General features: G+C 69.6%; 60 protein-coding genes and 3 tRNA genes (2 of these 63 cut by a window edge). 35 read left to right on the top strand and 28 right to left on the bottom strand.

Annotated features, from left to right (window positions below):
* Positions 1-1,121 carry the 5' portion of a monovalent cation:proton antiporter family protein gene (locus EV683_RS00560; RefSeq protein WP_066612494.1) on the bottom strand. Its footprint begins 847 nt before the window's first position, so 1,121 of the gene's 1,968 nt are visible here — the first part of the coding sequence; it begins with the start codon at positions 1,119-1,121; its stop codon lies beyond the left edge, outside the window.
* Between the two features lie 124 nt (positions 1,122-1,245).
* On the opposite strand from EV683_RS00560, the gene EV683_RS00555 reads away from it, so the two are divergent.
* The 16 genes from EV683_RS00555 to EV683_RS00480 all read left to right on the top strand — a co-directional run bounded on the left by EV683_RS00555 (position 1,246) and on the right by EV683_RS00480 (position 13,324).
* Entirely contained in the window at positions 1,246-2,226 is a 981-nt protein-coding gene (locus EV683_RS00555) for a KpsF/GutQ family sugar-phosphate isomerase (RefSeq protein ID WP_131861297.1), read from the top strand.
* Between the two features lie 10 nt (positions 2,227-2,236).
* Positions 2,237-2,761, top strand: coding sequence for a KdsC family phosphatase (locus EV683_RS00550; RefSeq protein ID WP_131861295.1), 525 nt, complete (start codon positions 2,237-2,239; stop codon positions 2,759-2,761).
* Positions 2,758-3,318, top strand: a complete 561-nt coding sequence (gene lptC, locus EV683_RS00545; RefSeq protein ID WP_131861293.1) for an LPS export ABC transporter periplasmic protein LptC — start codon at positions 2,758-2,760, stop codon at positions 3,316-3,318. The genes EV683_RS00550 and lptC overlap by 4 nt, the downstream gene beginning before the upstream one ends.
* Complete coding sequence (gene lptA, locus EV683_RS00540; RefSeq protein ID WP_131861292.1) at positions 3,308-3,826, top strand: lipopolysaccharide transport periplasmic protein LptA; 519 nt, start codon at positions 3,308-3,310, stop codon at positions 3,824-3,826. Before lptC ends, lptA begins: the two co-directional genes overlap by 11 nt.
* A complete protein-coding gene (gene lptB / locus EV683_RS00535) occupies positions 3,823-4,551 on the top strand; it encodes an LPS export ABC transporter ATP-binding protein (protein ID WP_066612485.1) in 729 nt (242 codons plus the stop codon). The genes lptA and lptB overlap by 4 nt, the downstream gene beginning before the upstream one ends.
* Positions 4,552-4,564: 13 nt before the next feature.
* Entirely contained in the window at positions 4,565-5,968 is a 1,404-nt protein-coding gene (locus EV683_RS00530; protein WP_131861291.1) for an RNA polymerase factor sigma-54, read from the top strand.
* A 121-nt stretch (positions 5,969-6,089) separates the two neighbouring features.
* Positions 6,090-6,431, top strand: a complete 342-nt coding sequence (gene hpf, locus EV683_RS00525; protein WP_066612480.1) for a ribosome hibernation-promoting factor, HPF/YfiA family — start codon at positions 6,090-6,092, stop codon at positions 6,429-6,431.
* Between the two features lie 224 nt (positions 6,432-6,655).
* Positions 6,656-7,117 (top strand): PTS IIA-like nitrogen regulatory protein PtsN, encoded by a 462-nt coding sequence (ptsN, locus tag EV683_RS00520; RefSeq protein WP_066612479.1) that lies wholly within the window; start codon positions 6,656-6,658, stop codon positions 7,115-7,117.
* A complete protein-coding gene (hprK, locus tag EV683_RS00515) occupies positions 7,110-8,066 on the top strand; it encodes an HPr(Ser) kinase/phosphatase (protein WP_066612478.1) in 957 nt (318 codons plus the stop codon). Before ptsN ends, hprK begins: the two co-directional genes overlap by 8 nt.
* Positions 8,047-8,889, top strand: coding sequence for an RNase adapter RapZ (gene rapZ / locus EV683_RS00510; protein WP_131861289.1), 843 nt, complete (start codon positions 8,047-8,049; stop codon positions 8,887-8,889). Before hprK ends, rapZ begins: the two co-directional genes overlap by 20 nt.
* On the top strand, positions 8,886-9,254 hold the full coding sequence (locus EV683_RS00505; protein ID WP_066612471.1) for a NusG domain II-containing protein: 369 nt from the start codon (positions 8,886-8,888) through the stop codon (positions 9,252-9,254). Before rapZ ends, EV683_RS00505 begins: the two co-directional genes overlap by 4 nt.
* Entirely contained in the window at positions 9,235-9,768 is a 534-nt protein-coding gene (locus EV683_RS00500; protein WP_131861287.1) for a Gx transporter family protein, read from the top strand. Before EV683_RS00505 ends, EV683_RS00500 begins: the two co-directional genes overlap by 20 nt.
* Positions 9,755-10,375: a flavin prenyltransferase UbiX gene (locus EV683_RS00495; RefSeq protein WP_131861285.1), complete on the top strand. Its 621-nt coding sequence runs from the start codon at positions 9,755-9,757 to the stop codon at positions 10,373-10,375. Before EV683_RS00500 ends, EV683_RS00495 begins: the two co-directional genes overlap by 14 nt.
* Entirely contained in the window at positions 10,372-11,817 is a 1,446-nt protein-coding gene (locus tag EV683_RS00490; protein ID WP_131861283.1) for an NAD(P)H-hydrate dehydratase, read from the top strand. Before EV683_RS00495 ends, EV683_RS00490 begins: the two co-directional genes overlap by 4 nt.
* Before the next feature lie 102 nt (positions 11,818-11,919).
* Positions 11,920-12,279 (top strand): glycine zipper domain-containing protein, encoded by a 360-nt coding sequence (locus EV683_RS00485; protein ID WP_131861281.1) that lies wholly within the window; start codon positions 11,920-11,922, stop codon positions 12,277-12,279.
* 148 nt (positions 12,280-12,427) lie between these two features.
* The gene (locus EV683_RS00480; RefSeq protein ID WP_131861279.1) at positions 12,428-13,324 is read left to right on the top strand and encodes a DMT family transporter; all 897 of its coding nucleotides are present in this window, start codon (positions 12,428-12,430) and stop codon (positions 13,322-13,324) included.
* A gap of 112 nt (positions 13,325-13,436) precedes the next feature.
* Here EV683_RS00480 and adk read toward each other — a convergent pair whose 3' ends face one another.
* From adk to EV683_RS00450, 6 genes are read right to left on the bottom strand one after another with little or no spacing between them, the layout of a single operon-like run.
* Positions 13,437-14,093, bottom strand: coding sequence for an adenylate kinase (gene adk / locus EV683_RS00475; protein ID WP_066612457.1), 657 nt, complete (start codon positions 14,091-14,093; stop codon positions 13,437-13,439).
* Positions 14,094-14,134: 41 nt separating this feature from the next.
* On the bottom strand, positions 14,135-14,893 hold the full coding sequence (kdsB, locus tag EV683_RS00470; RefSeq protein WP_131861277.1) for a 3-deoxy-manno-octulosonate cytidylyltransferase: 759 nt from the start codon (positions 14,891-14,893) through the stop codon (positions 14,135-14,137).
* Positions 14,890-15,072, bottom strand: coding sequence for a Trm112 family protein (locus tag EV683_RS00465; protein WP_066612453.1), 183 nt, complete (start codon positions 15,070-15,072; stop codon positions 14,890-14,892). Before EV683_RS00465 ends, kdsB begins: the two co-directional genes overlap by 4 nt.
* Positions 15,011-16,078: a tetraacyldisaccharide 4'-kinase gene (gene lpxK, locus EV683_RS00460; protein WP_066612451.1), complete on the bottom strand. Its 1,068-nt coding sequence runs from the start codon at positions 16,076-16,078 to the stop codon at positions 15,011-15,013. The genes EV683_RS00465 and lpxK overlap by 62 nt, the downstream gene beginning before the upstream one ends.
* On the bottom strand, positions 16,075-16,491 hold the full coding sequence (locus EV683_RS00455) for an ExbD/TolR family protein (RefSeq protein WP_066612448.1): 417 nt from the start codon (positions 16,489-16,491) through the stop codon (positions 16,075-16,077). The genes lpxK and EV683_RS00455 overlap by 4 nt, the downstream gene beginning before the upstream one ends.
* Positions 16,492-16,504: 13 nt before the next feature.
* Positions 16,505-17,122 carry a MotA/TolQ/ExbB proton channel family protein gene (locus tag EV683_RS00450; protein WP_066612446.1) on the bottom strand — a complete coding sequence of 206 codons (618 nt, stop codon included), beginning with the start codon at positions 17,120-17,122 and terminating at the stop codon, positions 16,505-16,507.
* A 373-nt stretch (positions 17,123-17,495) separates the two neighbouring features.
* On the opposite strand from EV683_RS00450, the gene xseA reads away from it, so the two are divergent.
* The 9 genes from xseA to EV683_RS00405 all read left to right on the top strand — a co-directional run bounded on the left by xseA (position 17,496) and on the right by EV683_RS00405 (position 28,430).
* The gene (gene xseA / locus EV683_RS00445; protein ID WP_131861275.1) at positions 17,496-18,851 is read left to right on the top strand and encodes an exodeoxyribonuclease VII large subunit; all 1,356 of its coding nucleotides are present in this window, start codon (positions 17,496-17,498) and stop codon (positions 18,849-18,851) included.
* Positions 18,852-19,140: 289 nt separating this feature from the next.
* Positions 19,141-20,661 (top strand): 2,3-bisphosphoglycerate-independent phosphoglycerate mutase, encoded by a 1,521-nt coding sequence (gene gpmI / locus EV683_RS00440; RefSeq protein ID WP_131861273.1) that lies wholly within the window; start codon positions 19,141-19,143, stop codon positions 20,659-20,661.
* On the top strand, positions 20,658-21,962 hold the full coding sequence (locus EV683_RS00435) for a murein hydrolase activator EnvC family protein (RefSeq protein WP_131861271.1): 1,305 nt from the start codon (positions 20,658-20,660) through the stop codon (positions 21,960-21,962). Before gpmI ends, EV683_RS00435 begins: the two co-directional genes overlap by 4 nt.
* Positions 21,963-21,998: 36 nt before the next feature.
* On the top strand, positions 21,999-23,423 hold the full coding sequence (locus EV683_RS00430; RefSeq protein WP_066612440.1) for a S41 family peptidase: 1,425 nt from the start codon (positions 21,999-22,001) through the stop codon (positions 23,421-23,423).
* A gap of 64 nt (positions 23,424-23,487) precedes the next feature.
* Entirely contained in the window at positions 23,488-23,880 is a 393-nt protein-coding gene (locus tag EV683_RS00425; protein ID WP_131861269.1) for a hypothetical protein, read from the top strand.
* A gap of 70 nt (positions 23,881-23,950) precedes the next feature.
* Positions 23,951-25,258 carry an amino-acid N-acetyltransferase gene (gene argA / locus EV683_RS00420; protein WP_066612432.1) on the top strand — a complete coding sequence of 436 codons (1,308 nt, stop codon included), beginning with the start codon at positions 23,951-23,953 and terminating at the stop codon, positions 25,256-25,258.
* A gap of 158 nt (positions 25,259-25,416) precedes the next feature.
* Positions 25,417-25,689: an oxidative damage protection protein gene (locus EV683_RS00415; protein ID WP_131861267.1), complete on the top strand. Its 273-nt coding sequence runs from the start codon at positions 25,417-25,419 to the stop codon at positions 25,687-25,689.
* Positions 25,690-25,804: 115 nt separating this feature from the next.
* Positions 25,805-27,865 (top strand): polyphosphate kinase 1, encoded by a 2,061-nt coding sequence (gene ppk1 / locus EV683_RS00410; RefSeq protein WP_066612427.1) that lies wholly within the window; start codon positions 25,805-25,807, stop codon positions 27,863-27,865.
* Between the two features lie 85 nt (positions 27,866-27,950).
* Entirely contained in the window at positions 27,951-28,430 is a 480-nt protein-coding gene (locus EV683_RS00405) for a DUF456 domain-containing protein (RefSeq protein WP_131861265.1), read from the top strand.
* Positions 28,431-28,484: 54 nt separating this feature from the next.
* Here EV683_RS00405 and EV683_RS00400 read toward each other — a convergent pair whose 3' ends face one another.
* From EV683_RS00400 to phnF, 6 genes are all read right to left on the bottom strand, one after another.
* Positions 28,485-30,197 (bottom strand): putative 2-aminoethylphosphonate ABC transporter permease subunit, encoded by a 1,713-nt coding sequence (locus EV683_RS00400; protein WP_243694689.1) that lies wholly within the window; start codon positions 30,195-30,197, stop codon positions 28,485-28,487.
* The gene (locus tag EV683_RS00395; protein WP_131861263.1) at positions 30,191-31,291 is read right to left on the bottom strand and encodes a putative 2-aminoethylphosphonate ABC transporter ATP-binding protein; all 1,101 of its coding nucleotides are present in this window, start codon (positions 31,289-31,291) and stop codon (positions 30,191-30,193) included. Before EV683_RS00395 ends, EV683_RS00400 begins: the two co-directional genes overlap by 7 nt.
* A gap of 114 nt (positions 31,292-31,405) precedes the next feature.
* Positions 31,406-32,416, bottom strand: coding sequence for a putative 2-aminoethylphosphonate ABC transporter substrate-binding protein (locus tag EV683_RS00390; protein WP_131861261.1), 1,011 nt, complete (start codon positions 32,414-32,416; stop codon positions 31,406-31,408).
* Positions 32,417-32,614: 198 nt separating this feature from the next.
* Positions 32,615-33,154 carry a phosphonate metabolism protein/1,5-bisphosphokinase (PRPP-forming) PhnN gene (gene phnN / locus EV683_RS00385; RefSeq protein ID WP_131861259.1) on the bottom strand — a complete coding sequence of 180 codons (540 nt, stop codon included), beginning with the start codon at positions 33,152-33,154 and terminating at the stop codon, positions 32,615-32,617.
* A complete protein-coding gene (locus EV683_RS00380) occupies positions 33,151-33,831 on the bottom strand; it encodes a DUF1045 domain-containing protein (protein ID WP_165916769.1) in 681 nt (226 codons plus the stop codon). The genes phnN and EV683_RS00380 overlap by 4 nt, the downstream gene beginning before the upstream one ends.
* Positions 33,831-34,553: a phosphonate metabolism transcriptional regulator PhnF gene (gene phnF, locus EV683_RS00375; RefSeq protein ID WP_066612412.1), complete on the bottom strand. Its 723-nt coding sequence runs from the start codon at positions 34,551-34,553 to the stop codon at positions 33,831-33,833. The genes EV683_RS00380 and phnF overlap by 1 nt, the downstream gene beginning before the upstream one ends.
* A 178-nt stretch (positions 34,554-34,731) precedes the next feature.
* Between phnF and phnG the strand changes: the two genes are divergently transcribed.
* Genes phnG through EV683_RS00340 form a run of 7 tightly spaced genes read left to right on the top strand, consistent with a single transcriptional unit; the run spans position 34,732 to position 40,431 of the window.
* On the top strand, positions 34,732-35,181 hold the full coding sequence (gene phnG / locus EV683_RS00370; protein WP_165916768.1) for a phosphonate C-P lyase system protein PhnG: 450 nt from the start codon (positions 34,732-34,734) through the stop codon (positions 35,179-35,181).
* Positions 35,178-35,756, top strand: a complete 579-nt coding sequence (gene phnH / locus EV683_RS00365; protein ID WP_131861255.1) for a phosphonate C-P lyase system protein PhnH — start codon at positions 35,178-35,180, stop codon at positions 35,754-35,756. Before phnG ends, phnH begins: the two co-directional genes overlap by 4 nt.
* The gene (locus EV683_RS00360; protein WP_131861253.1) at positions 35,757-36,848 is read left to right on the top strand and encodes a carbon-phosphorus lyase complex subunit; all 1,092 of its coding nucleotides are present in this window, start codon (positions 35,757-35,759) and stop codon (positions 36,846-36,848) included. It begins immediately after the preceding gene.
* Positions 36,845-37,798, top strand: a complete 954-nt coding sequence (locus EV683_RS00355; protein ID WP_131861251.1) for an alpha-D-ribose 1-methylphosphonate 5-phosphate C-P-lyase PhnJ — start codon at positions 36,845-36,847, stop codon at positions 37,796-37,798. Before EV683_RS00360 ends, EV683_RS00355 begins: the two co-directional genes overlap by 4 nt.
* Positions 37,795-38,565, top strand: coding sequence for a phosphonate C-P lyase system protein PhnK (phnK, locus tag EV683_RS00350; RefSeq protein WP_066612405.1), 771 nt, complete (start codon positions 37,795-37,797; stop codon positions 38,563-38,565). Before EV683_RS00355 ends, phnK begins: the two co-directional genes overlap by 4 nt.
* Positions 38,566-38,575: 10 nt before the next feature.
* Entirely contained in the window at positions 38,576-39,289 is a 714-nt protein-coding gene (gene phnL / locus EV683_RS00345) for a phosphonate C-P lyase system protein PhnL (RefSeq protein ID WP_131861249.1), read from the top strand.
* Positions 39,286-40,431: an alpha-D-ribose 1-methylphosphonate 5-triphosphate diphosphatase gene (locus EV683_RS00340; RefSeq protein ID WP_131861247.1), complete on the top strand. Its 1,146-nt coding sequence runs from the start codon at positions 39,286-39,288 to the stop codon at positions 40,429-40,431. The genes phnL and EV683_RS00340 overlap by 4 nt, the downstream gene beginning before the upstream one ends.
* Positions 40,432-40,543: 112 nt before the next feature.
* Here the strand turns inward: EV683_RS00340 and EV683_RS00335 are convergent.
* From EV683_RS00335 to fdhD, 5 genes are all read right to left on the bottom strand, one after another.
* Positions 40,544-40,618: transfer RNA gene (locus tag EV683_RS00335), tRNA-Glu, on the bottom strand.
* Between the two features lie 4 nt (positions 40,619-40,622).
* A tRNA-Arg gene (locus tag EV683_RS00330) sits at positions 40,623-40,699 on the bottom strand.
* Between the two features lie 7 nt (positions 40,700-40,706).
* Positions 40,707-40,800 (bottom strand) — tRNA-Ser (locus EV683_RS00325).
* Positions 40,801-40,849: 49 nt separating this feature from the next.
* Complete coding sequence (locus EV683_RS00320; RefSeq protein ID WP_066612399.1) at positions 40,850-42,076, bottom strand: aspartate kinase; 1,227 nt, start codon at positions 42,074-42,076, stop codon at positions 40,850-40,852.
* Positions 42,077-42,211: 135 nt separating this feature from the next.
* The gene (gene fdhD / locus EV683_RS00315; RefSeq protein WP_131861245.1) at positions 42,212-43,027 is read right to left on the bottom strand and encodes a formate dehydrogenase accessory sulfurtransferase FdhD; all 816 of its coding nucleotides are present in this window, start codon (positions 43,025-43,027) and stop codon (positions 42,212-42,214) included.
* 104 nt (positions 43,028-43,131) lie between these two features.
* On the opposite strand from fdhD, the gene EV683_RS00310 reads away from it, so the two are divergent.
* The 3 genes from EV683_RS00310 to EV683_RS00300 all read left to right on the top strand — a co-directional run bounded on the left by EV683_RS00310 (position 43,132) and on the right by EV683_RS00300 (position 47,313).
* Positions 43,132-44,517, top strand: a complete 1,386-nt coding sequence (locus EV683_RS00310; protein WP_131861243.1) for an MFS transporter — start codon at positions 43,132-43,134, stop codon at positions 44,515-44,517.
* A 277-nt stretch (positions 44,518-44,794) separates the two neighbouring features.
* A complete protein-coding gene (locus EV683_RS00305; protein WP_207910371.1) occupies positions 44,795-46,666 on the top strand; it encodes a multicopper oxidase family protein in 1,872 nt (623 codons plus the stop codon).
* Between the two features lie 11 nt (positions 46,667-46,677).
* On the top strand, positions 46,678-47,313 hold the full coding sequence (locus EV683_RS00300) for an SCO family protein (RefSeq protein WP_131861241.1): 636 nt from the start codon (positions 46,678-46,680) through the stop codon (positions 47,311-47,313).
* 63 nt (positions 47,314-47,376) lie between these two features.
* Here EV683_RS00300 and rplI read toward each other — a convergent pair whose 3' ends face one another.
* From rplI to EV683_RS14655, 10 genes are all read right to left on the bottom strand, one after another.
* On the bottom strand, positions 47,377-47,826 hold the full coding sequence (gene rplI / locus EV683_RS00295) for a 50S ribosomal protein L9 (protein WP_066612394.1): 450 nt from the start codon (positions 47,824-47,826) through the stop codon (positions 47,377-47,379).
* Positions 47,827-47,842: 16 nt separating this feature from the next.
* Positions 47,843-48,070, bottom strand: a complete 228-nt coding sequence (gene rpsR, locus EV683_RS00290; RefSeq protein WP_066612392.1) for a 30S ribosomal protein S18 — start codon at positions 48,068-48,070, stop codon at positions 47,843-47,845.
* 7 nt (positions 48,071-48,077) lie between these two features.
* Complete coding sequence (priB, locus tag EV683_RS00285; protein ID WP_131861238.1) at positions 48,078-48,377, bottom strand: primosomal replication protein N; 300 nt, start codon at positions 48,375-48,377, stop codon at positions 48,078-48,080.
* Between the two features lie 8 nt (positions 48,378-48,385).
* On the bottom strand, positions 48,386-48,757 hold the full coding sequence (rpsF, locus tag EV683_RS00280) for a 30S ribosomal protein S6 (protein ID WP_066612385.1): 372 nt from the start codon (positions 48,755-48,757) through the stop codon (positions 48,386-48,388).
* Positions 48,758-48,893: 136 nt separating this feature from the next.
* Complete coding sequence (locus EV683_RS00275; RefSeq protein WP_066612384.1) at positions 48,894-49,103, bottom strand: heavy-metal-associated domain-containing protein; 210 nt, start codon at positions 49,101-49,103, stop codon at positions 48,894-48,896.
* 46 nt (positions 49,104-49,149) lie between these two features.
* Positions 49,150-49,455 carry a hypothetical protein gene (locus EV683_RS00270; RefSeq protein WP_131861236.1) on the bottom strand — a complete coding sequence of 102 codons (306 nt, stop codon included), beginning with the start codon at positions 49,453-49,455 and terminating at the stop codon, positions 49,150-49,152.
* Between the two features lie 17 nt (positions 49,456-49,472).
* Positions 49,473-49,778: a metal-sensitive transcriptional regulator gene (locus EV683_RS00265; protein ID WP_131861234.1), complete on the bottom strand. Its 306-nt coding sequence runs from the start codon at positions 49,776-49,778 to the stop codon at positions 49,473-49,475.
* Between the two features lie 34 nt (positions 49,779-49,812).
* Entirely contained in the window at positions 49,813-51,324 is a 1,512-nt protein-coding gene (locus EV683_RS00260) for a multicopper oxidase family protein (protein WP_131861232.1), read from the bottom strand.
* A 143-nt stretch (positions 51,325-51,467) separates the two neighbouring features.
* Positions 51,468-52,220: a 23S rRNA (guanosine(2251)-2'-O)-methyltransferase RlmB gene (rlmB, locus tag EV683_RS00255; protein ID WP_131861230.1), complete on the bottom strand. Its 753-nt coding sequence runs from the start codon at positions 52,218-52,220 to the stop codon at positions 51,468-51,470.
* A gap of 63 nt (positions 52,221-52,283) precedes the next feature.
* Positions 52,284-54,913 carry the 3' portion of a sensor domain-containing protein gene (locus tag EV683_RS14655; protein WP_279432270.1) on the bottom strand. The gene runs 637 nt beyond the window's last position, so only the last 2,630 of its 3,267 coding nucleotides appear in the window; the start codon falls outside the window, past its right edge; it ends in the stop codon at positions 52,284-52,286.

The raw sequence follows: 54,913 nt of genomic DNA, 5'->3' as shown, positions 1-54,913 counted from the left end.
TGCTGGATCAGGAAGGGCGCGATCAGCATCGACAGCAGCACCGCGGCGATCGCCGCCTGCATCAGCCCGGCCGGCACCAGCCCAAGGTTGGCCGACAGCGCCAACAGCACAAAGCCGAACTCGCCGCCCTGCGCCAGCGCCAGCGCGCCGCGGAAGCTCTCGTTGGCGCGGTGGCCGAAGGCGCGCGCCAGGCCGAACACCACGCCGAGCTTGACCGGCACCAACAGCAACAGCAACAGCAGCACTTCCTTCCAGCGCTCGACGAACACCGCCAGCTCGAGCCGCATGCCGATGGTGATAAAGAAAAAGCCGAGCAGGATGTCGCGGAACGGCCGGATGTCGTCCTCGACCTGGTAGCGGTACTCGGTCTCGGCGATCAGCATGCCGGCGACGAAGGCGCCGAGCGCGAGGCTCAGCCCCGACAGCTCGGTCAGGTAGGCGACGCCGAGCGTGACCAGCAGCACGTTGATCATGAACAGCTCGCCCGAGCGCTGGCGCGCGACGAGGTGGAACCACGGCCGCATCAGCTTCTGGCCGAAGAACAGCAGCAGCGCCATCACCGCCACCACCTTCACGCCGGCCAGCCCCAGCTCCATCCACAGCCCGTCGCCGCCGGCGGCCAGCGCCGGCAGCAGGATCAACAGCGGCACGACGGCCAGGTCCTGGAACAACAGCACGCCGATCGCCAGCTGGCCGTGCGGCTGCGCCAGCTCGAGCCGCTCGGCCAACAGCTTGCTGACGATCGCCGTCGACGACATCGCCAGCGCGCCGCCGATCGCGACGCCGGCCATCGCGCTGCCGGTCAGCGCGCCGGCCACGCCGACGATCAGCAGCATGGTCGCGACCACCTGCGCGAGCCCGACGCCGAACACCAGCCGCTTCATCGCCTGCAACTTGGGTAGCGAGAACTCGAGGCCGATAGTAAACATCATAAACACGATGCCGATCTCGCCGAGGAAGCGCGTCTCCTCGCTATCGGGGATCAGGCTGGCGACGCCGGGGCCGGCGAGGAAGCCGACCACCAGATAGCCCAGCATGGGCGGCACCTTCAGGCTGCGGCACAGGGTGACCGACAGCACCGACGCCAAGAGCACGACCACGATAGGGGCCAGTGAATGCATGAACGCTCGCTTTCCGGAATGAGGGACATCGACCGTGCGGCCGGCCGCTTGAACAAACTCTGTTAAGCAAAAGCCGCACCAGGCCGCAAGTCACCGGATTATAACCTTGATATACTCTCGCCCCATGGATACCACCGTGAATCGACAGCGCCTCGAAGCGGCGCGCCAGGTCCTCGCCATCGAAGCCGAAGCGATTTCGCACCTGGCCGCGCGGCTCGACGAACAGTTCTCCCGGGCGGTCGACGCCATCCTCGCCTGCCGCGGCCGCGTGGTGGTGATCGGCATAGGCAAATCGGGCCACATCGGCCGCAAGATCGCCGCCACCCTCGCCTCGACCGGCACGCCGGCCTTCTTCGTCCACCCGGCCGAGGCCGCCCACGGCGACCTCGGCATGATCACCGCCGACGACGTGGTGCTGATGCTGTCCAACTCGGGCGAGAGCGACGAAGTGCTGACGCTGCTGCCGGCGCTCAAGCGCAAGGGCCTGACGCTGATCAGCCTGACCGGCCGCCCCGAATCGACGCTGGCGCGCGAGGCCGACCTGCACCTGAACGCGCAGGTCGAGCAGGAAGCCTGCCCGCTCGGGCTGGCGCCGACCGCGAGCACCACCGCGGCGCTCGCGCTGGGCGACGCGCTGGCGGTGACGCTCTTGTCCGAACGCGGCTTCGCGCCCGAGGACTTCGCGCTGTCGCACCCGGGCGGCAGCCTCGGCCGGCGCCTCTTGGTGCACGTGCGCGACGTGATGCACGCCGGCGACGCGCTGCCGGTGGTCCGAAGCGGCACCTCGCTCAAGGACGCGCTGCTCGAGATGACCAAGAAAGGCCTCGGCATGACCGCGGTGCTCGACGAGACCGGCGCGCTCGCCGGCATCTTCACCGACGGCGACCTGCGGCGCACGCTCGACGCGACGCTCGACCTCGCCGGCCTCACCGTCGACGCGGTGATGCACCGCGCGCCGCGCACCGTCGGCGAGGCGCGGCTGGCCAGCGAGGCGGCCAAGCTGATGGAAGAACACAAGGTCAACGGCCTCCTGGTCGTCGACGCCGCCGGCCGGCTGGTCGGCGCGCTCAATATGCACGACCTGCTCAAGGCCGGGGTCGTTTAAGGAACCGCGAATGAAAAGTTTTCAGGAACTGGCGCGCCGCGTGAAGCTGCTGATCATGGACGTCGACGGCGTCTTGACCGACGGCAGCATCTTCATCAGCGCCAGCGGCGAGGAGCTCAAGGCCTTCAACACGCTCGACGGCCACGGGCTCAAGATGCTGCAGTCGACCGGCGTGAAGCTCGCCATCATCACCGGCCGAGACGCGCCGGGCGTCGCCCACCGCGCCCGCGGCCTGGGCATCGACTACTACTACGCAGGCATCCACGACAAGCGCGCGACGTTGGCCGAGCTGTTGGCCACCACCGGCCTGACGGCCGACGAATGCGCCTACATCGGCGACGACGTGGTCGACCTGCCGGTGATGACGCGCGTCGGCCTGGCCGTCGCCGTGCCCGAGGCGCCGAGCCTGGTGCGCCAGCACGCGCACTACGTCACCGGCGCGTCCGGCGGCGCCGGCGCGGTCCGCGAGCTGACCGAGCGCATCATGCAGGCGCAAGGCACCTTCGACGCGCTGATGGCGCGCTACCTCGAATGATACGCGCGCACCGCCTGTTCCCGGTCGCGCTGGTCGGCCTGATGGCGCTGCTGGCCTTCTGGCTCGACCATGTGTCGCGCTGGAACCCGACCGGCAAGGCGCTCGACCCGAACCGGCCGGAGTACGTCGTCGACGGCTTCAGCGCCAGCCGTTTCGACGCCGAAGGCCGGCTGCAGGAGAGGCTCACCGCCCGCCAGGGCTGGCAGTTTCCCAAGCAGCCGGACCTGCACCTGCGCGACGCGCGGCTCGACAGCTACCAGGGCGGCGCCCTCGCCTACCGGGCCACCGCCGGCGAGGCGCGCTACAACCGCCGGGACGGCATCGCGCTGCTGGAAAAACAGGCCCACTTCTTCAAGCCGGGCGCGGCCGGACAGCAGGACACGCATGTATACGGCTCGCAGATCACCGTCGACACGCGGGCCCGGATAGCGCGCGCCAAGACCCCGGTGCAGATCCGCTACGGCGACTCGGTCGCCAACGCCGTCGGCTTCGAATACCAGCAAGACAACGGCGTCCTGAAACTCCTCTCCCAGGTGAGGGCGAAGTATGTACAGTAAGCTCATCGTCGCGGCGGCGCTGCTCGCCCTCGTCGCCGGACCGGCCGCCGCGGAACAGGCAGACCGCAAGAAACCGATCGAGATCACCGCCGACTCGGGCACGCTCGACCAGCTCAAGGGCGTCACCGTCTGGCAGGGCAACGTGATCGTCGTGCAGGGCACGCTCAGGGCCACCGCCGACCAGGTCACCGTCACCCGCGACGCGCAGGGCCGCCAGACGCTGCAGGGCGTCGGCCGCCCCGCCACCTTCCGCCAGAAGCTCGAGGGCCGGCCCGAATACATCGAGGGCCAGGCCTCGCGCGTCGACTACACCAGCGCCAGCAATCAGGTGGTGCTGACCGGCAACGCGCGCGTCAGACGCGGCGCCGACGTCGTCAGCGGCAGCGTGATCACCTACAACACCGAGACCGAGGTCTACCAGGTCAGCGGTGGCGCCGCGACCGCGCCGGGCCAGAGCAAGGGCCGTGTCACCGTGATCCTGCAACCCAGGGACGAAGGCCAGAAATGACGCACAGCCAGCTTTCCGTCCGCCACCTGCAAAAGCGCTTCAAGAAGCGCACCGTGGTGCGCGACGTGTCGCTCGACATCGCCAGCGGCGAGGTGGTCGGCCTGTTGGGCCCCAACGGGGCCGGCAAGACCACCAGCTTCTACATGATCGTCGGCCTCGTCGCCGCCGACGGCGGCGGAATCGAACTGGACGGCACCGCGATCACCCGGCTGCCGATCCACCAGCGCGCGCGCATGGGGCTGGGCTACCTGCCGCAGGAGGCGTCGATCTTCCGCAAGATGACGGTCGAGGAAAACATCCGCGCGGTGCTCGAGATCGGCGGCCTGAAGGGCGACAAGCTCGCGCACGAGCTCGAGCTGCTGCTCGACGACCTGCACATCGCCCACCTGCGCGACACCAACGCGCTGGCGCTGTCGGGCGGCGAACGCCGCCGCGTCGAGATCGCGCGCGTGCTGGCGACGCGGCCGCGCTTCATCCTGCTCGACGAACCGTTCGCCGGCGTCGACCCGATCGCGGTGATCGACATCCAGAAGATCATCGCCTTCCTCAGGGAACGCGGCATCGGCGTGCTGATCACCGACCACAACGTGCGCGAGACGCTACGCATCTGCGATCGCGCTTATATCATTAGTGAAGGGACCGTGCTCGCGTCGGGCGAGCCGGACGCGCTCGTCAACGACGAGAAGGTCCGCGAGGTCTACCTCGGCGAGCACTTCCACCTCTGAAGACGGCCACGCCATGAAGCAGAGTCTCCAGCTCAAGATCGCGCAACAGCTCACCCTCACGCCGCAGTTGCAGCAGTCGATCAAGCTGCTGCAGCTCTCGACGCTCGACCTGCAGTCCGAGGTCGACCGCATGCTGCTCGACAACCCGCTGATCGAGCGGATGGACGACGGCGCCGGCGACGCGGGCGGCGACGCCCCCGCGACCGAAGCCGCCGCCGAGGCACCGGGAAGCGACGGCCCCGACAGCCCGGACAACCTGCCGGGCGAGTTGACCGACTGGGGGCGTGGCGCGGCGCGCGGCGACGACGACTTCGACCCGCTGGCCAACGTGCCCTGCCCGGTGTCGCTGCGCGAGCATCTGCTCGCCCAGCTCGGCGAGATCGCGATGTCGACGCGCGAACACGGCGTCGTCAGCCTCTTGATCGAGGAGCTCGACGAGCAGGGTTTCCTGCCGCAGCCGCTCGACGCCATCCTCGCCGAGCTGCCGGCCGAACTCGGGCTGACGCTCGAGGAGCTCGAGGACGGCCTGGCGCTGCTGCAGGGCTTCGACCCGGCCGGCGTCGGCGCGCTCGACCTGCCCGGCTGCCTGCTGTTGCAACTGGCGCGCCTGCCCGCCGTCACGCCGGGCCTGGCGACCGCGCGCGCCATCGTACAGGCGCACCTGCCGCTGCTCGGCCAACGCGAGTACGGCAAACTCAAGAAGCTGCTCGGCGTCGGCGACGACGAGCTCCGGCTCGCGCAACAGCTGATCGCCAGCCTGACGCCGCATCCGGCCGCCGACTTCGGCGGCGACGAAACCCACTACATCGTGCCCGACGTGCTGGTGGTCAAACGCAAGGGGCGCTGGCGCGCCGAGCTCAACCCGGCCGCCGTGCCGCGCCTGCGTGTCAACCCCGACTACGCCCGGCTGGTGTCCGAGTCGCGCGGCGAAAGCGGCGAACTGGCGCCGCGCCTGCAGGAGGCCAAGTGGTTCGTCAAAAACATCCAGCAACGGTTTGACACCATCCTGAAAGTGTCGGAATCTATTGCCAACAGGCAGCAAGCGTTCTTTGAACAGGGTGAAGTGGCGATGCGTCCGTTGATACTGCGCGACATCGCCGAAGAACTGGGCCTGCACGAATCGACCATCTCCCGGGTGACCACGCAGAAGTACCTTCTCTGCGCGCGCGGGCTCTTCGAACTCAAATACTTCTTCGGCAGCGCGCTGGAAACCGACAGCGGCGGCGAGTGTTCCGCGACAGCGATCAAGGCCTTGATCAAGCAGTTGATCGACGCCGAAGACCGCCAGGCGCCGCTCTCCGACAGCAAGCTGGTCGAGCTCCTCAACCGCCAGGGCATCCAGGTCGCGCGGCGCACCGTGGCGAAATACCGCGAAGCGTTGCAGATCCCCGCGGTCGCCCTGCGCAAGGCACTTTAAAAACGCAGCCGCCACCCCACCTGTTCCTCAAGAGGGATTCCGTCGCCACGGCGACGGGGTCGCCGAGCAGAAATCGCCGGGCGCTCCACGCCCAGGCGTTGTCACCTGAAGGAGTTAGGGTATGAACCTCAAAATCACCGGTCTTCATCTCGAAGTTACTCCGCCGCTGCGCGAATACATCGAAAGCAAGCTCGAACGCGTGACTCGCCACGTCGACAACGTGATCGACGTCGCCGTAACCCTCTCCGTCGACAAACTGGTGCAGAAGGCGGAGGTGAACGTTCACCTCTCCGGCAAGGATATCCACGTGGAGGCGACCGACGGCGACATGTACGCCGCCGTCGACGCGCTGATCGACAAACTCGACCGCCAGGTCCTCAAGCACAAGGAAAAGCTGAACGAACGCCGCGCGCCGGTGCCGGCCTCGACCGAGGAAGCCCCCGTCGAGCAGGCGAACGCCTGATCGCGGCGACGGTCGAAACGGGAACCTTCGGGTTCCCGTTTTTCATGGCGCGCCCGCCTTGGCGGTTGCCCCCCGTTCCGCAGGAAGGCCCCAGCACGCGGCATGCCGCGGCCCCCCGTTGCGGCTTTTTTGTCCTCGCCGCGGCCGTCACGCGCCGCCGGTCATTTGCCTGACCGGCGCTTGGGCGTAGAATGGCCGGGTTTTTTCTGTAGCCAACGCATAGTATGAGCCTGATCGGCAAAATCCTCGCGCCCGACCATGTCCTGATCGACCTGGACGTCGGCAGCAAGAAACGCGTGTTCGAACAAGTGGGGCTGCTCGTCGAGAATACCCACGGCATCGCCAGAAGCGAAGTGTTCGACTGCCTGTTCGCCCGGGAAAAGCTCGGTTCGACCGGACTCGGCCAGGGTGTGGCGATTCCGCACGGCCGCGCCAAGGGCCTGAAGGAGGCGGTCGGCGTCTTCATCCGCCTCAAGAGCCCGATTCCCTTCGACGCCCCCGACGGCAAGCCTGTGCAGAGCCTGTTCGTGCTTCTCGTCCCCGCGGAGGCGACCGACTTGCACCTGCAGGTGCTGTCCGAACTGGCGCAACTGTTCTCCAGCCGCAGCCTGCGCGAAGCGCTGCTCGCCGCGCCGGACCGCGACGCCCTGTTCAGCCTGCTCACCCAATGGTCCGGCCATGCCTAGCGTATCCGTTCGCCAGCTCTACCAGGACAACCACCAGAAGCTGTTCCTGAACTGGGTCGCCGGCACCGGCGGTTCGGACACGATGATCCGCAACGACGATCAGCGTCCGACCCTCGCCCTCGTCGGTCACCTCAACTTCATCCACCCGAACGCCGTCCAGGTGCTCGGCGTGGCCGAGGTCGAGTACCTGGAGAAGCTGGAGAACGCCGCCGCGCGCACCGCGCTCGACCAGTTGTTCCACAAGCCGATGGCGGTCGTCATCGTCGCGAACAACCAGACGGTGCCCAAGCTGCTGCGCGACTACTGCCATACGCACAACGTCCCCTTGATGAGCTCGCGGCTCGAGAGCCCGTACCTGATGGACGTGCTGCGCATCTATCTGGCGCGCGCGCTGGCGGTGTCGACGGTGCTGCACGGCGTGTTCCTCGACGTGCTCGAGATCGGCGTGCTGATCATGGGCGACTCGGCGATGGGCAAGAGCGAGCTGGCGCTGGAGCTGATCTCGCGCGGCCACGGCCTGGTCGCCGACGACGCGGTCGAGCTGTACCGCATCGGCCCGGAGACGCTCGAAGGCCGTTGCCCGCCGCTGCTGCGCGACTTCCTCGAGGTGCGCGGCCTCGGCATCCTGAACATCCGCACCATCTTCGGCGAAACCGCCGTGCGGCCGAAAAAGGTGCTGAAACTGATCATCCACCTGGTCAAGGCCAACGACCAGGCGATGCAGGCGCTCGACCGCCTGAACATCCAGTCCGAAACGCAGGAGATCCTCGGCGTCAAGGTGCGCAAGGTGATCCTGCCCGTGGCGGCCGGCCGCAACCTCGCGGTGCTGGTCGAGGCGGCGGTGCGCAACTACATCCTGCAATTGCGCGGCATCGACAGCACGCGCGAGTTCATCGAACGGCACACCAACTTCCTCAGGGATCAGGAACATGCAGCTGATCCTGATTAGCGGCCTGTCCGGCTCGGGCAAGTCGGTCGCGCTCAAGGCGCTCGAAGACGCCGGCTACGCCTCGGTCGACAACCTGCCGGCCACGCTGCTGGCGAGCCTGATCGCGCTCTACCGCGAGCAGGGCCACGAAAGGGTCGCGATCAGCGTCGACACCCGCGGCGGGCCGACGCTCGCCGCCCTGCCTGGCGCGATGGCGGCGCTGGCCGCCGAAGGCGTCGACGTGCGCCTGCTGTACCTCGAAGCCAAGTCCGACACGCTGGTCAGGCGCTTCTCGGAAACGCGCCGCCGCCACCCGCTGTCCGGCCCCGGCCTCACCGTCGAGGAGTGCATCCGACAGGAAGAGGCCATGTTGGCCGAGGTCAAGGCGCTCGGCTACCCGATCGACACCAGCGAGCTGTCGGCCAACCGTCTCAGGACCTGGATCAAGGCGCTGGTCGGCGCCGAAGCCGGCCGGCTGACGCTGGTGTTCGAATCGTTCGGCTTCAAGCACGGCGTGCCGCTCGACGCCGACCTGGTGTTCGACGTGCGCTGCCTGCCCAACCCCTTCTACGACCCGCGCCTGCGGCCGCTGACCGGGCTCGACCAGCCCATCGTCGACTTCCTGCTGCAGGAGTCGTCGGTCGCCGAGATGGTCAACGACATCCGCCGCTTTCTCGACAAGTGGCTGCCGGCCTACCGCCAGGAAAACCGCAGCTACCTGACCGTCGCCGTCGGCTGTACCGGCGGTCAGCACCGCTCGGTATTCGTCGTCGAGACGCTGGCGCGCGCCTTCGCCGACGAGCAGGTGCTGGTGCGCCACCGCGAGCTGCCCGAGGCGCGATGAGGGCGCTGCTGCGCCCGGGCGACTGGCTGACGCTGGCGCTCCTGGCGGCGGCCACCGCCCTCCTCGCCGTCTCGCTGTGGGGCGACGGCCACGCGCGCACCGTGCGGATCAAGCAGCACGGCCGGCTGTTCGCCGAGGCCAGCCTGCTGCACGACCGCGTCGTCGCGGTGCCCGGCCCGCTCGGCGTCACCGAGGTCGAGATCGCCGCCGGCCGCGCGCGTATCCGCCGCGACCCGAGCCCGCGCCAGTACTGCGTCAGGCAGGGCTGGCTCGATCGCGCCGGCCAGGTCGCGATCTGCCTGCCCAACGCGACCAGCATCGAATTGTCCGGTGGCGAACGCGCGTATGACAGCCTGCAGTTCTGACACCCGGCGCCTGGCGCCCGACGATAGCGACCACCGCGTCGCGCGGCTGGCCGCCGTCGCGCTGGTGCTGGCCCTGGTCGACGCCGGCCTGCCCTCTCCCTTGCCCGGCGTCAAGCCGGGGCTGGCCAACATCGTCACGCTGATCGCGCTGTACCGCTACGGCCTCGGCGCGGCGGTCTGGGTCAGCGGCTTGCGCATCGTCGGCGCCGGCCTCTTGTTCGGCAGCCTGATGACGCCCGGCTTCCTGCTCAGCCTCGCCGGCGGGCTCGCCAGCCTGGCCGGCCTCGCCGCCGCGCACCGGCTGCCGGCGCGCGGCTTCGGCCCGGTGACGGCCAGCCTGGTCGCCGCCTTCTGCCATATCGGCGGCCAGCTGGCGCTGGCGCGCTTGATCCTGATCCCGTCGGACGGCATCCTCTACTTCGTCCCCGCCTTCGCGCTCGCCGCGCTCGTCACCGGCACCGTCAACGGCGTGCTGGCGGCCAAACTGCTGGAACCCGACCATGAGACCGATTGAAACCGTCACCGTCGCGCTGACCGGCGCCTCCGGGCTGCCCTACGGCTTTAGATTGATCGAGACGCTGCTCGCCGCCGGCCGGCGCGTGTGGCTGCTGTACTCGCAAGCGGCGCAGGTGGTCGCCAGGCAGGAAATGGACCTGACGCTGCCGTCGCGACCGGCCGAGCTCGCCCACTGGTTGGCCGAGCGCTACCGCCCGGCCGACGGGCAGCTGGCCGTGTTCGGCCGCGAGGAATGGTTCGCACCGCCGGCTTCCGGCTCCAACCCGGCCGACGCGATGGTGGTCTGCCCTTGCTCGATGGGCACGCTGGCGGCGATCGCGCACGGCATGTCCGACAACCTGATCGAGCGCGCCGCCGACGTCAGCCTCAAGGAAGGCCGCAAGCTGATCCTGGTGCCGCGCGAGACGCCGCTGTCGGCGATCCACCTCGAGAACATGCTCAAGCTCGCCAGGCTCGGCGCGGTCATCCTGCCGCCGGCGCCCGGCTTCTACACCCACCCGCAAACGGTCGACGACATGGTCGACTTCGTCGTCGCGCGCATCCTCGACCAACTGGCCGTCCCGCACGCGCTCGCGCCGCGCTGGGGCGAGGAGACGCCGCGATGAACGCCTTCCACACCCTCGCCACGCTGCGCGCGATCGAAGCGCGCGCCGACGGCGCCGGCGTCGACCTGATGGCGCGCGCCGCGCGCGCCAGCGCCGACTGGCTGATCGCGAAAGGCGCGCGCCGCGTGCTGGTCGCCGCCGGCCCCGGCAACAACGGCGGCGACGCGCTGTGGGCGGCCTGCCTGCTCGACGACGCCGGCGTCGACGTCGCCGTCTGGCTGCCGATGCAGCCGGCCGGCCCCACCGGCCGCGCCGCGCTGGCGGCGCTGGCCGAGCGCGGCGTCGGCGTCGCGCGCGGGACGGACATGCCGCGCGGCGCGTGCGACTGGATCGTCGACGGCCTGTTCGGCATCGGCCTCGCGCGCCCGCTGGCCGCACCGTGGGACGGCGTGGTCGCCGCGCTGAACGCGCACGGCGCGCCGATCCTCGCGCTCGACACCCCGTCGGGCCTCGACGCGATGACGGGCCGCGCAACCGGCCCCGTCGTGCGCGCGGCGGCGACGCTGACCTTTCTCGCGCCCAAGGTCGGCCTCGTCAGCGGCGCCGGCGTCGATCTGGCCGGCGACGTGACGCTGGCCGCGCTCGACGTGCCGTCCGACTGGTGGCCGGCGCCGGCCGGCGGCCTGGTCGCGCCGCGGCCCGGCGTGCTCGCGCGACCGCGCGACAGCCACAAGGGCCGCTTCGGCGCCGTCTGCGTGGTCGGCGGCGCCCCCGGCATGCTCGGCGCCGCGCTGCTCGCCGGCCGCGCCGCGCTGGCCGCCGGCGCCGGCAAGGTACACGTCTGCCCGATCGACGCGCGGCTCCCGGTCGATCCGTTCGCGCCCGAGCTGATGATCCACGAGCTCGACGACGAGGCACGGCTGCCGGCGTGCGACGTGCTCGCGCTCGGCCCGGGCCTCGGCCTGGGCGGCGCCGCGCGCGCGCTGATCGACGCGCTGATCGGCGTCGACAAGCCGCTGCTGCTCGACGCCGACGCGCTCAACCTCGTCGCCGCCGACGCCGGCCTCGGCCAACGTCTGGCCGCGCGCGTGCTGCCGACGGTGCTGACGCCGCACCCGCGCGAGGCGGCGCGGCTCTTGGCCTGCGACACCGCCGCCGTACAGGCCGACCGCGTCGCCGCCACGCAAACCTTGGCCGAGCGCTACCGCGCCGTCGTCGTCCTGAAGGGCGCCGGCAGCGTGATCGTCGCGCCGGGCGCGCCCTTCCTCGTCAACGGCACGGGCGGGCCGGCGCTGGCGGTCGCCGGCCAGGGCGACGTGCTCTCGGGCGCGATCGCCGCGCTGCTCGCGCAGGGGCTGAGCGCGCGCGACGCGGCCGCGCTGGCCGTGCACGCGCACGGCACGGCCGGCGACGACTACGCGCGCGACGCCGGCGGACCGCTCGGCCTGACGTCGGCCGCGCTGCTGCCACGGCTGTCGCGCATGCTCAACCGCTACGCGTGAGGGCGCGCGCAACAAATCCTCATACTTCTTTACAGAAACTCGCCGGCGGGGCGGATAAGCTTCAGGCATCGAAACGGAACACGATGCAAAGAGGTCGAAGCCATGATCCGCAAACACCTTCCGCTGGCGGCGCTGCTACTGCTGCCGCTGTCCTTCGGCGCCCATGCCGGCAGCGAGGTGCTGCTCGGCGGTGCGCTCGGCGGCGCCGCCGGCGCGGCGATCGGCGACTCGCTCGGCGGCCGCGACGGCGCGGTGCTCGGCGGCGCGCTCGGCGCGGCGGTCGGCGCCGGCATCGGCCACGACTACCGCCGCGAGCGGGTGATCGAGCGGCGCGTGGTCTACGAGGACCGCCGCCCCTACTACCGCTCGCGCTACGACTATGACCCACCCAGGCATTACGGCCACTGGAAACACCGCCAGCACTGGAAGCACCGCCACTGGCGCGACCGCGACGACGACTAGTCCCCCAGCGCCGGCCCGCCCGCCCCGTTTCCCCTCTCGGCGGCGGCAGGCGCGGCCGGCGCACCTCCCTCCTGCAACTGTATCCAATCGCCAATCCACCGCGCGTTCCGGCTAGAATGGGCCGAACCCCATCCACCGGAGCCCTGCCTTGAGCCGCCAAGGAAAAGCCTACGCCTACGGCCTCGCCGCCGTGCTCGCCTGGTCGACCGTCGCCACCGCCTTCAAGATCAGCCTTGAGCACCTGACGCCGGCGCAGCTGGTGCTGTACGCGTCGACCGCGTCCTTCCTCGTGCTGCTCGGCGTGCTCGCCGCGCAGCGCCGTCTGCCCGAACTGGCCTGCGCGCTGCGCCGCCACTGGAAGCGCTCGCTGCTGTTGGGCGCGGTCAACCCCTTCGTCTACTATTTGGTACTGTTCCGCGCCTACGACCTGTTGCCGGCGCAGGAGGCGCAGGCGATCAACTACACCTGGGCGCTGACGATGACGCTGCTGGCGATCCCGCTGTTGAAGCAGACGCCACGCCGCGCCGACGTGGTCGCCGCGCTGGTCTGCTACCTCGGCGTGCTGGTGATCGCGACGCGCGGCGAGGTGCTCGCGCTGCATTTCTCGAACTTCGAGGGTCTCGTCTACGCGCTGGCGTCGACGCTGCTGTGGGCCGGCTACTGGATCTTCAACGCCAAGGACGAGCGCGAGCCGGTGATCGGCCTGGCGCTCAACTTCGGCTTCGCGCTGCCTATGGCCTTGGTCTGGTGCCTGCTCGGCGACGGGCTCGGCCAAGCTTCGCTATCGGGCTTACTCGGCGCGGCCTACGTCGGCGCCTTCGAGATGGGGCTGACCTTCGTCGCCTGGCTGATGGCGATGAAGCTGACCGAGAGCACCGCGCGCATCGCCAACCTGATCTTCCTGTCGCCGCTGTTGTCGCTGGCGCTGATCCACCTCATCGTCGGCGAGACGATCTACCCGTCGACCTTCGTCGGCCTCGCGCTGATCCTCGGCGGGCTGGCGCTGCAGAAATGGCTGACGCGCGCACCGGCCGCCGCCGCCTGAACGTTGGCCGAGCCGGCTCGGCCAACCTTGGGCCCGAAAACCTGGTGCGCCGCCAAAGAAAAACGCCCCGCCGAATCGGCGGGGCGTTTTCGCATGAGGCGGGATCGGGCGATCAGGCGCCCAGCGCGGCGAACAGCTCGTCGCGCACGGCCTCGACGGCCTGGGTGCCGTCGACCTTCACGTACTTCGGCGCGGCAGCGTCGCCCGAGGCGGCCATCTGCGAGTAGAAGCCGACCAGCACCTCGGTCTGCTCGTGGTAGACGGCCAGGCGCTTCTTGACGGTTTCTTCCTTGTCGTCGTCGCGCTGCACCAGCTCTTCGCCGGTCTCGTCGTCGCGGCCCTCGACCTTGGGCGGGTTGTACTTGACGTGGTAGGTGCGGCCCGACGGCAGGTGCACGCGACGGCCCGACATGCGGTCGATGATGTTGGCGTCCGGCACGTCGATCTCGACCACGTAGTCGATGTTCACGCCGGCTTCCTTCATCGCCTCGGCCTGCGGGATGGTGCGCGGGAAGCCGTCGAACAGGAAACCGTTGGCGCAGTCCGCCTCGGCGATGCGCTCCTTCACGAGACCGATGATGATGTCGTCGCGCACCAGGCCGCCGGCGTCCATGATCGCCTTGGCCTCCAGGCCCAGCGGCGTGCCGGCCTTCACCGCGGCGCGCAGCATGTCGCCGGTGGAGATCTGCGGAATGCCGAATTTTTCCTTGATGTAGTTGGCCTGGGTGCCCTTGCCCGCGCCCGGCGCGCCCAACAGAATCAGTCTCATGTGCGAATCTCCGTCTGTGCTTTTGCTATTTGGGTGGTTATTCAGTTCGCGGCGAACAGCGCGCGCACGCGCTCGAGATCCTCGGGCGTGTCGACGCCGGCGGGCGGCGCGGCGTCGAGCGTCGCGACCGCGATCTTGTGGCCGTGCCAGAGCACGCGCAGCTGTTCGAGCGCCTCGAAGCGCTCCGTCGGCGCCACCGCCAGCGCGGTGTAGGCCGGCAGGAAGCCGGCGCGGTAGGCGTACACGCCGATGTGGCGCCAGGCCGGCAGCCCCTCGGGCAGCGCCTCGCGGCTCGCGGCGAAGGCGTCGCGCGCGTACGGGATCGGCGCGCGGCTGAAGTAGCGCGCGAAGCCGTCGTCGTCGAGCACGACCTTGACCACGTTCGGGTTGAAGAATTCGGCGGCGCTGTGGATCGGATGCACCAGCGTCGCCATCGGCGCGTCGCACGCGGCCATCAGCGCGGCGAGGCGGTCGATCAGCGCCGGTTCGAGCAGCGGTTCGTCGCCCTGCACGTTGACGACGATGGCGTCGGCCGGCAGGCCGAGCCGGGCGACCGCCTCGGCGAGCCGGTCGGTGCCGCTCGGGTGGTCTTCGCGCGTCATCACCGCGTCGACGCCGTGGACGGCGCAGGCGGCGGCGATGTCGGGATGGTCGGTGGCGACGACGACGCGAGCGGCCGCGCTCTTTTGCGCCTGCTCGGCGACGCGCACCACCATCGGCTTGCCGCCGATGTCGGCCAGCGGCTTGTTCGGCAGGCGGCTGGAGGCCATGCGCGCCGGCACGATCACCGTGAAGCTCATTTCACCTCTTCCTCGGGCGGCAACTCGCGCGCCTCGGTCTCGAGCATCATCGGAATGCCGTCGCGGATCGGGTAGGCGAGGCGGTCGCCCTTGCAGATCAGCTCCTGGCGGGCCTTGTCATACACCAGCGGGCCCTTGCACACCGGGCACACCAGAATGTCGAGAAATTTTGCGTCCATAGGGCAGCTTCAGTTTGGCGAGCAGCCAGTCGGCGAGGTCGGGCTCGACCACGCCGGTCACCGGCAGGACCCACAGTTTAACATGATTGACGCACTGCAACTTCACCGCGTCCTTGGCGGTGACGACGATGGCGTCGGCGTCCTCCGGCAGGTCGGCGGCGCTGAAGGCGTGGTGGTCGGGAAAGGCGATCTCGCGCGAAACGGCGAGGCCGAGCGCGCGCAAGGTGGCAAAGAAGCGTTGCGGGTGGCCGATGCCGGCCAGCGCGACGACGCGCAGGCCGGCGAAGTCGGCCGCCGTGCGCGTGAGTGCCGGCTCGGCGAGCGAGACGAAGCGCTGCGGCGCGAGCCGCATCGAAAAGCGTGCCGGCGCCGCCGGCAGCTTGTTCAGCAAGGCGGCGTCGGGCGGGCCGTTGATCACCAGCGCGTCGACCGACGCGAGCCGGCTCGCCGGTTCGCGCAAGGGGCCGTTCGGCAGCAACCGGCCGTTGCCGAGCCCGCGCGCGCCGTCGAGCACGACGATCTCGACGTCGCGCGCCAGCCGGTAGTGCTGCAGGCCGTCGTCGGACAGGATCAGCTGAACTTGGGGGTGCGCGGCCAGCAGCGCGCGGCCGGCGGCGACGCGGTCGCGGCCGACCCACACCGGCGCGCCGGCCTGCGCCAGCAGCAAGGGCTCGTCGCCGACCAGCGCCGGATCGCTGTCGCGCGCGACGGGCGTCGGAACGTTGGCCGAGCCGCCGTAGCCGCGGCTGATCACGCCGGCCGTCACGCCGCGCTCGGCGAGGCTCGCCAACAGCGCCAGCGTCAGCGGCGTCTTGCCGACGCCGCCGACGTTGACGTTGCCGATCACCACCACCGGCACCGGCAGCGCGTCGACGCGTCCGAGCCCGCGCCGGAACGCCAGCCGGCGCAGGCCGGACAGCGCGGCGAACAGCGCTTCCAGCGGCGCCAGCAGCACGCCCAACCACGGGCGCGGCCGGTACCAGTGCCGCTCGATCAGCGCTTTCACGACGGCTTCTGCGTCGCGAAGGTCAGCTGCGTCAGGCCGGCCTGGCGCGCCGCCTCCATCACGTCGACCACCGCCTGGTGGGTCGCCCGCGCGTCGGCGTTGACGACCACCACCGGCTCGCGCTTGCCGGCGGCGGCGGCCTTGAGCGCGGCGACCAGCGCGTCGCGCTCGCCCGCCGCCAGCGTGCGGCCGGCGAGCTCGACCTTGCCGTCGACGGCGACGGCGAGCGGGATCGCGTTGTCGCGCGCGTCCTGCGCCCTGACGTCGGCCGACGGCAGCTTGACCTCGATTTGGGAAAAGTGCGAATAGGTGGTGGTGACCATCAGAAAGATCAGGATCACCAGCAAGACGTCGATCAGCGGGATGAAGTTGATCTCGGGTTCTTCGCGATGGCGGCCGCGGCGGAAGTTCATGGCGTCCCCACCCTCAGCGACCGCCGTTGTGGCGCTCGCCGTGCAGCACCTCGACCAGCTTGACCGCCTGCGCCTCCATCTCGACCAGCAGCGCGTCGACCTGGGCGCGGAAGTGGCGGTAGAACATCATGCTCGGGATCGCGACGATCAGGCCGAAGGCGGTGTTGTAGAGCGCGACCGAGATGCCGTGCGCGAGCTGCTGCGGGTTGGTGCCGGTCGCGTTCTGCGAACCGAAGATCTCGATCATGCCGATCACGGTGCCCAGAAGGCCCAACAGCGGCGACATCGCGGCGATGGTGCCCAGCGTGGTCAGCAAGCGCTCGAGCTGGTGCGCGACGACGCGGCCCTCGTCCTCGATCGCCTCCTTCATCACCTCGCGGCTGCCGTCGACGTTGCGCACGCCGGCGGCGAACAGGCGGCCGAGCGGCGAATGGCGCTCGAGCCTGTCCAGCAGCGCCGTGCGCGAGCCGCCGGCGCGGAAGTCGCTCAGCGTCTGCGCCAGCAGCCCTTCGGGCGCGACCTGCGAGCGCCGCAGGCTGAACAGGCGCTCGAAGATGATGGCCAGCGACACGACCGACGCGACGATGATGGTCCAGATCGGCCAGCCGGCCGCTTCAACGATAGACCACAAGGGCTTTCTCCCGCGAATGTGCAAACGGGTTAGACTTTAGCGGTTTCGCGACGCCATCCGCAACCGCGCGCCGTGAAACAGCCGATCGATCTCCGCTCGAACTGCGCGCGGCAAGTATCGATTTTTTAAGACTTTTTGAACGCCACCCACAGAATCTGTGGATAACGCTGTGGAAAAGATGCGGAAAACCGCGGCGAAGCCCGACGCCACCGGCGCCGCTCGCTGCAGCGCAGAAAATAGGCAGGCCGCGCAAAGCCTTGATTTATAAAGACAGCAGCCGAAACGCCGCGCGCGGCACGCCGCGCGCTGCCGACGGTTTCACGCCGCCTCCACCCCCCGTCCCGCTGTGGATGACTTGACAAACGCCCACCCCATGCTCCCGACCCCGACCCAATCCGACGTCATCAGCGTTTCCACCCTCAACCGCATGGCGCGCGACCTGCTCGAAGCCGGCCTGCCCGCCGTGTGGATAGGCGGCGAGATCTCCAACCTGACCGTCGCCGCCTCGGGCCACGCCTACTTCTCGCTCAAGGACAGCAGCGCGCAGGTGCGCTGCGTGATGTTCCGCCAGCGCCTCGCCGCCGCCGGGCTCAGGTTGGCCGAGGGCATGCAGGTCGAGCTCCGGGGCACGGTCACGCTGTACGAGGCGCGCGGCGACTATCAGATCAACGTCGCCACGCTGCGCTCGGCCGGCCTGGGCCGGCTGTTCGAGGCCTTCGAGCGGCTCAAGGCGCGGCTGGCCGCCGAGGGCCTGTTCGACGAGGCCAAGAAACGCGCCATTCCGGCGCATCCGCGCGCGATCGGCGTCGTCACCTCGCCGGCCGCCGCCGCGCTGCGCGACGTGCTCAGCACGCTCAAGCGCCGCGCGCCGGCGATCCCGGTCGTCCTCTACCCGACGCCGGTGCAGGGCGACGGCGCCGCGCAGAAAATCGCCGACGCGATCCGTATTGCCGGTGCGCGCGCCGAGGTCGACGTGCTGATCGTCTGCCGCGGCGGCGGCAGCATCGAGGATTTGTGGGCGTTCAACGAGGAGGTCGTCGCGCGCGCGCTCGCCGCGTGCCCGATCCCGGTGGTCAGCGGCGTCGGCCACGAGACCGACTTCACCATCTGCGACTTCGTCGCCGACCTGAGGGCGCCGACGCCGACCGGCGCCGCCGAACGCGCGTCGCCGAGCCGCGAACAGATGACGAGCCAGGTCGAGCTGGCGCGCCGCCGGCTCGAGCGCGCGCTCGCGCGGCTGATGACCGACAAGGCGCAGCAGCTCGACTACCTGGCGCGCCGCCTCACCCACCCCGGCGAAAAGCTGGCGCGCCAGCGCGAACGGCTCGCCGCGACGCGTCAGCGCCTGACGCTGTTGGCCGAGGCGAGGCTGTCCGGCGCACGCCGCGGCTTGAGCGCCGCCGAGACACGGCTGGCGCGCTGCCGGCCGCGCCCGGCCGAGACCGCGCGCGAACTCGACCGTCTGGGTCACGCGCTGCGCCGCGCGCTGGTCGAGCGGCTCGCCCGCCAGCGCCTCGCGCTCGCGCAGCACGAGGCGACGCTCGTCGCGCTGAATCCCGAGGCGGTGCTGTCGCGGGGCTACGCGATCGTCGAGAAGGCCGACGGCAGCGCCGTCAAATCGCCCGGCCAGCTCGCGCAGGGCGAACGCGTGACGCTGAGGTTGGCCGAGGGCAGCACGCACGCACGCGTCGACCACTCGAGCGGCGCGCAGGGCGAGCTGCCGTTCTGACGCGCGCCGCCCGCGCAAACGGGCAGGCCCACCCCGACCGGCCGTTCCCCGGCCAGCCGTGCCGATGCACGAGCGGGACCGTTGCGGCATCCGCGATGCGCGCCGGCGCGACAGCAATCCGGGCAGCGGCCGCGTTGATGCGGCAGTGCAACATGGTTATCCCCAAGTCTTGCGCCGGAACGACGCCGGATGTCGGATTAGGGAAGCTCCGGCCGGCGCGGCGCGGCACTTTGCGGTTACAATATTGCGATCGTGCCCGAGACGGCCTCACCCATCTGCCTGCGACACCATGACTGACATCAAGCCGGTTCTTCTCTTGATTCTGGACGGCTTCGGCCACCGCGAGGAAGGCGACGACAACGCCGTCCTGCACGCGAACACCCCCAACCTCGACCGACTCAAGCGCGACTACGCCTACGGCGTGATCGACGCGTCGGAACAGCATGTGGGCCTGCCCGGCGGGCAGTTCGGCAACTCGGAGGTCGGCCACCTGAACATCGGCGCCGGTCGCGTCGTCGACCAGGACGTGACCCGCATCGACCGCGACGTCGAGGGCGGCACCTTCGGCTCCAACCCGACCATCGTCGAGGCGGTGGACAAGGCGCGCGGCCACGCGCTGCACCTCCTTGGCCTGTTGTCCGACGGCGGCGTGCACAGCCACGAGAACCACATCCACGAAATGATCCGCGTCGCGCAGGCCGCCGGCGTCGACAAGATCTACGTCCACGCCTTCCTCGACGGCCGCGACACGCCGCCCAAGAGCGCCGCGCTCTACCTCGAACGCCTAGCCGCGGTGCTCGCCGACTGCCCGAACGCGCGCCTGGCGACCGTCAGCGGCCGTTACTGGGGCCTCGATCGCGACAAGCGCTGGGAGCGCGTCGAGCAGGCCTACCGGCTGATTGTCGACGGCGAGGGCCTGTACAACGCCGACAGCGGCCACGCGGCACTCGAAGCCGCCTACGCGCGCGGCGAGCTCGACGAGTTCGTCAAGGCGACCCGCATCGGCGACGCCGCCCCGATCGCCGACGGCGACGTGGTGCTGTTCATGAACTTCCGCGCCGACCGCGCGCGCGAGCTGACCAGCGCGCTGACCGACCCGGGCTTCCGCTCCTTCGCCGCGCGCCAGCCCAAACTCGGCTACTTCGCGACGCTGACCTCGTACGGCGAGGCCTACCGCAACCCGGTCGCCTACCCGCCGCAGAGCCTGAAGAACAGCTTCGGCGAATACCTCGCCTCGCTGGGCCTCAACCAGTTGCGCATCGCCGAGACCGAGAAGTACCCGCACGTCACCTACTTCTTCAACGGCGGCGAAGAGCTGCCCTACCCGGGCGAGGACCGCATCCTGGTGCCGTCACCGAACGTCGCCACCTACGACCTCAAGCCCGAGATGAGCGCGCGCGAGGTCACCGACGAGATCGTCCGCGCGATCGAGAGCCGCCGCTACCACGCGATCATCTGCAACTACGCCAACGGCGACATGGTCGGCCACTCCGGCGTGTTCGACGCGGCGGTCAAGGCGGTCGAGACGCTCGATGAGTGCGTCGGCCGCTGCGTCGACGCGATGCTCGCCGCCGGCGGCGAGGTGCTGATCACCGCCGACCACGGCAACTGCGAAATGATGCACGACGCGATGCACGACCAGCCGCACACCCAGCACACGCTGAACCACGTGCCCTTCCTCTACGTCGGGCGCCGGGCCGAAATCGAGCCGGGCGGCGCGCTGAAGGACATTTCGCCGTCGCTTTTGGCTATCATGGGGCTAGCCCAACCTCCGGAAATGACGGGACACTCGCTCATTCGACTGCTGTGAAACGACTCGCCCTGATCGCCCTGATGGCCGGCACCGCGCACGCGGCGCCGGCTTCTTCGTCTCTGAATCCCGCGCCGCACCAGAACGACCTGCAGTCGGTGCGCAAGGAAATCGACTCGGTCAAAAAAGACATCGCCGAGAAGGAAGCGGTGAAAAAGCAGGCGCAAAGCGCGATCGCCGCTTCCGAAGCGGCGCTCGCCGCCACCCGGCAGGCGCTCGCCGCGCTCGGCCGCCAGCAGGGCCAGTCGGCCGAACGGCTGGCCGAACTGTCGGCCGCGCTCGAGGCGAACCAGACGCAGGTCAAGGGCGTGCAGGCGCGCGTCGCGCGCATGTTGGCCGAAAGCTACAAGCGCGGCCAGCACGACGCGATGCGCTTGATGCTCAACGCCAGCGACCCCAACCAGGCCGGCCGCGACCTCACCTACTACCGCCACATCGCCGCCGCGCAGCAGCGGCTGATTGCCGACCTGTCGGCACGGCAGGCCGAGCTGGCGCGCATGGCCGACGAGCTCAAGCGGCAGCTCGGCCAACTGGGCCTGATGGCCGACGCCAAGGCGCGCGAAAAACGGCAGCTCGAACTGAGCAAGGCCAGCCGCGAGGAAACCGTCAGCGCGCTTTCCGGTCAGATCGAGAACCAGCACAGCCGGCTCGCGCGCCTGAAGGAGGACGAGCGCCAGCTGAGCGCGCTGATCGCGCGCATCAACCGCGAGATCGAGGCGCGCCGCATCGCCGCCGCCAAGAAGGCCGCCGAGGAAAAGAAAGCCCGCGAACTGGCGCGCCGCCAGGCCGACGAGAAGCGCCGCCAGGAAGTCGCCGCCGCCCAGAAGGCCGGCAAGGCGCCGCCGCCGGACACGCGCCGGCCGGCCGCCGCGGAGCCGGTCGACACCGTCGCCGACGCCAGCGCCAGCGGCCGCGCGTTCCGGAGCCTGCAAGGCCGCATGAAGCTGCCGGTGGCCGGTACGCTGGCCGGCCGCTTCGGCGGCGCGCGCGGCGAGGGCACGACCTGGAAAGGCGTCTACATCCAGAGCGCGCCCGGCCAGCCGGTACGCGCCGTCGCCGACGGCCGCGTCGTCTACGCCGACGCGCTGCGCGGCTACGGCAACGCGATAATCCTCGACCACGGCGGCAACTACCTGACCATCTACACCGGGCTGTCCGCCATCGTGCGCGGCGTCGGGCAGGAAATCCGCGCCGGCGACGCGCTCGGCACCACCGGCACGCTGGACAGCGGCGAGACGGGGCTGTACTTTGAGATTCGTCATATGGGCCGCCCGGTCAACCCAATGTCATGGGCCCGCTGAGCCCGATTCAACCGTCTTGATAGAGAGCCGCGACACATGAAAGAGCCGCTGAAAAAAATCGCACTGGTCACCGCAGGGGCCCTGGCGGGCGGCGCGCTGACCATCAGCCTGCAGGCGCTGGCGCAGAAGGATGCCGTCGCACCGCTGCCCTTGAACGAGCTGCGCACCTTCGCCGAGGTGTTCGGCCGCATCAAGCAGGAATACGTCGAGCCGGTCGAGGACAAAAAACTGATCAACCAGGCGATCAAGGGCATGATCTCGGGGCTGGACCCGCACTCGGACTACCTGGACGCCGACGCCTTCAAGGAATTGCGCGAGGGCACGCAGGGCGAATTCGGCGGCCTGGGCATCGAGATCGGCGCCGAGGACGGCGCGGTCAAGGTGATCGCGCCGATCGAAGACACGCCGGCGCAGAAGGCCGGCATCAAGAGCGGCGACCTGATCGTCAAGATCGACGAGACGCCGGTGCGCGGCCTGTCGCTGACCGACGCGGTCAAGAAGATGCGCGGCAAGCCCGGCACCAAGGTCACGCTGACCGTCGCGCGCAAGCTGGAAACCAAGCCGCTGGTCTTCACGCTGACCCGCGCGGTGATCAAGACCAAGAGCGTCAAGTTCAAGATGCTCGAGCCGGACTTCGGCTACATCCGCATCGCGCAGTTCCAGGAGCACACCACCGAGAACCTGGTCGAGGCGATCCAGACGCTGTATCGCGACAACCAGAAGCCGCTACGGGGCCTGATTCTCGACCTGCGCGACGACCCGGGCGGCCTGTTGACCGGCGCGGTCGGCGTTTCGTCGGTGTTTCTGCCCAAGGGCGCGCTGGTCGTCTACACCGAGGGCCGCGCCGACGACGCGAAGATGCGGCTGACCGCGATCCCGCAAAGCTACACCCGCAGCCCGGGCAAGGACCCGCTGGCTGCGCTGCCGGCCGACGTCAAGTCGCTGCCGCTGGTCGTGCTCGTCAACGCCGGTTCGGCGTCGGCGTCCGAGATCGTCGCAGGCGCCTTGCAGGACCACAAGCGCGCGGTACTGGTCGGCACGCAGACCTTCGGCAAGGGCTCGGTGCAGTCCATCCTGCCGCTGGGCGGCAACGCCGGCGGCATCAAGCTGACCACCGCGCACTACTACACGCCGAGCGGCCGCTCGATCCAGGCCAAGGGCATCACCCCCGACGTGATCGTCGAGGACGGCAAGCTGACCGCCGCCGAGAGCGCGCTCAGGGTGCGCGAGGCCGACCTGGAGAACCACCTGAACAACCCGAACGGCGACGACAAGGCGCCGGCGCGCCCGGTGCGCCGCATCGAGCCGCCCAAGGACGACAAGAACGCGCCCAAGGGCGACGGCAAGGACGACAAGTCCGAGGTCAATCCGCGCGACCCGAATCCGAAGACCGACTTCCAGCTCGGCCAGGCCTTGAACATCCTCAAGGCGCAGCAAATACTGGGCAAGAAGGCGAACTGAGCGCCCACGACACGGGGCCGGTCGACGCCGGCCCCGTTCTTTTTCCCGCGAGAAGGCCGCCGCCATGCCGCACGACGAACTGACGAAGACCCGCTCGATCGCGCTCGCCGCCGGGATCGACGCCGCCGCCGCCGCCGCGCTGCTGAACTCGCTGCCGGGCGTCGCCGCCTCGCCCGAGGCCGACGGCCAGCGGCTGCGGCTGCGCTACCGGCTGCCCGAGCACACGCTCGGCGAACTGCTCGGCCAACTCGAAGCCGCCGGCTTCCGTCCCGACGACAGCCTGTTGCAGCAGGCACGGCTGACGCTGGCCGCCTACCGCGAAGACGTGCAACTGCACAACCTCGAGACGCCGCCGGTCGAGACCAAGCCGCGCGACGCCTACAGCGTCGTCTACCAGCACCATCCGCACGGCGACGCCGACGACACGACGCCCGAGGAGTCGCGCCACTACCGCTAGCCGGCCCGGGCTGCACGCGGCCCCCTTTCCTGCTACCCTTGCCCGGATTTCCTTACCCCTGCCCGCTGCCATGCTGTCCCGTGAATTCGTGCTGTCTTTCCGCGAAGCGGCCCCTTATATCAACGCCTTCCGCGACAAGACCTTCGTGCTGGCCGTCAACGGCGAGACCGTCGCCGCCGGCCGCGTGCCCGGCCTCGCGCAGGACATCAACCTGTTGGCCAGCCTCGGCGCACGCATCGTGCTGGTACACGGCGCGCGGCCGCAGATCGAGAAGCTCGCCGCCCAGCACGGCCTGCGCCAGACCTTCCACCGCGAACGGCGCGTGACCGACCCGGCGACGATGGACGTGGTGCGCCAGGCGGTCGGCGCAACCCGCTACGAGATCGAGGCGGCGCTGTCGATGAGCATGCCCAACTCGCCGATGCACGGCGCCCACCTGAGGATAGGCGGCGGCAACTTCCTGACCGCCCAGCCCTTGGGCGTGCTCGACGGCGTCGACATGCTGTATACCGGCCACGTGCGCAAGATCGACAACTACGGCATCCGCCACCGGCTCGAGGCCGGCGAGCTGGTGCTGATCTCGTCGATCGGCTACTCGCCGACCGGCGAGGCGTTCAACCTGACGATGGAAGAGGTCGCGACGCAGGCGGCGATCGCGCTGCGCGCCGAAAAGCTGATCTTCTTCATCGCCGACGACAGCGTGATCACCCGGAACGGCGAAGTGGTCAGCACGCTCGACGCCGGCGAAGTCGACGCCGCGCTCGAGGCCGGCGGCCTGTCCGAAGAAGCGAGCGCCTACCTGCCGTGCGCGGTGCGCGCCACGCGCGAGGGCGTGTCGCGCGTGCACCTGGTCAGCCGCGACGAAGACGGCGCCTTGCTCACCGAGCTGTTCACCGACTACGGCAGCGGCACCATGGTCGCGCGCGACCCGCTGGTGCGCATCCGCACCGCGACCATCGAGGACGTCGGCGACCTGATCGGCCTGATCGCCCCGCTGGAGGCACAGGGCATCCTCGTCAAGCGCAGCCGCGAAGTGCTCGAAATGGAAATCGGTCAGTACGCCTTGCTCGAGCACGACGGCCGCATCTGCGGCTGCGTCGCGATGCACGCCTTTCCCGAATCCGGCATGGCCGAGCTCGCCTGCCTCGCGGTCAGCGCCGAGCGGCGCGACGCCGGCTTCGGCGAAATGCTGCTGCGCTACGTCGAGAACCAGGCGCGCCGCCGTGGCATCGCGCGCCTGTTCGTGCTGACGACGCAGACCGCGCACTGGTTCGTCGAGCGCGGCTTCGTCGCCGCGCCGCTGTCCGAGCTGCCGATGGAGCGCCAGGAGTGCTACAACTTCCAGCGCCGCTCGAAGGTGTTCATCAAGACGCTGTGAACGGGCTCGGCCAAGCCCCCTTGCCGCTTGCACCACGGCGCATCGCCCCCATCTGCTCGATGACGTCGCCTCCTGGTCGCGCCATGCGGTCTGGATGACGTGTCATCTGTATGACACAATATTCCGCTATCCTGTTTCACCTCAACGAAGGAAGTGCAATGGCTCGTACCGTTCACTGCGTCAAGCTCGGCCGCGAAGCCGAGGGTCTCGATTTCCCGCCGCTGCCGGGCGAACTCGGCAAGCGCGTGTTTGAAAGCGTTTCGAAAGAAGCCTGGCAAGGCTGGCTCAAGTATCAGACCATGCTGATCAACGAGAACCGCCTGAACCTCGCCGACAGCCGCGCACGCCAGTACCTCGCGCAGCAGCTGGACGCCTACTTCTTCGGCCAGGGCGCCGACGTGCCGGAAGGCTACACGCCGCCGTCCGCCTGATCGACCGACAGAGCCCTCCTTCGCGAGGGCTCTGTCGTCTTCGCGCCGCGAGAGTCCTGAGCCGAGCGCCGCTACGCGACGCTCCGCTCAGTGCCTTCGCCCAGAGCAGATTGCCATGACCCAAGTAGCCCAGACCGAACTCTTGCTCAACCGCGAACTCGGGCTGATCGAGTTCAACCGCCGCGTGCTCGCGCAGGCGGAAGACGCCAGCCTGCCCTTTCTCGAGCGGCTCAAGTTCCTGTGCATCGTATCGTCCAACCTCGACGAGTTCTTCGAGGTGCGCGTCGCCTGGCTCAAGGACAACGTCGCCGAAAACCCGAACCGCCTCTTGCCCGACGGGCTGACGCCGCGTCAGGCGCTCACCCGCGTCTCGAACGCCGCGCACGCGCTGGTGCGCGAGCAGTACCAGGTGCTCAACGAGGTGCTGCTGCCGGCGCTGCGCGAGCAGGATATCGTGTTCCTCAGGCGCGCCGAGTGGAACGACGCGCAGCGCGACTGGATCCGCGCCTACTTCTTCCGCGAATTGATGCCGATCCTGACGCCGATCGGGCTCGACCCCTCGCACCCCTTCCCCAAGCTCCTGAACAAGAGCCTGAACTTCGCCGTCGAGCTCGAAGGCCGCGACGCCTTCGGCCGCGCGTCGGGCATCGCGATCGTGCAGGCGCCGCGCATCCTGCCGCGCGTGATCCGGCTGCCGGCCGAACTAACCGACGGCCGCGACACGCTGGTCTTCCTGTCGTCGATCCTGCACGCCCACGTGCACGAGCTCTTCCTCGGCATGGCGGTCAAGGGCTGCTATCAGTTCCGCGTCACCCGCAACAGCGAGCTGACGGTCGAGGACGAGGACGTGAAGAACCTGCGCACCGCGCTGCAGGGCGAACTGCGCCACCGCCAGTTCGGCGAGGCGGTACGGCTGGAGATCGCCGACACCTGCCCCGAGCACATGGAAGAATTCCTCGCCGGCCAGTTCGGGCTCGAGAAGCTCGACGTCTACCGCGTCAACGGACCGGTCAACCTGGTCAGGCTGATGCAGGTGCCCGAGCTGATCGACCGCCCCGACCTCAAGTTCGCGCCGTTCGAGCCAAGCCTGCCGGCCGCCGTCGCGAAGAAAAGCAATCTGTTCGACGCGATCGCCCGTGGCGACATCCTGTTGCACCACCCGTACCAGAGCTTCCAGCCGGTGATCGACCTGTTGAACCTCGCGGCGACCGACCCGCAGGTGGTGGCGATCAAGATGACCGTCTACCGCACCGGCACCGACTCGGTGCTGATGGACTCGCTGCTCGCCGCCGCGCGCGCCGGCAAGCAGGTCACCGTGGTGGTCGAATTGATGGCGCGCTTCGACGAGGAGGCCAATATCGGCTGGGCCAGCCGGCTCGAGGACGCCGGCGCGCACGTCGTCTACGGCGTGTTCGGCTACAAGGTGCACGCCAAGATGCTGATGGTGGTGCGCCGCGAGGAAGGCGGCCTGAAGCGCTACGTGCATCTGGGCACCGGCAACTACCACCCGCGCACCGCGCGGCTCTACACCGACTTCGGCCTGTTGACCTGCAACGACGAGCTGGCCAGCGACGTCAACGACATCTTCGTGCAACTGACCGGCCTCGGGCGCGCCGGCAAGCTCAAGCTGATCTACCAGTCGCCGTTCACGCTGCATTCGATGCTGCTGTCCGCGATCGAGCGCGAGGCCGAGCACGCCGCCGCCGGCCGCCCGGCGCAGATCATCGCCAAGATGAACGCGCTCCTGGAGCCGCAGATCATCCACGCGCTCTACAAGGCCAGCCAGGCCGGCGTGAAGATCCAGCTGATCGTGCGCGGCGTGTGCGCGCTGCGGCCCGGCGTGCCGGGGCTGTCGGACAACATCAGTGTGCGCTCCATCGTCGGCCGCTTCCTCGAGCACACGCGCGTGTTCTACTTCTTCAACGACAAGCACGAAGACGTGCTGATCGCCAGCGCCGACTGGATGGGCCGCAACCTGTTCCGCCGCATCGAAACCTGCGTGCCCATCGTCGACGCGAAGATCAAGCGCCGCCTGATCAAGGAAGGCCTCAAGCTCTACCTCGAGGACAACGTCAACGCCTGGGAAATGCAGCCGGACGGCAGCTACCGGCGTCGCGCCAGCCGCGCCCGCCCGCGCTGCGCGCAGGACGTGCTGTTGGCCGAATACGCGCGCTAGGCGCCGGCCGGAACTCGGCCACCCCATTTCCCCCTAAAGACGGGCGCGCCGCGCGCCCGTCTTTTTTCTGCCCGGAGCCTTCGCCTTGGACATCGCCCTCTACGCACTTTCCGCCGTTCTCGTATTGCTCGGTCTCGCCGGCACGGTGTTTCCTGCGCTGCCCGGCCTGCCGCTGATGCTAGCCGGCTTCGCGCTCGCCGGCTGGGTCGGCAATTTCCAGCTCATCGGCGCCACCGCGCTGGTCGTGCTCGGCGTCCTGACCGCGGTCGGCCTCGCGGTCGACTTCGTCGCCGGCCTGCTCGGCGCCAAGATGAGCGGAGCGAGCCGCAAGGCGCTGTGGGGCGCGCTGATCGGCAGCGTGGTCGGCGTCTTCTTCGGTCTGGCCGGCCTGATCCTCGGCCCGCTGGTCGGCGCCGGCGTCGGCGAGTTCCTCGCGCGGCGCGACCTCTATCAGGCCGGCAGGGTCGGCATCGGCACCTTCGCCGGCTTCATCGTCGGCACCGTCGCCAAGATCGGCTGCGCGTTCGCGATGCTGGCGGTGTTCGCCGGCGCGCTGCTGCTCTGAGCCAGCTCGACAACGCTGGCCGCGCGGTCGACCGCCCGGCCCTTTAACGGCCCTTTACCGGCTCTTCCAGCGCGCCTTGCGGCGCGAAACCGCCCCTTCGAGCGCCGACAGCGCCAGCGACACCGCCGCCGAGGTCGCGACGATCAGCGTCGCCATCGCCGCCGCCGCCGCGGTGTCGCCGGCGTCGTCCATCGTGACGAGGGCCACCGCCGCGACGCTGCTGTCCGGGCTGTACAGGAAGATCAGCGCCGACACGGTGGTCATCGCCGACACGAAGAAGAAGCGCGCGACGTCGATCAGCGCCGGCGTGCACACCGGCAGCGTGACCCGATACAGGGTCACCCAGAACGGCACCTTCAAGGACGCGGCGACCGCCTCGAACTCGGCGTCCAGCTGCTTGAGCGCCGTCGCCGCCGTCAGGTGGGCGGTGGTGTAGAAGTGCGCGACCGTGCACACCGCCATCAGCGCCATGCCGCCGTAGAGGCCGCGCAGCGGGTTGGCCGGATGGTTGAAGAAGAACACGTAGCCGAGGCCGAGCACCAGGCCCGGCACCGCCATCGGCAACAGCGCGAAGGCGCGCAGGACGGGCGCGACGCCGGCCGCCGCCTTGAGCTTCTCGGTCCAGTAGGCGCCGAGAAAGACCAGCGGCGCGCCGACCAGCGCCGACGCCGTCGCCAGCGTCAGGCTGTTGACGTAAGCCGACCAGCCGCCGCCGTCGACGCCGCTGAAGTCGTAGTGCGCCAGCGTGAACGACAGGTCGTACGGCCAATAGGCGAGCAAGGACGCGGCGACGCCGACGGCCAGCAGCGACACGATGGCGAACGACACCAGCGTCAGTCCGGCGAAGGCGGCGAGGTCGACGCCGCGCCGGCGCGACGGCGCGAAGGGCACCGCGCGCGCCGACAGCGCCGCCGCCTGGCGGCGCGCGAGACGGCGCTCGACGCCGAAGGTCAACAGCGCCGGCACGAGCAGCATCAGCCCGACCACCGCGCCGCGCTCGAAGTTCTGCTGGCCGATCACCTGCTTGAACGCCTCGACCGCCAGCACGTTGAAGTCGCCGCCGACCACCTTGGGCACGCCAAAGTCGGTGACGACCAGCGTGAACACCACCAGCGCCGCCGACACCAGACCGTAGCGCGCCGCCGGCAAGGTGACGCTGAAAAAGCGCCGCACGGGTCCGGCGCCGAGCACGCGCGCGGCCTCGGCCAGGCGCGCATCCGAGGCCGCCAGCGCGGTCGCGAGGATCAGGAAGGCGTGCGGAAAGGTGTAGAACACCTCGCCGGCGAGCACGCCCCAGAAACCGTACACGCTGCCGCCGACCCAGTCCTTCAAGAGGCCCTGGTTGCCGAACAGGTAAACCAGCGAGATCGCCGGCATCAGCGACGGCGCCAGCAGCGGCAGCAGCGCGACCTGGCGGAAGACGCCGCGCCCCCAGGTCGCGGTGCGCGTCAGCGCGAACGCAAAGCCGAAGGCGAGCGGCACGACGACCAGCGTCGCCGCGGCCGACACCGCGAAGCTGTTCAGCGCCGCGCGCACCAGGCCCGGCGAGCCGGCGACCTCGGCGAAGTGCGCCAGACCGACGAAGCCGCCGTCGGCGGCGAGGAAGGCGCGGCCGAGCATGGCCATCAGCGGGAAAGCGATCGCGAGCAGCAGCGCCGCGACCCAGACGAGCGGCAGGATGCGGCCGAGCAGCGCTTCCAGGTCGGGGCCGGACGCGGGCCGGGCCGGGCCGGCGCCGTCGGTCCGGCGGGCGGGCATGTTCAGCATCGCGCGCCCTCCGGGTAGGCGATCAGCCGCTCGGCCGGCAGCGCGACCGGCACGATCTGGCCGGGCACGACGGTCTGGCGCGACAGCATCGACGGGCACAGCTCGGCGGTCAGCGTCACGCCCGGCATGCCCTCGGGCGCGAGCTTGAGCCGCGTCAGCGCGCCGGCGAAGGCGACGTCGGCGACGCGCGCCAACAGCGTGTTCGGCGCGGCCTGCCAGCGCTCGCGCACCAGCACGTCTTCCGGACGCACGAACAGCGAAAAGGCGTCGCCGGCCGGCAAGGCCTGGCCGAGCACGAGCCGGTGCGAGCCGACCTCGACCACGTCGTCGGCCACGCGCCGCGCAGCCAGCCAGTTCGCTTCGCCGACGAACTCGGCGACGAAGCGGCTCGCCGGCTGGCGGTAGATCTCGGACGGCGTGCCGACCTGCTCGATGCGGCCGGCGTTCATCACGACGACCCGGTCGGCGATCGCCAGCGCCTCGGCCTGGTCGTGGGTGACCATCAGCGTCGTCACGCCGAGCTTCTTCTGCAGCCGCTTGAGCTCGTCGCGCAGCTTGTCGCGCACCCGCGCGTCGAGCGCCGACAAGGGCTCGTCGAGCAGCAGCAGCCCCGGCGAGGTCGCCAGCGCGCGGGCCAGCGCGACGCGCTGCTGCTGTCCGCCCGACAGCGCCGCCGGGTACTTGTCCTCGGCGCCGGGCAGGCCGACCAGCTCCAACAGCTCGCGCACCCGCTCGCGGTGGCGCGCGCGCTCGCGGCGCGGCGTCAGGCCGTAGGCGATGTTGTCGGCGACCGAGAGGTTGGGGAACAGCGCGTAACTCTGGAACACGATGCCGTAATCGCGACGCGCCGGCGGCAGCCGCGTGATGTCGGCGCCGTGCGCGAGCACGCGGCCGGCGTCCGGCGTGTCGAGACCGGCGACGAGGCGCAACAGCGTCGTCTTGCCGCAGCCCGAGGGGCCGAGCAGGCAGACGAACTCGCCCTTGCGGATGGCGAGCGACACGTCGTCGAGCGCGGTGAACGCGCCGTAACGGCGCGAGAGGCCGGCGACCGCGAGGTGCGGCGCGGCCGACAGGAAGGCGTCGTCGGGTTTCATGCGGGGGGGAACTCCAGAATGGCGGATCGCGTTTGCCCAAGCCGCGTGCGACCGACGGCCGGCTTGGGCAAACGGCCGGCGGCGCGCGCCGCCGGCTCGGCCAACGTTATCGGCTTACTTGGCCTCGGCCTTGCTCTCGTAGCGGCGCGACCACTCTTTCAGGATCGCGTCGCGGTGCCGGGCGGCCCAGGTGAAGTCGTTCTTCACCAGCTGCTTCTCGTAGTTGGCCGGCAGCAGCGGGTTGGGCTTGGCGACGCCCGGCATCGCGAGGACGGCGTAGTTCTTCTCGTACAGCTCCATCGCCGGACGGCTGGCGGCGAAGTCGGCCAGCCTCTGCGCGGCGGCCAGCTGCTTGGTGCCCTTGACGATCGCCGTCGCCTCCAGGTCCCAGCCCAGCCCCTCCTTCGGGAACACCAGGTCGATCGGCGCCCCCTTCTCCTTCAGTTGCGCGCCGCGGTATTCGAACGAGATGCCGATCGGGTACTCGCCGGCGGCGGCCATCTTGCACGGCTTGGAGCCGGAGTGGACATACTGCGCCATATTGACGTGCAGCTTGTCCATGTAGTCCCAGCCCTTCTTGTCGCCGAACATCTGCAGCCAGGCCGACACGTCGAGGAAGCCGGTGCCCGAAGACGCCGGGTGCGGCATCACGATCTGGTCCTTGTAGACGGGACGGGTCAGATCCATCCAGCTTTGCGGCTTGGGCAGGCCCTTCTTCGCCGCCTCGACGGTATTGAAGCAGATCGTCGCGGCCCACACGTCCATGCCGACCCAGCGCGGCGGATTCGCCCGGTCGCGGAAGGCCGGCGTGATCGACGCCAGAGACTTCGGCGCGTACGGCTGCAGCATGCCCTGGTCGGCCAGCACCTGCAGGCTGGTCGCCGCCAGACCCCACACCACGTCGGCCTTCGGATTGTTCTTCTCGGACAGCAGCTTGGCGGTGATGATGCCGGTCGACTCGCGCACGAAGCGCAGCTCGACGTCCGGGTTGGCCTTCTCGAACGCTTCCTTGTACGGCTTGATCTGGTCGGCTTCGAGCGCGGTGTAGACGGTCAGCGTGGCGGCCTGGGCGGCGGTGGCGGCCAAGGCGAGGCCGACGGCGGCGGCGAGGGTGTTCAGCGTCATGGAGGGCTCCACATTATTTAGACGTATAGACCTATTTGCGAATGCAACGGCACAGTCGAATGCCGCACAACGCCGCCCACCTTAACCCGTCCCGATGACAGACGCGTGACGCGGAGGTGACAATTCCGGCGCGAAAACCCGATACGAATCAGACGTCTAGCCAAAAGCGGACGTATGCAGCCCGACGGCCGCGCCGCTTCAGCCCCCGGCGAGGAGGCGCAGCAGCGCCTCGCCGCCCGCCTCGGGCACGCCGTCGTTGACGATCACGCGCGCGTCGTCCGGCGGCGTGAACGCGCCGGCCTCGGCCAACCTTTGCGCAATCGCCGCCGCATCCTCGCGGCCGCGCCGCGCCAGCCGCTGGGCGAGCACCGCCGGGCTCGCGGTGACGAACACCGGCACCAGCGAAGGAAAGCGTGCGCGCGCCGCCGGCAACGCCGCGCGCGAGCCGTTGACGACGACGTCGAAGCCGGCCGCGAGCCAGGCCTCGACCTCGACGCCGACGCCGTAGGCCAGCGCGTGCCGCCGCCACGTCAGCGCGAAGCAGCCGCCGGCTTCGCGCGCGTCGAACTCGGCCGGGCTCAGCGCGACGTGGTTCTCGCCGCCGGCGTCGGCCGGCCGCGTGATGTAGCGGTGCGCGAACAGCGTCGTCGAGCCGGCGAGCCGCGCGCGCGCCAGATTGATCAGCGTGTCCTTGCCGGCGCCCGACGGGCCGACCACGTACCACAGCCGCGCGCTCATCGCCCACCACCGAACGGGCAGCGCGCCAGCAGACGGAACGGGGCGTCCGGCACCGGTTCGACGAACACCGACAGCGCGTCGAAGCACAATAGCGGTGCGGCGCCGAAGTGGCGTCGCGCCGCCTCGGCCAACCTGGCGCGCTCGTCGGCCGCGCACGGCGCAGCCAGCGTGAAGTGGAAGCGGTAGTGCTCGAACAGGTGCGGGTAACCCCAGCGCGCGGTCAGCGTCTGCCGCCGTCGGTCGAACCCGGCCGCGCGGCGGCCGATTTCCGCGTCGTCCAGCGGCGCGACGAACGGCGCGAGCGTGACGGTCGCGGCGGCGGCCAGTTCGGCCAGCTCCGCCTCGGCGCCCGTCGGGCGCAGCACCGGAAAGCCGGCCAGCTCGCCGACTTCGAGCGGCACGTCGAAGGCCGCGTAGCGCGCGGCCAGGCCCGCGACCGCGTCGAGCACGGCGCGCGCGTCCGCACCCGTGGCCAGCGCAAACGGCGGCCGCACCGTCGCGTGCCAGCCGTAGCGTGCGGCGGCGCCGGTCAACGCGGCCAGGCGGTGCGGCGCGACGCCGGTCAGCGCCGGCCGTTCGAGGGGGGTGTCGTTGACCGCGTCGCGCCCCAGCCAGGCCGAGCCGCGTCGCCACAGCACGGTGTCGGCGCCGGGGGTCGCGTAGATCGCCAGCCTCATCATTCCTCCTCCATCGTCAGTTGCACCAGGTCGCCGTTGAAGCGGGTGATGCCGTATTGCACCGGCACGCCGTTCTCGTCGACGTTCAGCGACTTCACGTGCAGCACCGGCCGCGTCTTCGGGATGCCGAGCCGCTCGACCGTCTCGGCGTCCGGCAGCCGCGCGGTCACGCGCGTGAAACGGCGCGTGTAATCGGCGACGCCGTAATGCGCCAGCGTCTTCGTCACCGAGCCGAGCGCCTCGTAGACGGCCGGCAGGCCCGGAAAGCGCGCGGCCGGAAAGAACATCGTCGCCGTGTCGATCAACCGGCCGTCGACGCGGCTGACGGCGTCGACGCGGTACAGCGGCGCGCCGGCCGGCAGCGCCAACAGCGCGGCCAGCTCGGCGCTGGCCGGCAACTCGGCGGCGGCGACGAATTCGACGCTCGCCGCGCGGTTCTGCGCCGCCATGTTCTGCGAAAAGCGCGTGCGCTTGCTGATCGCGTAGTCGATCGCGTTGTCCTCGACGAAGGTGCCGCGCCCCTGCTCGACACGCAGCAGGCCGCGCTCGACCAGCGCCGACACCGCGCGGCGTATCGTGTGGCGGTTCACGCCGAAACGCTCGGCCAACTGCAGCTCGGTCGGGACGCGCTCGCCGGCGCGCAAGGCGCCGGCGGCGATGTCCTCGGCGAGCGCGGTTTCGATCTGGCGCCACACCGCGACGCCGCTGCCCCTCTCGATCATGCTTTTTCCTTTCCGGTCTGTTCTCTGTCGCCGCCCCCCGCTCCGGCGTGCATCCGGCGGCGCCGTCGGCAAAACGTCACAAAAACTTCACCGTTTCTTGCTGTTTGCCGTATCGACGCGGCGATTATGATGGATACGTCTATACGTTTATATGAATTTTTGTTGACGGGAGACCTCCATGTCCACCATCGATATTCCGACGCGGCAGCGCTGGATGCGCGCGCTGGCCCTGTCGCCGCGCGCTGCGCTCGAATCCGGCCTGGCGCCGCACCTGCCGCCGCCCGACGCCTGCCGCTGGCTGCGCCGGCCGCAAACCGGCCTCGTGATGGTCGAGGCCCGCAGCGGCGGCAGCGGCGCGCGCTTCAACCTCGGCGAGCTCAGCGTCACCCGCGCCAGCGTCGCCGTCGGCGAGCGGGTCGGCCACGCCTGGATCGGCGGCGGCGACGCGCGCCACGCGGAGCTGGCGGCGCTGGCCGACGCGCTGCTGCAGGACGACGCCCGCCACGCCGAACTGATGGCCGGCGTGATCGCGCCGCTGGAAGACGCGATCGCCGCGCGACGCGCGTCCGCCAGCCGCGCCGCCGCCGCCAGCCGCGTCGAATTCTTCACCATGGTCAGGGGGGAATGATGCTCACCGCCGCCTTCGCCCAGCCGGTCGACGACGCCCAGGCCACCTTCCGCACGCTGCTGTCGGCGCTGTCCGAGCCGCTGTTGCCGCGCGCGCTGCCGGTCTTTCCCGACGCCCCCGCCGGCGTTTCGCCGGCCGCCGCCGCGCTGCTGTTGACGCTCGCCGACGCCGACACCGCCGTCTGGCTGCCGGACGGGCTCGCCGACGCCGCCGCCTGGTTGCGCTTTCACGCCGGCTGCGTGCTCGTGAGCGACATCGCCGTCGCCGACTTCGTCTACCTGCCGCAGCGCAGCGCGCTGCCCGACTTGCCGACGCTCAAGCGCGGCAGCGCCGACTACCCCGACCGCTCGGCGACGCTGATCGTCGACGTCGCCGGCTTCGATCGTGCCGCCGGCGTCACCGGCAGCGGCCCCGGCTTCGCCGCGCCGCGCCGCCTCGGCATCCAGGGCCTGGCCGGGGACTTCTGGCCGCAGTGGACCCGCGCCAACTGCGCCTTCCCTCTCGGGATCGACGCCTTCTTCGTCGCGCGCGACGCCGTCGTCGGCCTGCCGCGCACCACCCGTCTGGAGCTTTGAATGTACGTCGCCGTCAAGGGCGGGGAAACCGCCATTCTCAACAGCTACCGGCTGCTCGCCCGGGCACGGCGCGGCGATGCCGCCGTGCCCGAGCTGAGCCTTGCGCAGATCAAGGGGCAGTTGCGCCACGCGGTCGACCGCGTGATGCAGGAAGGCTCGCTGTTCGACCCGGAGCTGGCCGCGCTCGCGCTCAAGCAGGCGGCCGGCGACACGCAGGAGGCGGTCTTCCTCTTGCGCGCCTTCCGCACCACCCTGCCGCGCTTCGGCTACAGCGTGCCGCTCGACACCGCGGCGATGCGCGTGCGCCGGCGCGTGTCGGGCACCTTCAAGGACGTGCCCGGCGGCCAGGTACTCGGCCCCACCGCCGACTACACGCAGCGCCTACTCGACTTCTCGCTGGCCGGGACCGGCTCGGCCAACCTTGAAGAGCCCACCGCCTTGGCCGAACCGCTGCCCGAACGACTGCCTTGCGTGCTCGACGTGCTGAACCGCGAGGGCCTGATCGAGCCCGAAACCCCTCCGCCCGGCGACCCGGCGCCGACCGACCTGACGCGCGAGCCCTTGATGTTCCCGGCCGCACGCGCCACAAGGCTGCAAAACCTCGCGCGCGGCGACGAGGGCTGGCTGCTCGGCCTCGCCTATTCGACGCAGCGCGGCTACGCCGAAAGCCACCCGTTCGCCGGCGAGATCCGCATGGGCGAGGTCACCGTGTCGATCGCCCCCGAGGAGCTCGGCTTCGCGGTCGACATCGGCGAGATCACGCTGACCGAATGCCAGATGATCAACCAGTTTGCCGGCAACGGCAGCGCGCCGCCGCAATTCACGCGCGGCTACGGCCTCGTCGTCGGCGAAGCCGAGCGCAAGGCGATGGCGATGGCGCTGGTCGACCGCTCCTTGCGCGCGCCGGAGCTTGGCGAAACCGCGCACGCGCCGGCGCAGCAGGCCGAGTTCGTGCTGTGCCACAGCGACAACGTCGAGGCGTCCGGCTTCGTCCAGCACCTGAAACTGCCGCACTACGTCGACTTCCAGGCCGAGCTGTCGCTGCTGCGCACGCTGCGCGCCGGCTTCGACGCGAAAGGAGACGCGCAATGAAGCATTCGACTTCTTGCAAGCCGCAGACGGGTCTGCATCGCGAAGGCGGGCGAGCTGCGACGGGACCGTACTCGCCGTACGGCGAGGAGGCGCACAGCGACGCCGACAAGGCGTCCAATTGGCGTTACAACTTCGGCTATCTGGACGAGAACACCAAGCGCATGCTGCGCCGCGGCCTGTTGAAGGCGGTCGCCATCCCCGGCTACCAGGTGCCGTTCGGCAGCCGCGAGATGCCGCTGCCCTACGGCTGGGGCACCGGCGGCATCCAGCTCACCGCGAGCCTGATCGGCCGGCAGGACGTGTTGAAGGTGATCGACCAGGGCGCCGACGACACCACCAACGCGGTCAACATCCGCCGCTTCTTCGGCCGCGTCTGCGGCGTCGACACCACCGAGAAGAGCGCCGACGCGACGCTGATCCAGACCCGCCACCGCATCCCCGAGACGCCGCTCAAGGCCGGCCAGATCGTGGTGTTCCAGGTGCCCGAGCCCGAACCGCTGCGCCTGCTCGAGGCGAGCGAGGTCGAGACGCGCAAGCTGCACGCGCACCAGGAATACGGGCTGATGCACGTCAAGCTCTACGAGGACATCGCGCGCTTCGGCCATATCGCGACCAGCTACGACTACCCGGTGCGCGTCAACGGCAGGTATCTGGCGTCGCCGTCGCCGATCCCGAAGTTCGACAACCCCAAGCTGCACCAGAGCCCGGCGCTGCTGCTGTTCGGCGCCGGCCGCGAAAAGCGGCTGTACGCGATCCCGCCGTACACCGACGTCGACAGCCTCGCCTTCGACGACCACCCGTTCGAGATACAGGCCTGGGACACGTCGTGCGCGCTGTGCGGCTCGCACGACTCGTATCTGGACGAAATCGTCACCGACGACGCCGGCAGCCGGATGTTCGTCTGCTCGGACACCGACTACTGCACCAGCCGCCGGGAGGATGCGCGATGAAACCGATCCTGCAAGTGAAGCAGCTCGCCAAGCGCTATGGCGACCGCTACGGCTGTCGCGACGTGAACTTCGAACTGTACGAGGGCGAGGTGCTGTGCATCGTCGGCGAGTCGGGCTCGGGCAAGTCGACACTGCTCGCGACGCTCGCCGGCCGGCTCGCCGCCGACGAGGGCGAGGTGACGTTCCGCGATGCGAACGGCGACTGGCACGAACTGAGCACGTTGGCCGAGGCCGAGCGGCGCCGGCTGGCGCGCACCGAGTGGGGCTTCGTCACCCAGCACGCGCGCGACGGGCTGCGCATGGGCGTGTCGGCCGGCGCCAACGTCAGCGAACGGCTGATGGCGCTCGGCCACCGTCACTACGGCCAGCTGCGCGCGACCGCCGCCGAATGGCTGGAAAAGGTCGAGATCGGCGCCGAACGGCTCGACGATCCGCCGTCGCGCTTTTCCGGCGGCATGCAACAGCGGCTGCAGATCGCGCGCAACCTGGTGACCCGCCCCCGCCTCGTGTTCATGGACGAGCCGACCGGCGGCCTCGACGTGTCGGTGCAGGCGCGGTTTCTGGACCTGCTGCGCCGCCTCGTCCACGAGTCGGGCGTCGCGGTGATCATGGTCACGCACGACCTGGGCGTCGCGCGGCTGCTGGCGCACCGCACGCTGGTGATGCAGCAAGGCCGCGTGGTCGAGGCCGGCCTGACCGACCAGATCCTCGACGACCCGCAGCATCCGTACACGCAGCTTTTGGTGTCGTCGATCGTCCAGGCATAAGGAAACCGTCATGACCCTACTGATAGCCGCCCGGCAGCTGTCGAAAACCTTCGTGCTGCACCAGCAGGACGGCCTCGAACTGCCGGTGCTCGCCGACGTGTCGCTCGAGGTACACGCCGGCGAATGCGTCGCGCTCACCGGCCCGTCGGGCGCCGGCAAGAGCACGCTGCTGAAGGCGCTGTACGCGAACTATCTGGTGCAACACGGCACGCTCAATATCCTTCGCCACGGCCGCTGGATCGACATGGCGCGCGCGGCGCCGCACGAGATCGTCGCGGTGCGGCGCGACACGCTCGGCTACGTCAGCCAGTTCCTGCGCGTGATCCCGCGCGTGTCGGCGCTCGACATCGTCGCCGAACCGCTGATCGAACAGGGCGAGGAGCGCGAGACGGCTCGCGAGCGGGCCGGCGCGCTGCTCGAAAGGCTCAACATCGCCGAGCGGCTGTGGAACCTGCCGCCGGCGACCTTCTCCGGCGGCGAACAGCAGCGCGTCAACATCGCGCGCGGGCTGGTCGCGCCACGCCCGGTGCTGCTCCTGGACGAGCCGACCGCCTCGCTCGACGCCGCCAACCGCGCGGTGGTGGTCGAACTGATGCGCGAAGCGAAGGCGCGCGGCGCCGCGCTCGTCGGCATCTTCCACGACGAGGCGACGCGCGACGCGATCGCCGACCGACTGTTCACCGTGCCGCTCGCGCGGCGCCACACCAAGGAAATCGCAACATGAACACCCTGACCCTCTGCAACGCCCGCATCGTGCTGGAACACGACGTGATCGAATGCGGCACGCTGGTGATCGACGGCGGCTTGATCGCCGAGATTCGCGCGGGCTCGGGCCAGCCCGACGGCGCGATCGACTGCGGCGGCGACGACCTGTTGCCCGGCCTGGTCGAGATCCACACCGACAACCTCGAAAAGCACCTGATGCCGCGCAACGGCGCGTTGTGGCCGAGCCTGCCGGCGGTGATCGTGCACGACGCGCAATGCGCCGCGGCCGGCATCACCACCGTATTCGACGCGCTGTCGGTCGGCGACCTCGAGGGCGAGAGCGTGCGGCTCGACACCCTGCACAGCTCGTTCGCCGCGATCGACGCGGCGCAGGCGCAGGACGTGCTGCGCGCCGAACACTTCTTCCACCTGCGCTGCGAGCTCGCCTACCCCGGCTTGTTGGCCGAGCTTGCGCCGCTGATCGACCACCCGGCGGTCAAGCTGATCTCGGTGATGGACCACACGCCGGGCCAGCGCCAGTACCGCGACCTCGATCAGTACAAGAAGTACTACGCGAAGAAGCAGGTCGCGTGGAACGACGACACCTTCCTCGCCGCCGTCGACGAGCGGCGCGCGCTGCAGGCCGAATACTCGGCCAGACACCAGCAGGCGGTGGTCGAGCTCGCCCACGCGCGCGGCATCGCGCTGGCCAGCCACGACGACACCGACGCGGCGCACATCGCCGTCGCGGTGCGCGACGGCGTCGCGATCTCGGAATTCCCGACCACGCTGGAGGCGGCGCGCGCGGCGCGCGCGGCCAGGCTTTATACGGTGATGGGCGCGCCGAACGTGGTGCGCGGCGGCTCGCACTCGGGCAACGTCGCGGCGGTCGAACTGGCGCGCGCCGACCTGCTCGACATCCTGTCGTCCGACTACGTGCCGGCCAGCCTGCTGCACGCGGCCTACCTCCTGACCGAACAGGCCGGCTGGAGCCTCGCGAAGGCGGTGGCGACCGTCTCGGCGCGGCCGGCGCGCGCCGTCGGCCTCGCCGACCGCGGCACGCTCGCCGCCGGCTACCGCGCCGACGTGGTGCGCGTACGCCGCGTCGGCGGCCTGCCGGTGGTGCAGTCGGTGTGGCGCGGCGGCCGGCAGGTGTTCTGAGGCCGGCGGCGCGGCTGCGGGCCCGGACGGGTTCGCGGCCGCGAGCGCGCAGGAAGCGCCGGAGCAAAAACGCAAAAAAGCCAGCGCTGAGCGCTGGCTTTTTCGTTGAAACTGGCGTCCCCACGGGGAATCGAACCCCGGCTACCGCCGTGAAAGGGCGGTGTTCTAACCGCTAAACTATAGGGACTGTGTGGCGCACCCGGAGCGATTCGAACGCCCGACCCTCTGGTTCGTAGCCAGATACTCTATCCAACTGAGCTACGGGTGCGCTGTTGTGGCGGAGAAAGAGGGATTCGAACCCTCGATACAGGTTTAAGCCCGTATGCTTCCTTAGCAGGGAAGTGCCTTCGACCACTCGGCCATTTCTCCGCAACAGAGGCGCCAATATTAAATAGCCCGGCGCCTCATGTCAAGCGCTTCAAGCTGCCTGATCGAGACCGAACGCCTTGTGCAGCACGCGAACGGCCAGTTCCAGGTATTTCTCGTCGATCAGCACCGACACCTTGATCTCGGAGGTCGAGATCATCTGGATGTTGATGCCCTCTTCGGCCAGCGTGCGGAACATCGTCGACGCGATGCCGGTGTGCGAGCGCATGCCGACGCCGACGATCGAGATCTTGGCGATCTTGTCGTCCGACTCGATCTTGGCGGCGCCGACGTGGGTCTGCATCTCGCGCAGGATGGCCAGCGCGCGGTTGGCTTCGCCGCGCGGCACGGTGAACGAGAAGTCGGTGGTGCCGTTCTCGCCGACGTTCTGGATGATCATGTCGACTTCGATGTTCGCGTCGGCGATCGGGCCGAGGATCTGGTAGGCGATGCCCGGACGGTCCGGCACGCCTTTTACGTTGATACGGGCTTCGTTGCGGTCAAACGCGATGCCGGCGACGACGGCTTTTTCCATGTTTTCATCTTCCTCGAACGTGATCAGGGTGCCTTCGCCTTCCTCCTCGAAACTGGAGAGCACGCGCAGGCGCACCTTGTACTTGCCGGCGAATTCCACCGAGCGGATCTGCAGCACCTTGGAGCCCAGGCTCGCCATCTCGATCATCTCCTCGAAGGTGATGGTCTTGAGGCGGCGGGCTTCCGGCACCACGCGCGGGTCGGTGGTGTAGACGCCGTCGACGTCGGTGTAGATCTGGCATTCGTCGGCCTTGAGCGCGGCGGCGAGCGCCACCGCCGAGGTGTCCGAACCGCCACGGCCGAGGGTGGTGATGTTGTTGGCCTCGTCGACACCCTGGAAGCCGGCGACGATGACGACGCGGCCCTCGGCGAGGTCGGCGCGCATCGCGTCCTCGTCGATGCTCTGGATACGGGCCTTGTTGAACGACGAATCGGTGGTGACCTTGACCTGCCAGCCGGTGTAGCTCTTGGCGTCGACGCCGATCTCCTTCAGCGCCATCGCCAACAGGCCGATGGTGACCTGTTCGCCGGTGGAGATGATCACGTCGAGTTCGCGGGGGTCGGGATAGTCTTGGATCTCTTTGGCCAGCGCGATCAGGCGGTTGGTTTCGCCGCTCATGGCGGAAACGGCGACCACCACGTCATGACCCTGCGCCTTCCATTTGGCGATACGCCGGGCCACGTTCTTGATGCGCTCCGTGGTGCCCATGGACGTGCCGCCGTATTTTTGTACGATGAGTGCCATGCTTGCTTCTTGTGCAATGGTTATAAAAATGTCGAACGACGATTCTGACCCTATCTTCGTCCCAAAAGCAAGGGAGGATTGGCCATCGTCGGCGCGCCGCGCCCGCTCGGCGCGCGCGCCATGACGGACGCGGGCTCAGCGTGGCCCGGCCACACGGCTGGAATGGGTGTAGACGTTGGCGCGCCCCGGCCGCGCGAAGCCGATCAGCGTCAGTCCGAGCCGCCCGGCCAGCTCGACCGCGAGCGCGGTCGGCGCCGACACCGCGGCGAGGATCTCGACGCCGCAGCAGGCCGCCTTGTGCGCCATCTCGTAGCTGGCGCGGCTGGTGACCAGCGCCGCGCCGGCCCGGGCGCCGCCGCGGGCGCGCCAGCCGAGCAGCTTGTCGAGCGCGACGTGGCGACCGACGTCCTCGAACACCGCTTCGAGCGCGCCGTCGGGCGCCAGCCACGCGGCGGCGTGCGCGGCGCCGGTCGCCGCGTTCAAGGGCTGCGCCGCCGCCAGCGCGGCCAGGCCCGCCTGCAGCGCGTCGAGCGACAGCGTCGCGCTGAACGGCAACGGCGGCAGCGGCCGCAGCACCTCGGCCAACCGTTCGACGCCGCACAGGCCGCAGCCGGTGCGTCCGGCGAGCTGGCGGCGGCGCGCCTTAAGCGCCATGAAGTCGGCGGCGGCCAGTTCGATACGCGCCTCGACACCGCCGGCGACCGCCACGATCTCGACGTCGTAGACGTTGGCCGGGCAGGCGGCGATGCCCTCCGACAGCGAAAAGCCGAGCGCGAACAGCTCGAGTTCGGTCGGCGTCGCCATCATCACCGCGTGCGCGACGCCGTTGTAGACCAGCGCGACCGGCACCTCCGCGATCAGCGCGTCGTCGGCCCAGTCGCCAGGCCCGCGCCAGACCGGAAGGCGGGCGCGGTCGGGCAGATTGTCGGCGGCGGGGTCGGTGGGGGTCATGGCGGTCGGCATGGACGGAATGCCCGCATTCTGGTCGCGCGTCGTGCGCGCGGCAAGCGCGACGGCGGCTTGCGGCGCCCCGCCGGCTCGGCCATGCTTTGCGCATGACCCTTTCCCCGCCCCCCGGCGCCGACCTTTACCCGCGCGGCCGGCTCTACCCGCTGATCCTGCTGTGCGCCGGCGTCGAGTTCTTCGGCGTGCAGGCTTACGCCTTCGGCGCGCACAGCCTGAGCGTCGGCCTCGGCCTGACGCCGGCCGAGTTCGCGCTCGCGTCGACCGTCTACACGGTCGCCTGCATCGCGGCGATCTTCAAGCACCAGTGGGCGACCGGGCGCTTCGGCTACCGGCGCTACCTGCTGGTCTCGACGGCGGTCTACGTCGCCGCCTCGCTGCTGTGCGCGGCGAGCGACGGGTTGGCGTCGTTCTGTGCCGCGCGCTTCCTGCAGGGACTCGGCGGCGGCGGCCTGTTCCTGTCCTCAAGGCTGATGTGCAACCTGTTCCTGCCACCCGACAAGCGGCTGACCGGCGTGATGTGGATGTCGCACGGCATCCTGCTGGTGCCGGTGTTCGCGCCGCTGTCGACCGCCCTGCTCGGCGAATGGTTCGGCCACCGTGCGCTGTTCGTGCAGATGGCGGCGCTCGGCGCGCTGCTGTGGTGGACGGCCTGGCGCGCGCTGCCGCGCGAACCGGCGTCGGCCGAAGGCGCGCGCGGCCATTCGCCGGCGACGGCGCTCGCCTTCGCCGTCGCCGTCGTCGCGATCGAACTGATGCTGCAGGGTTTCGCCTGGGTCGACCTGTACGCGCACGAGCTGCTGTCGCTGCTGCCGCTGCTCGCGCTGCTCGGCCTGACGCTCTACTACCTGCGCGAGCGGCGGCAAGAGCGCCCCTGGCTGGACCCGCGCGTGCTCGCCGACCGGCCCTTCGTCGTCGGCGGCCTGCTGAGCTTTTTCTTCTACCTGGTGATCGTCGAATTCCACTACACCGCGCCGCTGCTCGGGCGCGGCCTCGGACTGTCGTGGTGGGCGATCGGCGGCCTCTTGACGCTGTTCAACCTGTCGGCCTACGCCAGCTACTGGCTGTTCCAGAAAAAGAGCGACCCGGCCGGACGGCTAAAGGGCTGGATGACGGGCGGCGTCGCCGCGATGGGCGCGGGCTGCCTGATGCTCGCCTGGTTGCCGTCCGAGCCGCGCTGGCTCTACGCGCTGCCCATCGTGCTGCAGTCCTGCTTCGCGGTCTTCGTCATCATCCCGCTGTCGATCAGGATGTTCCGCAACCTCTCCGGCGACTTCTACAGCCACGGCTACCGCACGCGGCTGATCATGGGCAAGGTCGCCGCCAGCCTCGCGATCAGCGGCGCGGCGCTGGCCGTCGAGCGCCGGCAGGCGCTCGGCATGACGCTGCTGGAAGCCAGCCAGCGCCAGTTCCTGTGGCTGGCGCTGATCTGCGCCCTCTTCCTGCTGCTGATCGAGCGACAGCAATCGATAGAGTGAAGCCGCCAGGGCCGTTCGCTGCGCACAAGGCTTGCTTTCTCGGTACCGCGCTTTTCTGCCTGTTTTTCTTCTTTCTGCGCCGTTTTACAAAATGTTGCATAGCGGGCTGATCGACGCCTGAAAACTCCGCATGCCCGTCTAACATTCAATTAATTCTGTCTGCACAAATATTTGCAAATCAGCCTCGGCCGACCTTGTCGCGCCAACCGACGGCATCAAGAACCATGACAACGCATCAGCATGCCGAGCCAGACCAAAGGGGGACAGGGAGATAATCATGAAGGAGAAAACAACAACGAACGGCATGCACGACGGCATAGCACGCGGGGCCGGCGAGCATCCCGAGAGTCCGGCGCGGCGCCGCTTTCTCGGTGCAGGCGGCGCGGCGCTGGCCGCACCGCTGATCCTCGGCGCCAGCCACAGCGCGGCCAAGAACGGCAGCGACGATTCGAGCGGCTCTAGCGGTTCGGACCCGAGCCCGCCGACGACGCCCTGGGTCCAGTACCTGCCCGACGCGATCGTGCCGCTGCCCCACGTCAGCACGCTGACGCCGGACTGCACCGAGACGGCCAACGTCGCCGGCGGCGAATGCGGCCGCAACCCGCACCAGCGCTACGCCGAAATGACGAACAGCGTCGCGCACGAGAACTACGAGCTGCGCGCCGTCGAACGACCGGACTGGGTGTTCCATCCGGCTTATCCGCCGCAGCCGCTGTGGTGCTACGAAGACGCTCACCACCCGGACAGCACGTCGGCCGCGCCGGTCGTGTTCGCCCGCTACGGCCACTCGGTCATGTGCCGCTTCCACAACGCGCTGCCGCAGGACCATGTCGGCTTCGGCACGCCGGAGATCTCGGTCCACCTGCACAATCTGCACACCCCGTCGGAAAGCGACGGCTTTCCGGGCGACTACTTCAGCCCGCTCAAGGCCGGCCCGACGCTGACCGAGCCGGGGCGCTTCAAGGACCATTTCTACCCCAACGTCTACGCCGGCTACGACGAGCAGCGCCGCGGACTCGGCGACCCGGCCTTCGCCGCGCGCGACGCGAACGGCAATATCATCGGCGACTGGCGCGAGGCGCTGGGCACGCTGTTCTACCACGACCACACGCTCGACTTCACCGCGCCCAACGTCTACCGGGGCCTGGCCGGCTTCTACCTGCTGTACGACCACCTCGACAGCGGCGACGAGAACGACCCGAACCCGGCCGCGCTGCGGCTGCCCAGCCACCCCTACGACTATCCGCTGAACTTCGCCGACCGGCGCTTCGACAAGAACGGCCGCCTCGTGTTCGACCAGCTCAGCCCCGAAGGCACGCTAGGCGACAAGATCATCGTCAACGGCAAGATCGAGCCGGTGCTGCGCGTCGCGGCGCGCAAATACCGCTTCCGGCTGCTGAACAGCGGGCCGAGCCGCAACTACGAGTTCTACCTCGTCACCGCCCGCGACAAGGTCGAGTCCTTCACGCTGATCGCCAACGACGGCAACCTGCTGCCGGCGCCGCTGACCGGCCAGACCAAGGCGCGCCTCGGCGTCGCCGTGCGCGCCGACATCGTGGTCGACTTCTCGAAATACCCGATCGGCACCGAGCTCTACCTCGTCAACCGGCTGCGCCAGGACGACACGCGCAAGCCCGACAAGCTGGTCACGCCGGGCACGCGGGTGCTGAAGTTCGTCGTCAACCGCGGCGCGACCGACACGAGCCGCGTGCCGGCCAAGCTGCGCCCGGTCCGCCTGCCGAGCGCCGCCGAACTCAAGAACGCGCGCGTGCGCCGCTGGGAGTTCGACCGCAAGGGCGGGCTGTGGGTGGTCAACGACCAGCTGGTCGACGTGCACACGCCGCGCGCCATCATCACCGAGGGCGGCTACGAGATCTGGGAACTGGTGAACAACTCGGGCGGCTGGCTGCACCCGATCCACATCCACTTCGAGGAGGGCATCATCGTGGGCAAGACCGCCGGCAGCAAGAGCGCGCCGCTGGAGGCGCACGAGCAGGGCCGCAAGGATGTGTACGTGCTCGAGCCGGGCATGTCGCTGCGGGTGTTCCTGCGCTTTCGCGACTTCGTCGGCAAGTACGTGATGCACTGCCACAACGTGATCCACGAAGACCACGCGATGATGGTGCGCTGGGATATCGTCAAGGCCTGAGGAGACCGACCATGAACACGCGCAGAAACCTGCTGCTGGGCGCGGGCGCCGCCGCCCTCGGCCTTCTGACCTGGCGCGCGGCCCCGCCCCGCAGCGCGGCGACCGCAACCGGCGACGGCGACGCCTTGCTGCCCAACACCACCGTGCTCGCGCACGACGGCCGCGCCTACCGCTTCTACGACGACCTGGTCCGCGACAAGGTCGTCGCGATCAACATGATGTACGTGCAGTGCAGCGGCGTGTGCCCGGCGATGACCGCCAACCTCAGGCGCGTACAGCAGATGCTCGGCCAACGTCTCGGCCGCGACGTATACATGTACTCGATCACGCTGCGCCCCGAACAAGACCGGCCGCAGAGCCTGGCGGCCTACGCCGGCCTCTACCGCATCGAGCCGGACTCGGGCTGGCTGTTCCTGACCGGCGAACCGGCCGAGCTGCTGCGCCTGCGCCGGCAGATCGGCTTCTTCGACCCCGACCCGCTGGTCGACGGCGACACCGCGAGCCACACCGGCGCGGTGCGCATCGGCAACGACCGCTTCCGGCGCTGGACGATGGCGCCGGCGCTGGCCGAGCCCGGCCAGATCGTCGCCACGCTGAACCACGTCGACGACAGGATGCTGCACACCGCCCACCGCGCCGCCACCTGAAACGCGCGCAAAAAAGCCGACGGCGAACCGTCGGCTTTTTCGTGATGCGGGACGCGAAAGCGATCAGGCTTCCGGGGTCACCTGCACCTTGACCGCCACGACGACGTCGTGGTGCAGCGCGATCTCGAGGTCGAACTCGCCGGTGGTCTTGAACGGACCGTTCGGCAGGCGAACTTCGGAACGCTTCACTTCGACGCCGGAAGCGACGATGGCTTCGGCGATGTCGGCGTTGGTCACCGAGCCGAACAGACGGCCGTCGACACCGGCTTTCTGCGCGATGGTGATCACGGCGCCTTCGAGCTTGGCGGCGCGCGCTTGCGCGTCGGCCAGGATCTCGGCCTGCTTGGCTTCCAGCTCGGCGCGGCGCGCTTCGAAGGCTTCCAGGTTGGCGGCGGTGGCGCGCTTGGCCTTGCCTTGCGGGATCAGGAAGTTACGGGCGTAGCCGTCCTTCACCTTGACGACGTCGCCCAGCTGGCCCAGGTTGGCCACTTTTTCGAGCAGAATGATTTGCATCTTGTGGTCTCCTGGCTTAGTGCTGGTCGGTGTACGGCATCAGGGCCAGGAAGCGAGCGCGCTTGATCGCGGTCGACAGCTGACGCTGGTAGCGGGCTTTGGTGCCGGTGATGCGGGCCGGGATGATCTTGCCGTTTTCGGCAATGAAATCCTTCAGCAGGTCGACCGATTTGTAATCGACTTCTTTGATGCCTTCTGCCGTGAAGCGGCAGAACTTCTTGCGCTTGAAGAGTTGACGAGCCATTTGTCTCTTAACCTTTTACGAATTCAACGTGTTCGATGTGCAGAACCAACCGCGGATTACGCAGGCTGCGCTGGGCGAGGAATCCGCTCGCCGCGATCTGCTGTCCGGCCAGTTTGCCGCTCCACCTGGGAGCTTCCTTGCCGATCAGCACCGCCTGGATTTCACAGGCGACGTCGCGTTCCAGATCCGCTTCGCGTTGCCGGGACTGGTGTTTGAGCCACATCTCCAGCACCGGCAGGCCGGCGGGGGTGTAGCGCAGTTCGGCTTCGCGCTCGACCGTGGCGGTCAGCTGCAGACGATTGAGCAAAACCTGCCTTAGGCGGCCTCGGCCTCACCAGCCGGCTGCGGGTCGAGCAGGTTCTTGGCCTTCTCGTCCTTCATCATCGGGGACGGTTCGGTCACGGCGCGATCCAGCTTGATGGTCAGGTGGCGCAGCACGGCGTCGTTGAACTTGAAGGCGTGCTCGATTTCTTCCACGGTTTCCGGGGTGCACTCGACGTTCATCAGAACGTAGTGAGCCTTGTGCAGCTTCTGGATCGGGTAAGCCAGTTGACGGCGGCCCCAGTCTTCCAGACGGTGGATTTTGCCTTCCTGGCCGAGCACCATGCCTTTGTAGCGCTCGATCATGGCCGACACTTGCTCGCTCTGGTCCGGATGGACGATGAATACGATCTCGTAATGCCGCATGGGAACTCCTTGTGGCTGTAAAGCCTTTCGCCATGCGTTGCGAAAGGCAAGGGTTGAAACCGCAGCATTCTACGCAAAAACGGCGCAGCGGGCAAACCGCGACGCGGCCGGCGGCGGTGACGTTCCAGCCCGTGCGTCAGCCGATCACGTCGAAGCCGGCGTCGCCGATCGCCTCGGCCAGCGTCTCGAGCGCCGGCAGGCCGGTGTCGCGCTCGACGACGACGCGCCCCTCGGCCAGTTCGACCTCGACCGAGCGCACGCCCGGCAGCGCCAGCAGCGCCGCCTTCACGCTGTCGACGCAGCCGCCGCAGCTCATGCCGGCCACCTTGAGCACCACTTTTTCCATGCTGTTTCCTCCCGTGTCAGGCCGCTCGGCCAACCTTGGCCGAGCGTCAGAATTGCTTGTCGCGCCGGATCTCCTCGACCACGCCGTCGCGGAACACGATGTGGGTCGTGTACGGCGTGACGCCGCCGGCCCGCCAGCTCAGCGTGTAGCGCCGGCTGTAGACGCGGCTGCCGTCGGGGCGGCGCGTCATCGTTGTCGGGCCGTCGCTGCGGTAGTCGGGCGACCCGGCGATGTCGATCACCTCGGCCTCGGCCATGCCGGTGAAGATCTTGATGTACTGCGCGAACGGGATCGGCGCGGCGCCGGCGAGCGCCGGCAGCGCGGCCAGAACCAGGGCGACGGTCGTCTTCATCTTGCCTCCCGTCGGCGTCAGCGGATCTTGCGCACCACGCCGATCAGTTCGTCGATGCGCGCCTCGGCGTCGCCGTCGACGATCGCGCGGGCGACGCAGCCCTTGACGTGGTTTTCCAGCAACTGCAGCGCGACCGCGTCGAGCGCCGACTTGGCGGCTGCGATCTGCGTCAGCACGTCGACGCAGTAGCGGTCGGCGTCGATCATGCCGCCGATGCCGCGCACCTGACCCTCGATGCGCGACAGGCGCTTCAACAGCGCTTCCTTGTCCGGCTGGACGACGGTCCGGCCGTCGCCGGCCGACTCGTGGCAACAGTCTCCCATCGCACCCTCCTTTCATCCTGTCGTTTTGACGTCGTCAGCCGCGCACGTCGATCTGCCCCATCATGCCCTGCTCCTCGTGCTCGAGGATGTGGCAGTGGAACATCCGCATGCCGGGCAGCGCCTGGACGAAGCGCAGCCGGACCGACTGCCCGGCCGGCAAGCTCACGACGTCGCGCCAGGCGCGGTACGGTTCGTCGCGCCAGCCGCGCCCGTCGTGGCGCGCGAGCACCTGGAACTGGGTGCCGTGCAGGTGGAAGGGGTGGTCCATGTCGGCGCGGTTGACGACCTCCCACTCCTCGACCTGGCCGACGCGGCCGACGAAATCGGCGCGCGCCATGTCGTACACGCGGCCGTTGAGGGTGAACATCGCCTTCGGGTCGGCCATGTTTTCCTCGAGCACGATCTGGCGGCGCACCGCCGGCGCCGGCAACGGCGCGATGCGGCGCAGGCGACGCGGCAGGGGCGTGCTCGCGACGCGTGCGGCGGACGCGATAGTCGCCAGCGTCAGCGTCTCGTCGACCTCGGCGCTCATCATCTTGCCGCGCCGGTACGGCAGCGCGACGAGCGCGCCCGGCTGCGCGCGGCCGGTGACGACCCACTCGGCGCGCTCGCCCGGCGACAGCACGATCTCGGCCTCGCGGCGCGGCGCCTCGATCAGGCCGCCGTCGCTGCCGACACGCCACGCCTCGTAGCCCGGCAGCGCGAGCCTGAGCACGCGCGCGCTGGTCGCGTTCCACACGCGCAGCCGCACGCGCTCGCCGTCGGCCAGCGTCAGCACTGGGCGCAGCGCGCCGTTGACGAGCACGTAGTCGCCCTCGCGGCCGTCCATCCAGTCGGCCGGCGTGTTCGGCGGAATCGCCGCGTGCTCGTCCAGCCTCAGGTCGGACAGCAGCAGCGGCACGTCGCGCAGTTGGCCGAGCGGGTCGCGCCGGCTTTTGACGACGAAGGCGCCGGCAAGGCCGCGGAACACCTGCTCGGCGGTGTGGCCGTGCGGATGCGGGTGGTACCAGTAGCTGCCGGCCGAATCCGCCGGCAGCGTGAAGCGGTAGCGGCGGCGCTCGCCGGGCGCCACCGGGTGCATCGGGTGGCCGTCCTGCTCGGCCGGCACCGGCAGGCCGTGCCAGTGGATCGTGGTCGGCTGCGGCAGGCGGTTGACGAAGTCGATCTCGACCGTGTCGCCCTCGTACACCTCGATCAGCGGGCCGGGCAAGCTGCCGTTGTAGGCCCACACCTCGGTCGAGCGGCCGTCGGCGGCCAGACCCACGCGCGCCGGCGCGGCGACCAGCTCGCCGACGAAACGGCCCGCTTGCCGCGAACGGTTCGCGAGCGGCGCGAGCGCCGGCAGGGGCGCGCCCTCGGGCAGCGCGACCGCCGGCGCGCTGCGCGCGGCGGGCGCCGCGCCGTGATGGCCGGCGTGGTCCATGCCGGCGTGCGGGTCGGCGGGTGCGGGGCCGTGCCCCATCGCGGCGTGGTCGACCGCGGCGCGGGCGGCCAGCGGCAGCGCCGACGCGAGGGCGGCCAAGGTCAGAAAACGGCGGCGGTGCATATCGGCTCCTGATCGGATTTCGGTTTCACTATATACCCCTACAGGGTACAAGAAAAGACCGGCGAACCGGCCACGAGTTCCGGAAACGACGCCGCCCGGTCGCGAACGGCCGGGCGGCGGAAGGCACCAAGGTTGGCCGAGGCTCAGCGCGCTTCGGCGGCGCGCACGCGCTGGCGGCGGCTTTCGGCGAGCACCATGCCGGCCGACACCGACACGTTGAGGCTCTCGACCGTGCCGAACATCGGGATCGACACCAGCACGTCGCAGTGCTCGCGCGTCAGGCGGCGCATGCCCTCGCCTTCCGAGCCCATCACCCAGGCGAGCGGGCCGGCCGCGTCGACGTGGAACAGGTCGGTGTCGGCCTCCATCTCGGTGCCGGCGATCCACACGCCGTCGTCCTTCAGCTCGCGCAGCGTGCGCGCGAGGTTGGTGACGGTGATGTAGGGCACCACCTCGGCCGCGCCGCAGGCGACCTTGGACACGGTGGCGTTCAGGCCGGCCGAGCGGTCCTTGGGCGCGATCACCGCGTGCGCGCCCATCGCGTCGGCGACGCGCAGGCAGGCGCCGAGGTTGTGCGGGTCGGTCACGCCGTCGAGGATCAAGAGCAGCGGCGGCTCGGACAGGTTCTCGAGCACGTCCTCGAGCGACACGTAACTCTTGCTGGCGTCGATCACCGCGGCGACGCCCTGGTGGCGCGCGCGGCTGGTCATCGCGTCGAGGCGCTCGGGCTCGACCATCACCAGCTTGACCGACTCGGCGCCGGCCTTGTCGAGCACCGCGCGCACGCGCGCGTCGTCGCGGCCCTTGGCGAGGTAGATTTCGACCAGGCTCTTGGGGTTTTGCCACAGACGCGCGTTGACCGCGTGGAAACCGTGGATCAGCCGTTTGTTGCTCACGACGCGCACTCCGCAAAAAGATAGGGCCGCCATTGTAGCCGAGCGCGGCCCGGCTGGCCGGCGTCAGGCGAGCATCAAGGGCTCGTACAGCGAGGCGCGCCCCTGCCAGGCGCGCGCGAAGCGCTCGAAGTCGGCGGCCGGCAGCGGCCGGCAGAACAGATAGCCCTGCAGCAGCGAGCAGCCCTTGCCGCTGAGGAAGCGGCTTTGCGACTCGGTCTCGACGCCCTCGGCGACCACCTCGAAGCCGCGCTTCTTCGCCATCGCGAGGATGGCCTCGATGATGGTCAGGCTGTCGTCGTCCTCGGGCAGGCCGTCGACGAAGGAGCGGTCGATCTTCAGCGTGTCGAGCGGGAAGCGCATCAGGTAGGACAGCGACGAGTAGCCGGTGCCGAAGTCGTCGATCGCCAGCTTCACGCCCAGGTCCTTGAGCTCGTAGAGGAAGGCGGCCGCCTCGACCGGGTTCTTCATCAGCGTGCTCTCGGTGATCTCGAGCTCGAGCCGGTCGGCCGACAGCTCGGCCGACGTCAGCACCTCGCGCACCTGCTGCACCAGCGTCGCCTGCTCGAACTGGCGCGCCGACAGGTTGACCGCGACGCGCGGCACCCGCAGCCCGGCGCGGTCCCAGTCCTTGAGCTGGCGGCAGGCCGACTCGAGCACCCAGTGGCCGATATTGCGGATCAGGCCGGTCTCCTCGGCCAGCGGGATGAAGCGGTTCGGCGGCACGAGGCCCAGCTGCGGATGGCGCCAGCGGATCAGCACCTCGACCGCGGCGACCGCGTGCGTCTGCGCGTCCAGCAGCGGCTGGTAGTGCAGCTCGAACTCGTCGCGCTCGAGCGCCATGCGCAGGCCGTTCTCCATCAGCAGCCGCTCGAAGGTCTGGCTGTTCATCTCGGCGGCGAAGAACTGGTAGGTGTTCTTGCCGGCCTCCTTGGCGCGGTACATCGCGACGTCGGCGTTCTTCAGCAGCGTCTGCGCGTCGGTGCCGTCGTTGGGGAACACGCTGATGCCGATGCTGCCGGTGACGAACACCTCGTGTCCCTGGATCATCAAGGGCTGCGACAGCGTCGCGATGATCTCGTCGGCCAGCTCGGCCAAGCGCTCCTCGCCGCCGCCCTCGACCAGCAGCGTGAACTCGTCGCCGCCGAGCCTGGCGAGGAAGCCGCGCCGCTCGGTGATGCGGATCAGCCGCGCGGTGGTCTCGCGCAGCGTCTCGTCGCCGGCCTGGTGGCCGAAGGAGTCGTTGATCAGCTTGAAGCGGTCGAGGTCGATGAACATCAGCGCCGGCCCGTCGGCGCCGCCGGCGGCGCGGAAGATCGCCTCGTCGACGCGCGCGATCAGGCCGGCGCGGTTGGGCAGCCCGGTCAGCGGGTCGTGGGTGGCGAGGAACTGCAAGCGGTCTTCGGACTGCTTGCGCGCGGTGATGTCGGAGAATACCGCGACGAAGTGGGTCAACAGCCCCGAGGCGTCGCGCACCGTCGAGATCGACAGCTCGGCCGGGTAGCGCTCGCCGCTCTTGCGCCGGTCTATCATCTCGCCGTGCCAGTGGCCTATGGTCTGCAGGTCGTGCAGCATCGCGATGTTCTGCTCGCTGCCCCAGTCGCGGAACATGCGCGACACGCGGCCGATCGCCTCGTCGGCCTCGTAACCGGTGATGCGGGTGAAGGCGGCGTTGACGGCGATGATGTTGGCGTCGGCGTCGGTGATCAGGATGCCCTCGGCCGAGTTCTCGAACACCTTGGCCGCCAGTTGCAGCTCGGCGTCGGCCGCGACGCGGTCGGACACGTCGACCACCACGCCGATGGTCGCGCGCGCACCGCAGTACTCGAAGCGGCGGCTGTGCATCTCGACGTCGACGAGGCCGCCGTCGCGGCGGATCGCTCGGCAGCTGGCCAGCAGGTTGCCGCCGAGGTTGCGCACGCGGCGCGGGTCGCGCTTTTTCAGCAGCGCGAGCTCGAACGGCCCGACCAGCCGCTCGATCGGCATGTTCTCCAGCTCGGCGACCGGGTAGCCGAGCATCTCGGCCAACTTCGGGTTCGCGTACACCAGCCTGTCGTCCTGCAGGATGAAGATGCCGACCAGCGACTGCTCGACCAACGCGCGGTACTTCTCCTCGGCCTCGCGCCGCGCCTGTTCCTCCCACTTGGTGTCGGATACGTCGGTGGCGATGCTGCCGAGGCCGGCGAGTCGGCCGTCGGCGCCGAACAGCGGGAAGCGCGTGGTCAAGAGCACGCGCGGCGCGCCGTCGACGGTGTAGACCTCCTCGTACTGGCGCGGCTCGAGGCAGGCGGACACCTCGGCCTCGTGCTCGCGCACCTTCGCCGCCTCGTGCGGCAAAAAGAGCTCGTCGAGGGTCTTGTCCATCACCTGGGGAACGGCAAGACCGAACAGTTGCGCGAACGCGCGGTTGGCCATCAGGAAGCGGCCGTCGAGCGAGCGTATCGTCATCAGGTTGGGGCTGTGGTCGAGCAACGACTCGAAGCGGGCGCGAAAGGCGCGCAGCTCGGCCTCGCTGCGCTGGAAGCCCTCGACCAGCACGGCGACGGTCAGCGCCGCCGCGCCGAAGGCGAGGTTGAGCGCCAGCGTGGTCAGGCGCGGCTCGAACGCGCCCGCCGCCGGGTGTACGTCCGGCAGCACGATCGCGACCAGGCTCAGCGCTGCCGCCCCCATCACGCCGGCGCGGAACGCCCCCCACA

The sequence above is a fragment of the Crenobacter luteus genome (assembly GCF_004345725.1).
GTDB classification, from domain to species: domain Bacteria; phylum Pseudomonadota; class Gammaproteobacteria; order Burkholderiales; family Chromobacteriaceae; genus Crenobacter; species Crenobacter luteus.
The sequence above is the reverse complement of the archived record's forward strand: the minus strand, read 5'-3'. Positions and strand labels throughout refer to the sequence as shown.

Bases quoted from the DNA above. Each gene is read 5' to 3' on its own strand.
- EV683_RS00555 (WP_131861297.1), top strand. From the start codon at position 1,246: ATGGATACCACCGTGAATCGACAGCGCCTCGAAGCGGCGCGCCAGGTC.
- EV683_RS00550 (WP_131861295.1), top strand. From the start codon at position 2,237: ATGAAAAGTTTTCAGGAACTGGCGCGCCGCGTGAAGCTGCTGATCATG.
- lptC (WP_131861293.1), top strand. From the start codon at position 2,758: ATGATACGCGCGCACCGCCTGTTCCCGGTCGCGCTGGTCGGCCTGATG.
- lptA (WP_131861292.1), top strand. From the start codon at position 3,308: ATGTACAGTAAGCTCATCGTCGCGGCGGCGCTGCTCGCCCTCGTCGCC.
- lptB (WP_066612485.1), top strand. From the start codon at position 3,823: ATGACGCACAGCCAGCTTTCCGTCCGCCACCTGCAAAAGCGCTTCAAG.
- EV683_RS00530 (WP_131861291.1), top strand. From the start codon at position 4,565: ATGAAGCAGAGTCTCCAGCTCAAGATCGCGCAACAGCTCACCCTCACG.
- hpf (WP_066612480.1), top strand. From the start codon at position 6,090: ATGAACCTCAAAATCACCGGTCTTCATCTCGAAGTTACTCCGCCGCTG.
- ptsN (WP_066612479.1), top strand. From the start codon at position 6,656: ATGAGCCTGATCGGCAAAATCCTCGCGCCCGACCATGTCCTGATCGAC.
- hprK (WP_066612478.1), top strand. From the start codon at position 7,110: ATGCCTAGCGTATCCGTTCGCCAGCTCTACCAGGACAACCACCAGAAG.
- rapZ (WP_131861289.1), top strand. From the start codon at position 8,047: ATGCAGCTGATCCTGATTAGCGGCCTGTCCGGCTCGGGCAAGTCGGTC.
- EV683_RS00505 (WP_066612471.1), top strand. From the start codon at position 8,886: ATGAGGGCGCTGCTGCGCCCGGGCGACTGGCTGACGCTGGCGCTCCTG.
- EV683_RS00500 (WP_131861287.1), top strand. From the start codon at position 9,235: ATGACAGCCTGCAGTTCTGACACCCGGCGCCTGGCGCCCGACGATAGC.
- EV683_RS00495 (WP_131861285.1), top strand. From the start codon at position 9,755: ATGAGACCGATTGAAACCGTCACCGTCGCGCTGACCGGCGCCTCCGGG.
- EV683_RS00490 (WP_131861283.1), top strand. From the start codon at position 10,372: ATGAACGCCTTCCACACCCTCGCCACGCTGCGCGCGATCGAAGCGCGC.
- EV683_RS00485 (WP_131861281.1), top strand. From the start codon at position 11,920: ATGATCCGCAAACACCTTCCGCTGGCGGCGCTGCTACTGCTGCCGCTG.
- adk (WP_066612457.1), bottom strand. From the start codon at position 14,093: ATGAGACTGATTCTGTTGGGCGCGCCGGGCGCGGGCAAGGGCACCCAG.
- kdsB (WP_131861277.1), bottom strand. From the start codon at position 14,893: ATGAGCTTCACGGTGATCGTGCCGGCGCGCATGGCCTCCAGCCGCCTG.
- EV683_RS00465 (WP_066612453.1), bottom strand. From the start codon at position 15,072: ATGGACGCAAAATTTCTCGACATTCTGGTGTGCCCGGTGTGCAAGGGC.
- EV683_RS00455 (WP_066612448.1), bottom strand. From the start codon at position 16,491: ATGAACTTCCGCCGCGGCCGCCATCGCGAAGAACCCGAGATCAACTTC.
- xseA (WP_131861275.1), top strand. From the start codon at position 17,496: ATGCTCCCGACCCCGACCCAATCCGACGTCATCAGCGTTTCCACCCTC.
- gpmI (WP_131861273.1), top strand. From the start codon at position 19,141: ATGACTGACATCAAGCCGGTTCTTCTCTTGATTCTGGACGGCTTCGGC.
- EV683_RS00430 (WP_066612440.1), top strand. From the start codon at position 21,999: ATGAAAGAGCCGCTGAAAAAAATCGCACTGGTCACCGCAGGGGCCCTG.
- EV683_RS00425 (WP_131861269.1), top strand. From the start codon at position 23,488: ATGCCGCACGACGAACTGACGAAGACCCGCTCGATCGCGCTCGCCGCC.
- argA (WP_066612432.1), top strand. From the start codon at position 23,951: ATGCTGTCCCGTGAATTCGTGCTGTCTTTCCGCGAAGCGGCCCCTTAT.
- EV683_RS00415 (WP_131861267.1), top strand. From the start codon at position 25,417: ATGGCTCGTACCGTTCACTGCGTCAAGCTCGGCCGCGAAGCCGAGGGT.
- ppk1 (WP_066612427.1), top strand. From the start codon at position 25,805: ATGACCCAAGTAGCCCAGACCGAACTCTTGCTCAACCGCGAACTCGGG.
- EV683_RS00400 (WP_243694689.1), bottom strand. From the start codon at position 30,197: ATGCTGAACATGCCCGCCCGCCGGACCGACGGCGCCGGCCCGGCCCGG.
- EV683_RS00395 (WP_131861263.1), bottom strand. From the start codon at position 31,291: ATGAAACCCGACGACGCCTTCCTGTCGGCCGCGCCGCACCTCGCGGTC.
- EV683_RS00390 (WP_131861261.1), bottom strand. From the start codon at position 32,416: ATGACGCTGAACACCCTCGCCGCCGCCGTCGGCCTCGCCTTGGCCGCC.
- phnN (WP_131861259.1), bottom strand. From the start codon at position 33,154: ATGAGCGCGCGGCTGTGGTACGTGGTCGGCCCGTCGGGCGCCGGCAAG.
- EV683_RS00380 (WP_165916769.1), bottom strand. From the start codon at position 33,831: ATGAGGCTGGCGATCTACGCGACCCCCGGCGCCGACACCGTGCTGTGG.
- phnF (WP_066612412.1), bottom strand. From the start codon at position 34,553: ATGATCGAGAGGGGCAGCGGCGTCGCGGTGTGGCGCCAGATCGAAACC.
- phnG (WP_165916768.1), top strand. From the start codon at position 34,732: ATGTCCACCATCGATATTCCGACGCGGCAGCGCTGGATGCGCGCGCTG.
- phnH (WP_131861255.1), top strand. From the start codon at position 35,178: ATGATGCTCACCGCCGCCTTCGCCCAGCCGGTCGACGACGCCCAGGCC.
- EV683_RS00360 (WP_131861253.1), top strand. From the start codon at position 35,757: ATGTACGTCGCCGTCAAGGGCGGGGAAACCGCCATTCTCAACAGCTAC.
- EV683_RS00355 (WP_131861251.1), top strand. From the start codon at position 36,845: ATGAAGCATTCGACTTCTTGCAAGCCGCAGACGGGTCTGCATCGCGAA.
- phnK (WP_066612405.1), top strand. From the start codon at position 37,795: ATGAAACCGATCCTGCAAGTGAAGCAGCTCGCCAAGCGCTATGGCGAC.
- phnL (WP_131861249.1), top strand. From the start codon at position 38,576: ATGACCCTACTGATAGCCGCCCGGCAGCTGTCGAAAACCTTCGTGCTG.
- EV683_RS00340 (WP_131861247.1), top strand. From the start codon at position 39,286: ATGAACACCCTGACCCTCTGCAACGCCCGCATCGTGCTGGAACACGAC.
- EV683_RS00320 (WP_066612399.1), bottom strand. From the start codon at position 42,076: ATGGCACTCATCGTACAAAAATACGGCGGCACGTCCATGGGCACCACG.
- fdhD (WP_131861245.1), bottom strand. From the start codon at position 43,027: ATGACCCCCACCGACCCCGCCGCCGACAATCTGCCCGACCGCGCCCGC.
- EV683_RS00310 (WP_131861243.1), top strand. From the start codon at position 43,132: ATGACCCTTTCCCCGCCCCCCGGCGCCGACCTTTACCCGCGCGGCCGG.
- EV683_RS00305 (WP_207910371.1), top strand. From the start codon at position 44,795: ATGAAGGAGAAAACAACAACGAACGGCATGCACGACGGCATAGCACGC.
- EV683_RS00300 (WP_131861241.1), top strand. From the start codon at position 46,678: ATGAACACGCGCAGAAACCTGCTGCTGGGCGCGGGCGCCGCCGCCCTC.
- rplI (WP_066612394.1), bottom strand. From the start codon at position 47,826: ATGCAAATCATTCTGCTCGAAAAAGTGGCCAACCTGGGCCAGCTGGGC.
- rpsR (WP_066612392.1), bottom strand. From the start codon at position 48,070: ATGGCTCGTCAACTCTTCAAGCGCAAGAAGTTCTGCCGCTTCACGGCA.
- rpsF (WP_066612385.1), bottom strand. From the start codon at position 48,757: ATGCGGCATTACGAGATCGTATTCATCGTCCATCCGGACCAGAGCGAG.
- EV683_RS00275 (WP_066612384.1), bottom strand. From the start codon at position 49,103: ATGGAAAAAGTGGTGCTCAAGGTGGCCGGCATGAGCTGCGGCGGCTGC.
- EV683_RS00270 (WP_131861236.1), bottom strand. From the start codon at position 49,455: ATGAAGACGACCGTCGCCCTGGTTCTGGCCGCGCTGCCGGCGCTCGCC.
- EV683_RS00265 (WP_131861234.1), bottom strand. From the start codon at position 49,778: ATGGGAGACTGTTGCCACGAGTCGGCCGGCGACGGCCGGACCGTCGTC.
- EV683_RS00260 (WP_131861232.1), bottom strand. From the start codon at position 51,324: ATGCACCGCCGCCGTTTTCTGACCTTGGCCGCCCTCGCGTCGGCGCTG.